The following is a 57,671-nucleotide window of genomic DNA, read 5'->3' as shown; positions in this document are numbered from 1 at the left end:
GCGGTACAGCACTTGTAGAGCTCCTTGTAGAATTCGAGCCCCTTGGCGGCATCGGCCGAATTGACGATGCCCTGCATCTGGTACGGCTTCTTCGGATTGTCGTAGCTGAAGCCGTAGTTGTAGAGCACGTTGGTCACGCCCATCGTGATGCCTTCGGAACCGCGCTCGGTGAAGATGTAGGCGCCATAGACCTTCTTGCCGTCGATCTCGCGGCCCTGGAAGAACTCCGCGATCTGCTTCAACTCGTCATAGGTTTTCGGCGGCGCCAGATCGCGGCCGTACTTGGCCTTGAACGCCGACTGGATGTCCGGTCGCGAGAACCAGTCCTTGCGGTAGGTCCAGCCCACGGCATCAGCCATCGCCGGCAGCGCCCAGTAGTTCGCCGAATTCTTCGGCCACTGCGAATAACCCACGACCGTCGCCGGGACGAAATCGTCCATCGAGATGTGCTCTTTGTCGAAGAACTCGTTGAGCTTGACGTACCACTTGTTCTCGGCGGCTCCGCCGATCCACTGGCTATCGCCGATGATCAGGTCGCAGAGTTTGCCGTGGGAATTGAGCTCGTTGAGGAAGCGATCCGCATAGCTCGTCCAGGGGACGAACTCGTATTTCATCTCGATGCCGGATTGCTTGGTGAAATCCTTGCCCAGCTCGACCAGCGCGTTGGCCGGATCCCACGCCGCCCAACACAGCGTGAGCTGCTTGCCCTGAGCCGCAGCTTCGCCTCCGCCAAATATCCCCAGCAGCGCCGCCCCGAGAACCGTGGTGGCCACTGAGCTTTTCAGCCGATTGAATGTCCGCATATCCGTTTCCTCTCTCGTTGAAGCATCCAACCCGCTCAACGCGCCCCGCCGGAGCGACGCCGAGACCTTGAAACCGAGTTTGAGGAGCGATGAGTGAAGGACGAGACGGACCGCTGCCGGAGACGGCTCCGGAATGGCTTGGGCTCCTCCTACACATCGGCTCGATGCACGATGTTTAGTTTTTTTATATTACTAAACGTAGTACTAAATTTTTGATGCCGTCAAGCCGGTTCTCGCGCTCTTGGCGAAATATTTGCGACGCTCGCACGCACGAGCGGGATGTTCGCGGTGCAGCAAAATGTCCGACCATTATAGCTAGTTTGGCGGCCCACGATTACCGATCTGGTCAAGCGGACACAATACGGCCCATCCCGACAGCAGGAGAGCCGGAAGGTTAGCCATAACCAGCATGTTTAGTAAGCTAATTTACTGAACGTTCGACAAAGCGATTGACAGCGAGCAGCCTCATCGGCCGAAATCTGCCATTGCCGCGGACCGCACCAGTTTCGCGCCAGAAATGACCTCGCCAAAGCGCAACGAACGCGATCGAACTCAAGCGCCGGCGCAGAAAAATCAACGAAGCTGACCGATGTTCTGCCGCTCATAACGGCCTGATTGCAGGTTCGCATAAGGCTGGCACGACCCGCGACTTGGTAGAGCCATTTGCATCCTATTTGCACTCCAACCCAGCCGAATTCGCTTCGTCTGGTGCATGCGCTTTTCACCGTGGTTCTTGTCTGCTCCCACGCGCCGTTGCCGTGTCCGGCTTCCTCGCGCGCGGCACTCTGCTCGGTACCTGCCTCGGGCTAAGCGTCGTCGCACCGACAGGCAGCCCGCTTGGACCGACGCCGATGTCCGTTGAGGGGCTGTTGCTACAAGTGCAGCATCACCACCATCATCACCGTCATTATCGGTGCCATCACCACCATCACCGTTGACATTACCGACCCGCGGTAGCGGCCCGCAGCGATGGCCTCCCAAGTTGGCAGCATAAGGTTGGACCGCTGCCCACGCTCGACGCATCGCTGGACCGGCTCCGAATACAATACTAGGTATCGCTGATGCCATAACCATCGCCCAAGATTCTGAGATCCATGATCGATGGCCTTGGTCCGACTCCACTCGCCTGTGTCGCTGGCATGATGCCCGAAAGCGGCACCTACCTTAGCTCTGCCCGGGACCAATTCCTTTACCTGACACCGAGTTGGCCTGAAAGGCGGCCGATGATCGGAGAATCGATCTCTCACCTCGTCATGTGCAGTACATTTGACTCCGCGTCGGCAAGCTCATCAGCGTTGAAGATAAAGCTCTGCACCCAATAGGTCCCTGGCTGTAGTTTCTGGTCCTCGTCCAGCAGGCTTATCTGGGCGTCGAACGCCCCATTTGCCTTGGTCTTGGTCTCGGTGCTGCGGTGTGTCTTGCCGTCCGGCAGCAGCACGTCCACCAGGATGCGCTGGCCGCCGCGCGCCGGCGCGACCGCGCCATGCACTGTCACGCTGTCCTTGCGCTCCTTGCCCTCCACCTCCATGCGGATGGTCGCTTTCCTGCGCACATTCACGCGATAGAACGTGCCGCCAATCGCATAAAAGCGCGACCCAGGCACCGTGCCGGAAATGTCCATCGCTACGTCATAGCCGCGCTCGATGAAGCCGGCGACGCGGAACGGCGCCGTGCCTGGGAAGCGCCCTTCCCTGTTCTTGCCGAACTTGTAGACGTTGACGTCCGCCACCGGCCAAACCATCACGTCGATCTCCTTCTCGGCCTTGCCCTCGAGCCAGACCCAGGCGTGCGGGATTTGCGCCGCCCAGCCAAGCGGCAAGCCGCGCATCGATAGCTGCACGGCCCGCGGCTCGTCCAGCGGATTGCGCACCGCCGTCTTGATGAACAGCGGGTCGGCCGGGCTCGAGCCAGCTGCCTGGAACTCGAACACATTCTCCTGTGCGCCGTTGTTGCCGCCGGAAATCTCGCCGAATTGCTGCGACGCATAGACCTTCAAGCAGGTATGCTTTCCAACCACCGGCACCCAGTTGCAGAACGTGTCGATGGCGCCGCTCTGCGGAATGTTGGCGATGGTCTTCACCGAAATCGGCGCCCAGTTGCCGTTGTCGCCCACGCCCGGCGGCGTGATCGCGTAGAACGTGACCTTGACATTGCTTGCGCCCATCGCGCCGCTCACATGCACGCGTGCGGTGAACTGGTTGATGTGGTTGACCCACGGCTTGTCGCCGTTGCCGAGCGGCCGCCCCTGGGAGTCCGTGCCGTTATCGAAGGCGCCGAACGGATCGCGATCGACCCAGATGTCGGGCGACTGCCAGTTCGAGTCCCACGGCTCGACATTGAGATCGAACGAGCCGTTGGGATCGTCGGCGATGGTCTGCGACCATTCCACACGCACACGGCACACCAGCGGGCGCGCCTGCACCGAGTCGTTGAGCACCGTGATGCGGAGTGCCCGCGCCGGGTCCTCGATGATATCGTTCGCGATCTGCACCCGGTCGTCATGCATCAGGGTTATGAACCGGGTCTGCTGATTGTTGTGCATCTCGTCGGCGATCACGCGGGTCACGATCACGCCGCCCTGGTTGGGCGCCGCTCCGACCGGAATGCTGTCGTCGAAAATCTGCGTCGTGGTGCCGGGACGCTGGCGCACCTCGACGAAATAGGTGAGCGCGTTCGATATCTTGATCTTGAGCAGGTGGAACCGGTTGGCGTTATTGTCCTCGGCCAGCCCGTGGGCGATCAGGTCAACTTCCTCGCTGTGCGGGTTGCGGTCCCACTGCAGCTCCTTGATGTTCACGCCCTGGTAATAGCCTAGCTTCTCCAGGTGATAACCAGTGAAGATCGGATGACTGTCGTGGTCGCCCATCAGTTCGAATTCCTGAGCGGTCGCCGCGCCCGGGTCGACTAGGTCAGAACCATAGACGTCCTCGCCCAAGGTGGCCGAACCGTCGCCCGTCTCGGTTGGGGCCGAGACGATGTTGTGGCCGAACTCGTGCGCGAACCGACCCCAGTTGGCGTTCTCGTTGATCCACAGCAGGTTGATCTTCTGGGCGAGCGTGATGTCGATATGGATGTGAGTGGAGTCGCTCGCCGGCTTGCCGTCGTCGTAGGAGAAATTCTGGGTATCTACCCCACCCCAGGCGCGGATGAAGGCGCCATTGGTGAAGATCACCACGCACAGCATCTGGTAATTGTTGAGGTCGAAGCCCTCGTCCTGTGCATGCTGCGCGGCAATCGCCGCCATCCGATTCTTCTGGCCGGAGATCACGTTCTGTGCGCCTGCCAGATCGACGAAGTCGGCAAAGTTGCCGTCGAGCGCGGCCGCGGCATTGACGATGTCGAACTGAACATTCGTGCGGGTATAGCTTGCCTGGTTGTAGAACGTCTGCACGTTGGTCCAGCGGTCGTTCAGCGCAGTGCGCACATTCGCGAGGTTCGCCGGCACCTTGTCGGCGGCCTGGCACACCACCGCAAGCACGCGGATCGTGCCGATCGGGTTAACGTCGCCGGCATCGCCCGCGCCCGCTCCCATGGCGAACACCGGCGGGCCGTCCTCATCGCTCCCACCCGGATAGCCCGTGATCTCGAAGTTGCCAACGCCGGTCGCCGTATGCGTCCCGACCTTGATCTCTACCGGGCCGGTATCGACGTCCTTGGTGACCAGCACCTTGAGCTCGTTGTTGCTCGCCGCCAGCACCGGCGCGCTGGTGCCGCCGATCGTCACCAGGTTGTCGGTGCGGGTCGGCGCGAAATTCGAGCCGCGGACCGTCATGATCGTGCCACGTTGTCCGTTCGACGGCTCGAACGAGGCGATGTGCGGGCCGACGAGCCACGGAAGATGCAGGTCGAGCCAGTCCTTCAACCTGATCGGCGATTTTCTGATCGCAGGATCAATCTTGTTAAGATTGAACACCTCCAAGGGACGCGACGGCGCCTTGCCGATCGGCGTTGCCAAAGCTGGGCCTCTGTTCTCGAGCTTGCCGACCTGGCGTTCCGCCTTAACCGTCTGGTCTTGCGATACCGTGGCTCTCGCTTTGTGCGCACGGCTAGGCTCGGCGGCCTTCCGTTCCAGCCTTCGCGCTCCCATATTGGCGGCCGACTTGTGTGCTGGGTTTTGTGTCTTGCCCTTGCGACCGGCGATCAGCGATTTCTTGGTGGATGCTCTGGTCCTCAACGGGATCGTCCGCGTATGCTTGGCCATCTACGCCTCCCTACGCACAAGATTTTCACCAGCGCGTTCTGCGCAAACACGCGTCTGCAGCTCGAGGCCGGACTATGCGTAACGTTACGCCCAGTGCGAGCCCGGGTTTATGAGGTACTTCACATCCTGTGCGAAAGCGGGACCCACGCTGCAATCGCTGGATGTCGGCTGACAGCCCTGGCGTTTCGCCTGCAAGAAAAATCGCAAATCTGGCGTAACAAGACGTTTGCTTCTACTTGCTCAAAGGCGTCCTTGATGTACTGCTGCTCGATTACTTCAAGCGTTGCGAATTCGTGTGATGCCACGGCAAGGCAACCCGCTCAATCGCTTCAATCACCGCAATCAATGCGACGCCGAGCACCGCAAGAATGACAATCGCAGCAAAGACACGCGGCGTGTCGAACGTACCCTGCGCGGTCAGAATGACATAGCCGAGGCCGCGCTGGGACGAGACGAATTCGCCGACAATGGCGCCAACCAGAGCCAGCGACATCGCCACCTTCAGTCCGGCAAACAGATGCGGCAGCGCGCAATAGAGCTTGATGCGCAGCAGCACCTTCAGACGCGACCCACGCAAGGTCTTCGCCAGGTCGATCGTATCCGGCGACACCGATTGCAGACCAAGCGCGGTGTCGATCACCACGGCAAAGACTGCGATCAGAAAGGCAATAGCGATCTTGGGCTCCGCGCCTGTCCCGAACCAGATCAGAAAGAGCGGCGCCAGCGCCACCTTCGGCACGCTATTGAGCGCGACGAAGAGCGGGAACAGCAGACGATCCAGGATCTTCCACTCCACGATCGCAACCGCAAACAGGACGCCGAACACGACGGCGACGGCAAATCCGGCGAGCGTGATGCCCAGGGTATAGGCCGTCTGCACGGCGAACCAGCCCGGAGAGGCTGCAAGCTCCTCGATGATCAGCGACGGCGCCGGCAGCAGAATGGACCGCACACCAAGCGCGCGCACGCCGATCTCCCACACCAAAAGGAAGATCGCAACCCCCAGTAGCGGAACGGCGGCTCGACGCGCGGCTTTCATCAAGCTCCTAGTCATGGATCAGGCCCATTTGCTCGAACAGAGCCCGGATACGGCTGGTATAGGCACCGAATTCCGGCGTCTCGCGCATCGCCAGTTTCCGCTCGGCCGGCAGGTCGATGGCGATGTCCGCGACCACGCGCCCCGGCCGTGGCGTAAAGACCACCACGCGGGTCGACAGGAACACCGCCTCGGTGATGCTGTGAGTCACGAAGACCACGGTCATCCGATGCTTGGTCCAGAGCCGATGCAGGTCGACATTGATCTGATCGCGCGTCAGCGCATCGAGCGCCCCGAACGGCTCGTCCATCAGCAGCAAACGCGGGTCGAGCAGCAGCGAGCGGCAGATCGCGACGCGCTGCCGCATGCCGCCGGACAACGCCCGAGGATAGGCGCGCGCGAATCCGTCGAGCCCCACCATCTGCAGCAATTGCCGTGCACGCTCCTCGTATTTCTTCTTGCCGTAACCGCCGAAATCCGCCGGCAACAGCACGTTCTCCAGAACGTCGAACCAATCCAGCAAGGCATCCCGCTGGAACGCCATGCCGAGACGCTCCGGAGGACCGTCGATGGGCGCGCCATCCAGTTGCAGGCGTCCGCCGGTCGGCGCCTCAAGTCCGGCAAGACAGCGCAAGAACGTGCTCTTGCCGCAGCCGCTCGGCCCCACCAGGCTGATGAATTCGCCCTCTGCGATATCAAGCGAAACGCCTTGCAACGCGGTGACGCCGTCGGCGTCACCGTATCTTTTCACGACATCGGACGCTGCGATCATGGATTCAACGGGATCGCGAGGGTCAGTTCTTGCCGCTGGCCACGTCCGCAACGACGCGCTCGTCGATCAGTTCATTGGTGAAGACTGCATCTGCATCGAGGCCCTTCTCGATGAGCCCGCCATCGGCGAGCACCGCAACGGCCCGCTTCCAGTCCGCCGCAGCCATCGTGCTGAACGGCAGGTTCCGGGTTGCATCGGTGTACGCATAATCCTTCAGCGTATCGATCTGCTGCCGCAAGACGGCCGGATTGAGTTTGGCCTGCGGCCGCGCCGCAATGATCGCCCTCACCGCTTCGTCCTGATTGCCGGCAAAGATATAGGCCCAACATCCCGCGACCACGCTCGCAAAACGCTTCAGCGCCACGCGCTTCGAGGCGATCGACTTCTCGGTCGCAAGCAAGCCGAAGCTCGGGAATTCCAGCCCCTGATCGGCGAAGCGGATGGCGTTCGAGGGACGCTGGCTTGCGACGACGGCCAGAAAGAATGGTCCGGACGAGAATGCCGCGTCGGACCGGCCAGCCATGTAGAGGCCGGCTTTGCCTGCCGCGTCGACGCTGACGAGGTCGACGTCATTGCGAGTCAGCTTTCCGGCGGCGAGAAACTGGTCGATGAACGGCGCCTCGAGCGAACCGGCGGTGAAGGCGATCTTCTTGCCTTTCAAATCGGCGGGGCTGGCGATGCCGCTGTCCTTCGGAACCAACAGACCGATGTCGTTCTGCTTGATGAAGCCGGCAATCGCTTTCACCGGCAACCCCTTGGAGCGCGCGATCACCATCGGGGCCAACGACGCGTAGCCGACATCGTATTCACCATTACCGACGATCTGCACGGTGGCGACGGACCCGGTTCCGTCATCCAGCACGACATCAAGGTTATACTTCGCGAACAATCCCTTTTGCGCCGCCAGATGAAACGGTGCCTGCGACCCCCAGGGCGTCCAGTCGAGTCGTACCGTCAGGCGGTCGGCCGCCGATGCGCTACAATTAATCAGTACACATGCAATAAACGCCGTAACCGCAGTTAACTCTCGAAATCCCATCATGTGCACACCTCCCATATCTGCCCGGCAGTACCGCATTCCTTTAAAAGACTAACACGGCGCCTTGCCCGCGCAAGATATGATTATGTACTGATTAATTTGCCGATTGCCCAACAATGAGGCTCGGGGGCGCGCGGCGCAGGCAACGACAGTTCAGAACGCGTCAGCCTGCGTGCTCGGTTCGGCAGTGCGGAAGGCGTCAAGTGCCATGCAGCGATCGGTGATCGCCAGCAGGATCGGATACGCGTCAAGCGGACAATCGAAGCGCCGCGCGTTGAAGATCTGAGGGACGAGACATATGTCGGCCATCGTCACCGAATCGCCGCAGCAAAACCGGCCAAATAGACCTTCGCGCCGCAGGTAGTCCTCTAGTCCGGACAGCCCCTCCGCGATCCAGTGCCGATACCAGGCATTGGTGGCCGCCTCGTCCGCTTCGAACTGCGCCTTGAGATGCTTCAGCACGCGCACATTGTTCAGCGGATGAATTTCGCATCCGATGATCTGCGACACCGCCCTGACGTAGATCCGCCCGAGCGGATCCTTCGGCATCAGCGGAGGATCGGGATAGACTTCATCCAGATACTCGATCACGGCCATCGACTGGATGAGGCATCGGCCGCCCTCGACCAGAAGCGGCACCAGGCCCTGCGGATTCATGTCGCGATAGGACGGCGCCCGATGCTCCATCTTCGGCAGACTGATATAACGCGGCTCGTAGTCGAGCCGCTTGTGGGCCAGCGCGATCCGGAGACGGAACGAGGTCGAAGACCGAAAGAATGTGTAGAGTTGCCGCGACACGTCAGATCACTCTGCGGCGGCCTTCTGCAGGATGTCATCCGGCGTGGAGGATACGACCTCGACATATTTCGGGATGAACTTGCCGCCCTCGATATACTTGATGAAGGCCGGTTTGATTTCATTGGCGAGGATCTTGCGGATCCTGGCATGCTCCTCGATATCGCTCCATTCGGCGATCAGGAAGAACCGTTGCGGGTCCTCGGTATCGCGGCACAGCACGCCATCCTTCACCTGCGCCGATGATTTGTGCATCGGATTGCCTTCCGAATAGTCAAATTCCTCGAACAGCTTGATGAACTCTTCCTCATGCCCCGGCATGACGCGGAAGTCGTAGATATGCAGATAATTGCCCTTGGTGGCGAGCGGCTCTTGCGCCATGAAAGTCTCCCGTTCCTGAACATATATGATGGTACACTGACTATCTTGGTTTCGCAACAGGCGCGATATCGCGCCGTTTTGTGCGCAGCAGCGCTCTTCTTTTCGTCCGCAGCAGCGCTCTTCACGGAGTTGCGAGCCTTAGAAATGATGTTATACTGATTATAAATTCCAGTGCGAGAGACGCCACAAATGGCATGGACGAGAGCGGCTTCGCTGAACGAGGTGCCCGAGGGCAAGGCCCTCGGCGTCGAAGTTGGCGGCATTCATATCGCGCTCTACAATCTCGACGGCAAAATCTACGCAACGCATGGCATCTGCACGCACGCGCTCGCGCTGCTGGCCGAAGGCTGGATCGAAGACGGCAAGGTGGAATGTCCGCTGCACCAGGGGCAGTTCGACATCCGCAGCGGAAAGGCCCTTTGCGCGCCGGTGACCGAGGATTTGCGGACCTATGCTGTTCGCGTCGAAGGCGATGACATTCTCATCGATCCCGACCAGCCGGCTACGGAATCCGCCTTCGAGAGCAAGCTCGCTGCCGCTGCGCCCGCGAAAGATACGACGGGTGTCGTGATCGTCGGCGCAGGTCAGGCGGCCGCGGCTGCAATCCGGGCCATGCGCACCGGCGGCTTCGATGGCAGCATCGATCTGGTAGGCGCAGAACCTCATCTTCCCTATGAGCGACCGCCGCTGTCCAAGGAATTCCTGCTGGGTACGGCCGAATTTTCATCCAGCGTTCGTTTGAGCGAGGCAGACGCGGTTCAGCTCGGCGTGCGCCTGCATCTTGGCGTTGCCGCGACGACGATCGATGCCGCGCAGCGCCGGATCACTCTCGCGAACGGCGAGGCTCTGGCTTACGATTCGCTCCTGCTTGCCACCGGCGGAACGCCACGACGGCTGAGCATTCCCGGTGCGGATTTCCCGGGCGTTCACTATCTGCGCACGATCGAGGATTCCGCCGCCATCGGCGCAGCCCTTGACCGCGCGCAGCATGTCGCTGTGGTCGGCGGTGGGTTCATCGGTCTAGAACTTGCATCGACCGCAATTTCGCGCGGCGTTGCAGTGACCCTGCTCGAACGCGAACGCGAGATCATGGCGCGGATCATGCCGGCCGTCGTCGGCCGTGCCTTCCGGATCATGGCGGAGCGGCATGGCGTCGATATTCGCCGCAACGCCGGGGTTATCGAAATCACCAGGCGCGGCGAACGCCTCGGCGTCGTGACCAGCGACGACACGATCGAAGTCGACGCGGTTCTGGTCGGTATCGGCATGCAACCGGTGCTCGGCCTTGCGCTGCAGGCCGGCTGCGCCACCACGCCCGCCGGCATCGAAGTGGACGCGCAAGGACGCACCTCTGTGCCGGGCATCTGGGCGGCCGGCGATTGCGCGTTGTACCATCAGCCGATCGCAGGGCGGCGCCTCTCGCTCGAAAGTTGGCAGAACGCCGAGGAGCAAGGCGGCGCGGCCGGCCGCTCGATCGCCGGAAACAGCGCACCAGTGGCGCAAAAGCGCCCCTGGTTCTGGACCGACCAGTTCGGCTGCAATGTGCAGATGCTCGGAATTGTCGGCGCTGACGATCATGTCGCGCTCGTAGCCGCGAACGAAGCGGCCCCGGGCGCGATCTATCGCATGTTCGACAAAGCGACCGGACGGCTCACCGGCATCGTCGCGTTCTCGCACCCGCAGGCGATCCGCGCCGCGCGCGCCGAACTCGATTCCGCCCCGCCTTTCGATCCCGATATTCATGGCGCCATCATCTCATCCGATGGACAAGAAGGCGCCGATGCCATGGAGGCCAGCCTCATGAACGCCACCCCGGGACTGTCGCTCACCAAACGCTATATCTGGCCGGCCGACGGCCTCACCCGCATTCCGGATTGGGTCTATACCGACCAGGCGATCTACGAGCGCGAGGTCGAGAAGATCTTCCACGGCCGCACCTGGAACTATGTCGCGCTCGAATCCGAAATCCCCAATTCCGGCGACTTCATCCGCTCGCACGTCGGACCGACACCGGTCGTCGTCTCTCGCGCGGAAGACGGCTCGATCCATGTGTTCGAGAACCGCTGCGCGCATCGCGCCGCCGAGTTCTGCCGAGAGCTTTCCGGCAACGCAAAGGAATTCGTCTGTCCCTATCATCAATGGTCGTACGATCTCAAAGGAAATTTGGCCGGCGTTCCCTTTCGTCGCGGCGTCGGCGGCAAGGGTGGCATGCCGCCAGATTTCAGGAATGCGGATCATGGTTTGCGCCGCCTGAAAGTGACGACGCATCGCGGCGTGGTGTTCGCCTCCTATTGCGATGACATGGAGCCGCTGGCCGAATATTTCACGCCGGAGATCATGCGCGAATTCGAGGCGACCTTCGATGGCCGCAAGCTCAAGGTGCTCGGCTATTACCGCCACTCACTGCCCGGTAATTGGAAGCTCTATCATGAGAATTTGAAAGACCCCTATCACGCCACCCTGCTGCACACTTTCCTGGTCACGTTCGGCCTTCTGGTCGCGGGCAACAAGTCGCTGATGCTCGCCGATCCGAGCGGGCGTCATGGCGTGATGGCTTCGGCAAAGTCCGACGGCAAGGCCGTGTCGAGCGACGCGAAGAAGGAAATGCGCGCTTACAAGGAGGGCATGACGCTGGCCGAGCCGCGCTTCATGGATTTCGTGGACGAGTTCGACAGCCCCTGGTCGGTGACAATGGCGACGATCTGGCCAAACCTGATCGTGCAGCGCGAGATGAACACACTGGGCGTACGCCAGATCGTGCCGACGGGACCGCATGAATTCATCATGAAGTGGACTATGTTCGGTTTTGAGGGCGACAGCGAGGAGATGACACGGCATCGCCTCCGGCAAGGCAATCTGATGGGGCCGGCCGGCTTCCTCGGGCTTGAAGACAACGAGGCGATCAAGTTCGTGCAGGACGGCATGCAGCGCGTGCCGAACGGCGAGCATCTGGTGAAACTCGATCCGGCAGTCGAGGCCGGCACCGCCGACAACCTGATCTCTGAAGCGGCAATCCGCGCCATGTACAAGCACTGGCGCGCCGAGATGGGACTCTGAGTCATGGATATGGCCCTTAAGCGCAACCTCTCATCCGACACGCTCATGGATCCGCGCCTCGAGGCACTCCTGCTGCGGCACGAGATCGAGACCTTCAACGTGCGCTATGCGAACGCGCTCGACGAGCAGCGTCTCGCCGACTGGACCGAGATGTTCGCGGAGGACGCGACCTACGTCGTCCTGTCGCGCGAGAACCATGATCGCGACATGCCGGTTGGGCTGATCTATTGCGAAGGCAAAGGCATGATCCGCGACCGCGCCTTCGCTCTCAGCGAGACCGCGATGTTCGCGCCGCGCTATCTGCGGCACATCATCGGTAATCTCGACGTGCTGGGCGAAGAGCGCGACGGCACGATCAAGGCACGCGCCAACTACGTCGTGCTGCAGGTGCTGTTCGATCGACCAGACGCTATGTTGCATCAGGTTGGCGTGTATTTCGACGTATTCCGTCGCGAGAACGGCGTGCTCAAATTGGCCAACAGGCGCTGTGTCTATGACAACCTGCTGGTGCCGAATGCGCTTTGTCTGCCGGTGTGACCGCATATGACCTGCCGCGACGAACCGGCAGACAAGGCGCGCGGCCGGCGAACGATCTCAGCTTGGCTGAAAGACCGTGCGGCCGAGATGGTTGTTCGCATCAACCAGCCGCAGCAGCGCCGCCATCAGGGCCGCGCGCTCCTTGGGAGGCAAAGGCTCGAGCAGCCGCGCCTGCGCGCGCTGCATCGCCTTGAACATTTCCCGGGTCACCTTCTCCCCGGCCGGAGTGAGGCGCGCGAGCACGGCGCGCCGATCCTTCTCACCCTTGCGGCGGGTCAGCAAGCCGCGCTGCTCCAGACGACGCAGCACGTCGGCGACATTGGTGCGGTCGATGCCGACCTCGCGCCCGAGCGTATGCTGATCGGTGTCGGGATTGAGGCTGAGCGTGGTCAGCAGCGCATATTGCACCGGCGTGATGTCGAAGCCTGCGCATTCCTCGAAGAACAGGGCGTAGTTGATTTGGTGCAGCCGCCGGATCAGAAAGCCGGGGCGCGCCCACAACGGCATGCTGGCATAAAGCGAGGTGTGCTCCGCCTTCTTTCCGGCGGGCTGGTTTTTCGGTTTTCGGACCGGCTTGGATTTCCCGACTCTTTTGGGCTTTGCCAATTTCAACAATCTCCCTGCGACGGCTTCCGGCTGTTCTCTACCACCCCCAGCGTCCACTCGCATCTCCTTCGTCCCGGTTATTCATGACATGCCGCCTCACCGCGGCCTGGGGCTTAAGCATCGGCCGCAAGGAAAATAAGCAGTACGCTGTCTAATATACGGAGGCCGCGGTGATCCGCAATCGAATGATACTTTCGCCCTTCGGCTTTAGTTTGCAGATGCAGCGCTCGGGAAACGTCCCTGAGCTTATCGAAACCAAGTATTTCGATGGCATTATGCGTCCGCCCGTCATGACGCAAACCGGGCATTCCATACCCTCAACCACCACGGTCCTTCAGTTGGTGCAGCTTTTGCATCTTCAAAAATAGGATATATGCTGACTAATATGCTCCACGCATGGCCATAGATGGCGTAACCGACATGGTTCTTGGCGAACGGGATGTAATCCACCGGCGCGATATCCGCGGCCGCCCCGCACTCGCAAGCGACGGCATTTCTCACGCGAAGAAAGGATGGGGACTATGAATCGCCGCAAACTGCTCTTGGGCCTAGCGGGCGGGACCGCCGGCGCCGCACTCGCTGCACCGGCCATCGCCCAAACTCAACCGGCGGTCCGCTGGCGTATGGCCACCGGCTGGCCGAAGAGCCTCGATACGATTCACGGCTCGGCCGAAGACCTTTGCCGCCGCGTCGGCCAGCTCACCGAAGGCCGCTTCGAGATCCGCTGCTTCGCCGGCGGCGAAGTCGTCCCGGCGCTGCAGGTGCTCGACGCCGTGCAGAACGGCACCATCGAATGCGGGCATATTCTGTCCGCCAATTACATCGGCAAGAGCCCGACCTACGCGTTCGATGCCGGTTTGCCGTTCGGCCTGAATGCGCGGCAGCAGGCCGCCTGGCTGTATGAAGGCGGCGGCCTGCCGCTTGTTCGCGCCTTCTACAAGAAATCGAACGTCATCCCCTTCCCCGTCGGCAACGTCGGCACGCAGATGGGCGGCTTCTACCGGAAGGAGATCAACACCGTGCAGGATTTGCAGGGCCTGAAGATCCGCATCGGCGGACTTGGCGGCACCATTCTGCGCAAGCTCGGCGCCGTACCGCAGCAGCTGCCGCCGTCCGATATCTATTCGGCCCTGGAGCGCGGCACCATCGATGCGTCGGAATGGATCGGCCCATACGACGACGCCAAGCTCGGCCTGAACAAGGTCGCCAAGTTCTACTACGCCCCCGGATGGTGGGAAGGCAGCGCCGGCATCACCGCGCCGGTCAGCCTGCCCGCCTGGGAAGCCCTGCCTGAGCCGTTCAAGGTCGCGTTCGAGGCCGCGTGCAATGAGCAGATGATGTTCATGATCGCAAAGTATGACGCCCGCAATCCGGATGCGTTGCGGCGGATGATCGGGGAAGGCACGCAACTGCGGCTGTTCCCGCGCGCGGTTCTGGACGCGTGCTACAAGGCGAGCTTCGAGACGTTCGAAGAGATTGCCGCCAAGGACGCAGACTTCAAGACCATCTACGACCCCTGGAAGCGCTTTCTCGAAAGCTCCAATCCGTGGTTCCGAGTCGCAGAGCAGAGCCTCGACGCCTACCGCTTCACGCACGACATCCCGACGGCATCGCAATGATGCTGCACGCCCGGTGGCCACTGACGCTGCCGGGCGACGACCTTTGAGGTTCGCGGGAAGTCGGCGCGCTCACGGCGCCAGTGTGGGAGAGATCGATGCATGCCTTGCTCGCCTTTAGCCGGAAGATCGACGCCGCCAGCGCGGTATTCGGCCGCATCGCGGACTGGATGGTCGGTCTGTCATGTGCCATCAGCGCCGCGAATGCCATCATTCGCTACGGCTTCAGCTACAGCTCCAATGCATGGCTGGAAGCGCAGTGGTACATGCTCGCAGGTATAGTCATGCTCGGGGCGAGCCACACGCTGTTTCGCAACGAGCATGTCCGCGTCGACCTGCTCTATGGCAATTTCGGTCCGCGAACCCGGCTATATGTGGACATTTTCGGCATCATCTTCTTCCTGCTTCCGGCGACAATCCTGCTGACATGGATGACATGGCCGTTCTTCGTCACGAGCTGGGTGACCGAGGAAGGCTCGTCCAACGCGGGCGGACTGATGCGCTGGCCGGTGAAGCTGATCCTTCCGGTCGGCTTCCTACTGCTCACCCTTCAGGGCATGTCCGAACTGGTCAAACGCATCGCGCTGTTGCGCGGCGTGGCGCCCGAGACCGAGGTCATGACCGAATATCACCGTATGGAACAATGACCGCTTTCGCCGCACACATCCGATCCTCGAAAGAACTGTCCCGATGCTGACGGTGGCCCATATGCCGCCGCTAATGTTCGGCGGCCTTGTTCTGTTCCTGCTGATCGGCTTTCCGGTCGCCTTCTCGCTTGCGGCCGTTGGCTTGTTTTTTGGTTTCCTGTCGGTCGGATTGGGCTTTTTTTCCGAGGCCTATCTCGGAAACCTGCCGCTGCGCATCTTCGGCATCCTGTCCAACGATCTGCTGCTGGCTATTCCCTTCTTCACGCTGATGGGCGCGATCCTCGAACGCAGCGGCCTTGCCGAAGACCTTCTGGAGGGCACCGGCCAGTTGTTCGGCGGCGTGCCCGGGGGGCTCGCTTATGCGGTCATCATCGTCGGCGCCATCCTCGGTGCAATCACCGGAACCGTCGCCGCCTCGGTGATCGCCATGGGTATGATTTCGCTGCCGATCATGATCCGCTACGGCTACGACATGCGCATCGCGACCGGCGTGATCGCAGCCTCCGGAACGATCACGCAAGTCATACCGCCATCACTCGTACTCATCGTACTCGCCGACCAGCTCGGCCGATCCGTTGGCGACATGTATGCCGGCGCGATCGGACCTTCGATCCTTCAGGTGCTGCTTTTCCTGGCCTTCATCGCCGCCGTTTCGATCATTTCGCCGCAGCGCGTCCCGCCCTTGCCCAAAGAGGCGCGCGCGCAGCGTGGATGGGTGCTGGTGCGACGCGTCTTGTGGGGCATGGTACCGTCGATCGTCCTGATATTCGTGGTGCTCGGCACCATTTTCATGGGCCTCGCGACGCCGACGGAAGCCGGCGCCATGGGCGCGGTCGGCGCGGTCATTCTCGCCGCCTTGAACCGTCGACTAAGCTGGCCGCTGGTCAATCAGGCGATGCAGAACACCATGCGCATCACATCCATGGTGATCTTCATTCTGATTGGATCCACGGTATTCAGCCTGGTCTTCCAGGGCGTCGACGGCTCACGCTGGATTGAACACCTGCTGAGCCATGTGCCGGGCGGACAAGTCGGCTTTCTGATTTTCGTCAACATCTTCGTATTCTTCCTCGCCTTCTTCCTCGACTTTTTCGAGATCGCTTTCATCATCATTCCGCTGCTCGTGCCCGTCGCCGACAAGCTCGGCATCGACCTCGTCTGGTTCGGGGTACTGCTCTGCGTCAACATGCAGACGAGCTTCATGCACCCTCCCTTCGGGTTTGCGCTGTTCTACCTGCGCGGCATCGCTCCGAAGGAGGTGCTGTCGCGCGACATCTATCTCGGGGCGCTGCCATGGGTCGGATTGCAGCTCATCCTGGTAGCGATCGTGATCTTCTGGCCGGCGAGCGTCACCTATTGGATCGACAAGCGATCGAACGTCGACCCGGCTGCGATCCGCATCGAGCTGCCGAAAACCGACAGCGGTGACGGCGACATGTCGATAGTAAACTTCAAATAAGGTGGCTGCGCTCTTCTCCCGCATGGCGGCCGCTTGACAGCATGGGTTATATCGTCAGTATACCTCTCATTTAGAACCACTGACTTCAACGGCACATGCAGATCGATCTCCGCACCGGAAAGCACAGCATCGAGGACGCGATCTCCGACACGGTCAAGCGCTGCCAGCAGAGCCAGCCGACACTGAACGCCTTTGTCCGGATCGACCGCGACGGCGCGCTTGCCGCAGCGCGCACCCTCGATGCGAGCGGGGCAGCCGCCGGACCGCTCGCCGGTGTTCCGGTCAGCGTCAAGGACATCCTGAATGTCTGCGGCCTGCCGACGAACTGGGGTTCGCGGCTGATGCAGGACGCCGCTCCCGCCGCGGCGGATTCGCGCGGCTGCGCAAGGCCGGAGCAATCATCATCGGCAAGAGCACCACCACCGAATTCGCCCATACCATGATGGGCTCCTCGCCCCTGACCGGACTCACCATCAATCCCTGGAATCCGGCGGCGACGTGCGGAGGATCGAGCTGCGGCGGCGGGGTGTCCGTCGCCGCAGGCCTGGTACGCCTTGCGCTCACCACGGACGCGGGCGCATCGACGCGGCTGCCGGCCGCCTGCACAGGCGTGCTCGGACTGAAACCCACGCTCGGCCGTATCCCGCACGATCTCGTGCCGGAAGGGTTTGCCAACTTCATCCATCTCGGCATGATCACGCGCAGTGTCGCGGATATGGCGCTCGCGCTCGAAACCATGGCCGGCCCGGCGCCGAGCGATCCGCATTCGCTCGGCCTGCCGCGGTTCGACGCATCACAGATCAGCACGCAGGCAGCAAACCTCACCGGCAAGCGCATCGGCCTCATCATGCAGGTCGGTAACGCGCGCGTTAGCCGCGGGATGACCGAGACGATTCGGCGTGTTGCGAAGACGTTGGAGGGGTACGGCGCCTCCGTTACGGATATCGAATGGGCGATGGACAATCCGGAACCGACCTGGCGCATCCTTCAGCAGTCGAACTGGGCGGTGCGGCTTGGCAAGATCATCGACGAGGTCGAGGATAAGATCGAACCGAGCCTGGCCGAGGGCGTGCGCGTCGGTCTTTCCTATTCCGGACAGGACCTTCAGGGTGCGCTCAACAAGCGTACCGCGCTGTTCCGGCATGTGCAGAAGCTGTTTGATGGCTTCGACTTCCTGCTGACACCCGTCATGAGCCGGGAGCCGCTCGATGCGCTGCACAAGCCGCTCGATCCGATCAGCATCGACGGGGAGGTGGTCGGCGACATGCGGCGCGAATGGACGCCCTATCTCAGTCTGTTCGATCTGACCGGGCATCCCGCGATCAGCGTGCCCGCCGGCCTCTCGGACGGCGGTGTTCCGCTGGCGTTCCAGCTCGTCGCCCCTTGGTATGAGGAGGCCAGACTGCTCGGAGCCGTCGCATTCCATGAGCAGCACCACCCCTGGCAACTTCTCGACGCGCAGTGATGAGGTAAGGTGTCGGACCGAGCGCAGGGAGCATGACGCAGATGGCACACGACAACGACGGCGAAGGCATCGGCGCCCGGGCGCCCCGGAAAGAAGACGCCCGGCATCTACACGGCCGCGGCCAATTCACCGCCGACATTCGCATCCCGGGGATGTGCGAAGTCGCGTTCCTGCGCAGCCCGGTGGCGCACGCGCTCATCACCCGACAGAGCAAGCCGCAAGGCTCCGAGGATTGCGTCTTCTTTCACAGCGATCTCGCCGGAGTCGCGCCGATCACCACCCGCTCCTCCATTCCCGGCTACAAGGTCTCCGACTATCCCGCGCTGGCAAACGGACGCGTACGCTTTGTCGGCGAGATCGTGGCGATGTGCGTGGCCGACAACCGGGCGGCGGCGGAGGATCTCTGCGAGCTCGTCGACGTCGATTACGATGCAATCCCTGTGATTGCATCGAGCACCGCCGGCCGCCAACGCGAGGCGACGCTGCTGCATCGCGAATGGGGCGATAATCTCTTCCTCGAAACCAGCTTCGATCGCGACATGGACGGGATCGCCCGAACGGCGCCGATTAGCGTCGAGCTGGAACTGTCGACCGCCCGGCAAGTCATGCATCCGATGGAAGGCAAGGGCCTTGTTGCGTGGTGGGACCATCGCGCTGGGCAGCTTGTCGTGCATACCTCCACGCAGGTGCCGCATCTGATCCGCATCGGTCTGGCCGAATGTCTCGGCATTCCGCAGGCGATCGTGCGCGTGGCGCCGCCCGATGTCGGCGGCGGCTTCGGCTACAAATGCATGCTGATGCCGGAGGAGATCGCGGTGGCCTGGCTGGCGCTGACGCAGAAGCAGCCATTCCGCTGGATCGAGGACCGCCGCGAGCATCTGACCGCCGGCGCAAACGCGCGCCAGCACGAATACAAATTGAAGGCCTATGCCGACGCGCGCGGACGGCTGCTCGGTCTCGACGCCGAAGTGTCGGTCGATTGCGGCGCCTATTCGGTATGGCCATTCTCGGCCTGTCTCGAAGCCGCGCAGGCTGGCGGAAACCTGCCGGGCCCTTACGATCTCAAATCCTATCGCTGCAAAACCTATTCGGTCGCAACCAACAAGCCGCCTTTCGCTCCATACCGAGGCGTGGCGCGACCGGGCGTCTGCTTCGCGATCGAACTGACCATCGATGCCATCGCGAAGGCGGTTGGACGCGAGGCGTGGGAAGTGCGCATGGAAAATCTCGTCGCGGCCGCGGCGATGCCCTACACCAACATCACCAACAAGCATTACGACAGCGGCGACTACCCGGCTTCGCTTCTGGAAGTAAAACGCATGATCGATTTCGACGCGCGGCGCAAGCTGCCTGCACGCGACGACAAAGGCCGTTATCTCGGGATCGGCTTTGCGACCTATACAGAACAATCTGCGCACGGAACCAAGGTGTTTGCCGCCTGGGGGCTCCCGCTGGTGCCGGGCTTCGATCAGGCCCATGTCAAGCTCACGCCCGACGGCGCGCTCGAAGTCAAGGCCGGTATCCACACGATCGGACAAGGGCTCGAGACCACGCTGGCGCAGGTCGCGCACGAAATGACGCGCGTTCCGCTGAAGGATATCCGGGTTACGCTGGGCGACACCGCGACCACGCCTTTCTCCACGGGCGCCTATGCCTCGCGCGGTATCGTGATGACTGGCGGCGCGGTGTCACGCGCGGCGGACATCGTTGCCGGCCGCATCAAAGCCATCGCGGCGCATCTGCTGCAGGTCAAGCCGGACGATATCACTTTCCGCGAGGGCCGTATTTTCGGCGGCGCCGCGAATGTCTCCTATGCGGACGTTGGCCGCGCCTGGTACATCCGCCCCGACGAATTGCCTGACGATGTCGACCGCGCCGGCCTGGAAGCGACGGCCGCTTACAAGCCCGAGGTCGACAGCGGCGTCTTCTCCTATGCGAGCCACGCCGCCTATGTCGCCGTGGACGCCAGGACCGGTCTCGTGGAAATCCTCGACTACGCCATCGTCGAGGATTGCGGACGCATGGTGAACCCGATGATCGTCGAGGGACAAACCTTCGGCGGTGCGGCGCAGGGCGTAGGGACGGCGCTGTTTGAGGAGAGCCCCTATGACGACAATGGCCAGCCGCTGGCCTCGACCTTGATTGATTACCTGTTGCCGGGGCCGACCGAACTGCCGCGTTTCCGCATCCATCATATGGAAACACTGTCGCCCTATTCCGCGCATGGCATCAAGGGCGTCGGCGAAGGCGGCGCGATCGCGCCGTCAGCAGCGATCGTCAACGCCATTAACGATGCGCTTTCGCCGCTGAATGCCGTGCTGCGCGACATCCCGGCGACGCCGGAGCGCATTCTTGCCGCCATCGCGAAAGGCGGACGCGCCAACACCAGGGATGCGGCATGAAACCGGCGGTTCTGGATTACGAGCGGGCGCGGACGCTCGACGACGCGCTCGAGTGGCTCGCCGCCGGCGATGGACAGGTCAAGGTGTTCGCCGGCGGCCAGTCGCTTGGGCCCATGCTAAATCTGCGCCTCGCGCGCCCGGCCAAACTCATCGATATCAGACACATCCCGCAATTGCGCGCGATCGAGGCGGACAGCCGCATGTTCTCGCTCGGCGCGACCTGGACGCATGCCGAGATCGAAGACGGCACGCTCGAAGACCCGACGCGCGGGCTTCTGCCTTTCGTCGCCCGCGGCATCGCCTATCGCGCGGTGCGCAATCGCGGCACAGTGGGCGGCAGCCTTTCGCACGCCGATCCAGCAGCGGACTGGGTGTCCACGATGGCCGCGATCGGAGCCATCATCGAAATCCGCAGCGCCATAGCCCCAGCGCGATCCGTCGTAGCGCACGACTTCCTGCGTGGCGCATTCACGCCGCAACTTGCGGCGGAGGACATCCTGTGCGCCGTGCAGATCCCGCGATTCTCCCCCGATATGCGTTGGGGCTATTACAAGGTCTGCCGCAAGACCGGCGAGTTCGCCAAGGCGATCGGCGCATGCGTCGTCGACCCGAGGCTGGACATCTGCCGCGTCGTCGCTGGTGCCCTGAATGGCCGCCCGCTGCTGTTGTCGCGCACGGCCGCAGCGTTACAGCAGGACGGCACGGACAAGGCCACCGCCCTTGTCCGCGACGAGATCGAGGACATGCTCGCTACGCTCGACGTCGCACATCGGCAGCAACTCGCCGTGGCTGTGGAGCGTAGCCTGGCGCAGCTCAACGATCCGCGGAGATCCTGACATGCTAGCGATCGATATCTCGCTTTCGGTGAATGGCCGATCGGTGCGCACCAGCGCGGAGCCGCGCACGCAATTGCTAGAATTGCTGCGCGAAGATCTCAACCTGACCGGCGCGCATGCCGGTTGCGAACAGGGCGTCTGCGGTGCCTGCACAGTGGTTGTCGACGGCAAGCCGCAGCGCTCTTGCATCAGCTATGCCGGAGACGCCGATGGCGCCTCGGTGACGACGATCGAGGGATTCGACAACGATCCGCTCATGGGTGAGCTGCGTGCCGCGTTCACCAGGCATCACGGCCTGCAATGCGGCTTCTGCACGCCCGGCATGCTGATCACGGCACGTGATATCGTGGTTCGCCTTGGCGAGGTTACGCCGGCGCGCATCCGCGAGGAACTCTCGGGCAATCTGTGCCGCTGTACCGGCTATGTCGGCATCGTCGAGGCGATCCTAGAGGTCAGCGCAGGCAAGCAGCCGGCCGCAACTGTCGCTCCCGCCGTAGCCACCGCGGTCCGAACCGCCGCGCCAGCGGCCGAATTCGTGGAGCAGGCTATTTCACCAGCCAAGAGACCTGCTTCCGCAAGTGTCGCGGCCACGCCGTCACGGCAAGGATGGACCTCGATCCAACAGCGGCTTCAGATCGCCTCGTCACCGGCCGAAGTATGGACGAAGCTCACTGATCTGAAACAGGTCGCAACCTGCCTGCCCGGCGCGGAAATCACGACCATTGACGGCGACCACATCGAAGGCCGCATGCACATGGCGCTGGGGCCGATGAAAGTTGCGTTCAAGGGCGACGGCAATGTTACCCTGGATGCGACGGCCCGTCAGGGCCGCATGACCGGTCGCGGACGCGACACTGGATCTGGATCGAGCGCCGAGGGCGAAGTCGAATGGCACGTGTTGCCTGGCGACGCCGATCCGGCTGCCGCGAGCACCCTGGCCGTCACTTTGTCATGGCGTTTGAGCGGCCGGCTGGCGCAGTTCAATCGCGCGGGTCTGGTGCAGGACGTTGTGCAGCGCCTGACGTCTGACTTCACGGCCAATCTCGAACGCTCACTGAAGGGCGAAACGGCTTCGTCGGACCTATTCAAGCCAATCAGCTTCTGGTCCCTGGCGTGGGCCATCCTGAAGGGCCGCCTGACCGGACGGCGCTGATCATCGCGATCGGGAGATCGACCTCACCTTCACCATCTGCAGTACCAACCTGCAGGAAATCGTCGGTTGACGTAGGAAATCGCTGCCTGTGTAGCGGGGGGCGACTCGAAGGACAAGAATTCAACTCCCTCCACAATGGGACTGTCCGCCAGGAACGTTTCACCTGCGCGGCCGTACGGCGAGCCGTTGATTGCCACGACCTCAATCGAGAAGCGGCACATGGTTCGGCTCCGTTGCATCTCCGTCATTCGGCACGAGGCCGCGCTGGCGCTCACAGATAGGATTTCGGCAACAGCATATGGATGCCCTTGTTGCCGTCGACGAGCTGGGTGACCCGCAGATTTCCGGCAAGCGAGCAGAGCATATAGGCCTGGTTGCGAGACAGGTTGGTGCGCGCGCAGATATGCTTGACCATCTCGCGCACCGCGTGCTTCGCGGCATCGTCGAGATCCTCATCGAGGCCGATCGACATCAGATGCGTCGAACTCTCGGCAAACGGCCATGACAGCTCCATGTCCTTACGCACCGTCAGGCGGAACGTGCCGGTCACGCCAGTTTCGAGCGCGGTAATGCAGACCTCGCCATCGCCCTGCACGCCATGTCCGTCGCCGGCGAAGAACAGCGCGCCTTCATTGTAGACCGGCAGATAGAGCGTCGTGCCGGGACGAAGCTCCTTATTGTCCATGTTGCCACCGAAGCTGCGCGGTACCGGCGAGCCGCAACGGCCCCAGGCCGCCGGCGGCGCGGTGGCAATGATGCCGAAGAACGGGTCAAGCGGGATCTCGAGACCCCAGGGCATCACGCAGACATTGCGTTCATGATCGACCTTCGGATGAATCGTTTCGTATTCCGTGAACTCGTCCGGCAAGGTACCCAGCAGCGGCAAGATCGACACGAAGCCCCAGTCCTGCCGCACCTTCACGCTGAGAATGTCGACCTGGAGGACATCGCCGGGCCTCGCACCCTTCACGTACACCGGGCCTGTGATGAAATGCGGGCCGGGTCCCTGAGCCAGCGTGTCCAGCGCCAGCAGATAGTCGGCCGGCACGATGCTGCGATCCTCCGGCAGGCACTCCTTTCCACCGGCGGGGAAGGAATGCAGCGTGACAGTGTCGCCGGACGCGACCTCCAGAACCGGCGGCGTGGTGCTGTCGAGATAGCCCCAGACCATGTTCTCGGGTGCGGAGGAAATTTCATGACGGCGCGACATGGGCTTGCTTTCTTGTTGTGATGTTAGATGGCGATGTGGCGACTTAACAACTCGCGGCTCGACTGATCCATGCGGCCCGCTTCGACTACCGAGCCGCGCGACAGCACGACGAACGCGTCGGCAAGGCTGACGGCGAAGTCGAGATATTGCTCGACCAGAAGCAGCGAGATCCTGCCCTTGAACGAGGCCAGCACATCCTTGATCGCGGCCACGAGATTGGGCTGGATCCCTTCGGTCGGCTCGTCGAGGATCAAAAGGCCAGGCCTCGTGACGAGCGCGCGGGCGATCGCAAGCTGCTGCTGCTGTCCACCGGAGAGCGCGCCGCCGGCGCGTCGCCACATCTGACTGAGCACGGGAAACAGCGCGACAGTTTCGTCCACGACATCCGTTCCGAACGTGCCGTGCGCACGGGCCGCAGCCTCGATGTTCTCGCCGACCGTGAGCTCGGAGAAGATCTCGCGGCCTTGCGGCACGTAGGCCAGTCCGGCGGCCGAGCGCCGATGCGACGACCAGTCCGATATCTCAGTGTCGTCGACCAGCACGCGGCCTCGTGACGCCGGCAGAACGCCCATCAGGCATTTCAGCAGTGTGGTCTTTCCCGCGCCGTTGCGACCGAGCACGGCAAGACACTCGCCGGGCATGATCTCGAAGCCCACCTTGCGCAGAACCTGCGCGCTGCCGTAATGCTGATCGAGGTTCTCGACGCGGAAGCGCATGCCTATCGTCCCAGATAGACGTCGATGACGCGCGCGTCCGCCCTTGCATTCGCCATCGAGCCCTCGAACAACGTCTTTCCTTCGTGCAGGACCGTGACGCGATCGGCGATCTGCTCGACGAAATCCATGTCGTGCTCGACCACGACGATGGCACGATCGGCGCGCTTGAGACTTCGCACGAGAGCGGCCGTGCGTTCGGTCTCTTCGTCTGTCAAGCCTGCGACCGGCTCGTCCAGCATCAGCACGGACGGGTTTGACGCCAGGACCATGCCGATCTCCAGCCACTGCTTCTGTCCATGTGCGAGTTCGGATGCGGAGCGATTGGCCAGGGCCAACAGGCCGACAGCATCCAGAACCTCTGCGACGCGTTGATCGAGTTCGGCTCTCGAGAGAGACCATTTCAGGCCGCCCTGCGCACCGATCTCGATGTGCTGGCGTACGTTCAGGCCCTCGAAGATGCTCGGCTTCTGGAATTTCCGCCGGATGCCCGCACGGGCGATCTGGGATTCACCGGCGCGCAGCACATCGGTGGCGTCGCCAAAGATCACCCGGCCCTTCTTGGGTTGCGTGATGCCGGAGATCACGTCCAGCAACGTCGTTTTGCCCGCGCCGTTCGGCCCGATCACCGCCCGGACCTCGCCGAAATCGATCGCCAGCGACAGCGTATCGATGGCACGAAAGCTGCCGAACTCGACCGTCACCGCGTCGATCACCAGCGCGGTCCCGCTCACCGGTTCAGCTCCGCCGGTTCGGAAGACAGCCGTGAGATCAGCGGGCGATGAAGCCTGAACCCGGCGAGATCGACGAGCCCGTTCGGGAATACGAACACGACGAGCACGATGAGCCCCGAAAGGATGAACGGCCAGAGCTCGGGCGCGGCAGCCGACAGCCAGAACTTGATCGCATTGACCAGCACCGCGCCGATGACGGCGCCGATCAGGTGCCCTCGTCCGCCGATCGCGACCCAGACCGCGATTTCGAGCGACAGATCGGGCGCGAGCAGCCGGGGATTGATGATGCCGACCTGCGGCACATAGAGCATGCCGGCGAGTGCCGCAATCAGCGCCGATAGGCACCAGACGGCGAGCTTCAACAATAAGGTGTCATAGCCGAGCGTGCGCAGCCTCACCTCGTCGTCCCGCGCCGCGATCATGAGCATGCCGAAGCGGCTCTGCAGCAGCAGGCGGCAGCCGAGCATCGTCAAGGCAAGGACAACGACCGAGATCGCCGCGATCGAGATGACGACGCCGCGCGAGCCGATCGGCCAACCGAAGATGACGGCGAACCCGGTCATGCCATTGTTGCCGCCGAAGCCAGTATCGTTGCGGAACATCAGCAGCATCGCGACATAGACCAGCGCCTGGGTGATGATCGCGAAATAGACACCGCCAACCCGGGAGCGGAACGACACGTAGCCGAACACGCCGGAGATCAGGAGAGTCACGGCAACAGCGACAAGCGCAGCATAGACAAAGTAGCCAAAGCCCGCCCAATAGAACGGGAACGCCGTCCAGCCCATGAACTGCATGAAGTCCGGCACCTTGCCGGTGACCTCGAATGAATGCTTGAGGAGATACATCGCGACGACATAACCGCCGATGCCGAAGAACAGCCCGTGTCCGAGCGAGAGGATACCGAGATAGCCCCAGATCAGATCGAGCGACAGCGCCAGCACCGCGAAGGCCGCGAGTTGCCCGATGGCATTGGCGAGATAAGCGGACAAGCCGAATGGAACCGCAATGGACGTGACCAGCGACAGCGCTACCGCAAGCACTGCAGCCAACACAGCCAGGAACGGCCGGTCCGACCAGATTGAGCTCATTTCCGGCGTCCCTTGATGGCGAACAGGCCTTCCGGCCGCCATTGCAGGAAACCGATGATCATCAGGAGCACGATGACCTTGGCCGCAACCGCGCCCCACAGCGGCTCGATCAGCACATTGATCTGTCCGATGCCAAGGGCTGCGACGATGGTGCCGGCGATCGTGCCGACGCCGCCGAGCACCACCACCATGAAGCTGTCGATGACAAAGTTCTGTCCCATCTGCGGATTGACGCTGTAGATTGGCGCAAGCGCCAACCCTGCCAATCCTGCAAGTCCCGAACCAAGTCCGAACGCCAGCATGTCGACGCGGCGCACGGCGATGCCAATACAGCCGGCCATGGTCCGATTCTGGGTCACGGCCCGGATGTTCAGCCCCAGCGGGGTCAGGCGCATCAAGCCCCAGGTCAGGCCAAGCGTGACCACCGCAAACGCGATCGCAAACATGCGGTTCCAGGTAAAGATGAAATCACCGATCACGGGCACCCCGCCGGTGACGTAGAACGGAGTGACGAATTGGAGGTTCTGTGTGCCGAAGGTCACGCGCACCAGATTGATCAGGAACAGGCTGACCGCCCAGGTCGCAAGCAGGCTCATCAGCGGACGGCGATAGAGATGGCGCAGAAGGATCGCTTCCAGCACGATGCCAATCGCAGCGGTCACCAGGAAGACAGCGGGAATCGCAATGATGAGATACCACTGCAGCAGGCCGGGCGCGATCAGCCGCAAGGCTTCCTGCACCAGCCAGGTGATATAGCCGCCGAGCATGATGAACTCGCCTTGCGCGAGATTGATTACGCCCATCAGGCCGAAGATGACCGCAAGCCCGATCGCGGCCATGAACAGGATGCTCGCGAAGCTCAGGCCGTTGTAAAGCGTGGCGAGCATGTCGCCGATCGTGATGCCTCGACGGATCGCTGCGCTCGCCGCATCGACGGCGCGCCTGAAGTCGGTATTCGCGCCGTAGGCGGGATCGTTTGTCAGCGGTCCTACCAGCGCCAGCGCGCGCCGGTCCGGACTGGACGCGACGCGGCCAATCGCGGCGATGCGCTTGTCCATGTCGGGTGAGTTCAAAGCGGCTCCCTGCGCAACTGCCGAGATCTGCGCTTTCAGTCCAGGATTGCTCTCGTCGCGGCCGGCTGCCTCGAACAGTTGCTCGGGCAGATTCGAGGCCTGCCGTTCCAGCGTGCGCAGGGCTGCAGCGCGGCGCGCGGGATCCGGCGAGCTACGCAAAGCGAGCGCCGCGTCGGCTGTCTCAAACATCGCTCTGTTCTTCAGGCTAAGCAGTGGCGAGCGGCTGCCGTCGGCGGCGCTCCGTGCCGCCCGCGTCAGCGCGTCAACGGACCCGTCAGCCGAGGCGATGACGGCGCCCGTGGCATCGCAGGACAGTTTCCGATCCATCACGCTGCGTGGAATCAGCGCGGCCCAGGCGCGATCGTCGGGGGAGCCCTCCGCCGCAATGTCGATCATTGCGCGACCTGCCTCCCCCATCGCCGCCGCGTCGCCGCACACTTTGCCGATCAGATCGGCCCGCTCCATAGCATGAGCGGTCGAGCACCACGCGACAACGAGCACCCACAACACAAGCGCAAGGCTACGAATCATGCGCGACCATCCGAGCAAAGCCGACGGTCCAGGCGAGCCTGCGATCACGGATCAACTGTAAGGGCTGAACGGAACAGGTTTTGGCGTGTCCTTGGACTGCCAAAGAATGTCAAAGCCCTGCTTCTCGTTGACCGAACCGATGAAGACGCCACGCGAGACATAGTTGTTGTCGGCCGTCATCGAGAGCTTGTATCCGGACGGACAATCGAAGGAGAGACCCGCGAAAGCCTTCGTCACCTCCGGCACATCGAACGAATTGGCCTTGGCTGCCGCCATGGCCCAGAGGTGAACCGCATCATAGGCCGAGACCATCGGATCGATGGCGACGTCCGCCTTGAACGGCACGTTGTTGGCCTTCACGTAATCGGCCCACTGCTTGAGGAAAGCCGTATTCGCCGGCGCCTTGGCGTTCTGCAGATAAGCCCAGCAATTGAGATGGCCGACCAGCGGCTCCGTGTTGAGACCTTCGAGATCGGCTTCGACCATGTCGAGCCCGAGCACCGGTACGTCGGTCGCCTTGATCCCCTGATTGGCGAATTCGCGCAGGAAGTCCGGGATTGACGAACCAACCACCGTCAGCACCACGATCGGCTTGCCGCCGCCCGCGTCCGCGAAGGCGCGGATCTGGTTGACCAGCGTCTGGAAGTTGGAGAAGCCAAGCGGGACGTACTCTTCCTTCCAGGCGCTCTCGGCGATGCCCTTGGACTTCCAGTAACCCTTGAGCTGCTTGTTGATCGTACGCGGCCAGACGTAATCCGAGCCGAGCATGAAGAAGCGCTTGGCGCTGACACCGTCTTCGCTCATCAGATAATCGACCGCCGGCAGCACCGAGCTCGCGGGTGGCGAATTGACATAGACGACGTTCTTCGAATTCTCGTCACCCTCGAAATGCAGCGGGTAGAACAGCAGCCCGTTGGCCTGCTCAACCGCGGGAAGCACGGTTTTGCGCGAGACCGAGGTCCAGCAGCCGAACAGTGCTGCAACCTTGTCCTGGTCGAGCATCTGCTTGCCAATCTGCGCGTAGAGCGGCCAGTCGGAGGCGGGATCGGAGACCATGACCTCGATGGTGCGGCCGTTGACGCCCCCCTTCGCGTTGATTTCCGACGCCGCCATCTTCACGACGTGATTCAAGCGGCCCTCGATGTTGGCCATCGTCCCCGACGACGAAAACAGGCAGCCGAGCCTGACCGTGCCGCCGGCTGCACTTGCGGAACGCACGATTGCCGGCATAGCGACCGACGTCGTCAGTGCCGCCGCCGCGCCAAGTCCAGTTCCGCGAAGAAACGAACGCCGTGAAAACCTTGCCATGGATCGGACCTCTGCTCTCCGAGTGCTGTCCGATTTCAAATCATGGCATTTGGTCAGGCAACGCCAAATAGTATTCAGGTGTGCTCAAGCGCTCGGCAAGGACTTTGCTTCTCGAATCGTGATGTCACTTTTGCCATTTAGGATGTTACCTTTGCCTCGCGGGGCGACCGCAATGACGCAATGTGCGCAACACCCGCGATGCATCAAACGGCGTTGCCGTCATGCCGGCAGCGCAAGCATCGCGTCTCTATCAAATGGCTGAAATCTATGCGATATGCCCGTAATCGGTCACGTATGAGGGTCCACGCCGATGCGCCGCTCACAGCACACTGAACACGAAATTTTATTCCTGCTCGAAGAGGCAGATGCCGGCATTTCGATTGCCGAAATTTGTAGCACGGCCCGTGTCTCGCTGCGGACCTTCTATCGTTGGCGCAAACGTTATGGCGGTCTCACCTCGCCCGCCCTTCGTCATCTGCGGGAGCTTGAGATCGAGAACCAGCGCCTGCGCACCATGCTCGACAAGCTGTCGGAGAACCGCCACGACGGCCGCGCGAGAGCAACGCTGGACAAAATCCCGCGTCAGGATTTCGGCTCGAGCCAGGCGTCGGTGGAAGCTGCAGAGCAGTCGCGCGGCGCCTGCCTGGGTCGTTTTGCCTCGATCCGCTACATGCGCTGACGCCTTCAAACGAGGCGGCATTTCGCTGATTTCGAACAACAATTTTGGCCCGCCCGGTATGGCTGGACGGTTGCCAAGCCGCTGGTGAGCAGCTTTGTTGCGATCGAAAGCTGAGCAGATCCGTTCGTTCCCCTGCCAGCGCTGGAGAGTATTTCATGATGACGGCGAAGCAACCCGCGAAACAATCCGATCGGGACGTCTGGCGCGTCGGCGTGCTTTTTTCGCGTACCGGTTCGATGGCGGTCTTGGAAGCCGAGCATTTCTTCGACACGGCGCTCGCCATCCAGGAGATCAACGAAGCTGGCGGCATCCATCCTCGGTCGCGAGATCGAAGTCGTCGCCTACGATCCCGGCTCGAACCCCGAAACCTATCGCAAGATGGCCGACCGACTGCGGGAGGGCGCTCGGCTGTTCGAATGGCGCAACCGTAGCGCCAGGCCCGGTCAGATCCGGGACGGACGATGGCTCATAGGAATGGGCATGGCGGCAGCGACGCGCCGGCCCGCGCGGGATTTGCGCGATCTGGAGTGCAAGCGGCAGCAGTTATAGCGCTACCCCGGCCACGAGATAGCCGACGACGCCGAAGCCGAGCTTCATGACGACGTCGAGATAGGAGTTCGGCACCGAGTAGCCGCCACTACATAGATGATCGCGATCAGGGGCGCGATGATGACAAACGGAATCCGCATCAAGCCGGCGAATATCGGAACGGTGAGCAGCGCCAGCGCGACGGCGACCACGTTGCAGCCGAGTATCAGGTCAGGCAGCTCTGGTTGCATCTGAAATACGATACTCCGACAAAGACGGGAACTACGTGACGAAAAGAGTTCGGCGAACCGTCAATTGTTCCCGTCCGGGATGGACGAACCGCGGTCAACGTTCCGCAGTGACCTTGTCGCCGTGCAACTTCGCCCGCCAGGTGCCTTGCTCAACCATCTCCGCGATCAAATCCGCCATGATACGGGCCACCGCTTCGCTGCCCCGAGCGTTCATGGTCCGCTGCGAAACCACCACCGCGAGAGTCCATGAGGGCACCGGGTCGACGATGGGAATTGCAACCATCTCGCCTCGCTTGAGCTCATCGGTGAACGCAAAATGCGGCATGACGGCCATGTAGTTGGCGTCGCACACCAGCTTGCTGATTGCAGGCAGGCTGTCGCAGTCCTTGACCGTGAGCGTCACATCGTGACGCGCCGCGAGTTGCTCAATCACCACGCGCAACACGTTTGGCCGCCCAGGCAGCGCGATACGATCGCCTGCGAAGACCTTCCTGAACGGGACCGATTTCCGCCTGGCCATCGGACTGTCCTTGGCGACGAACAGCATCAGGTCCTCGGTCATCATCTCGGTCCAGGCGACATGCTCGAACGCCTTGTGATTGTACAGGAGAGCTACGTCGAGCCTACCTGCCTGGATCAATTCGTCCAGGAAGCCGGTCATGGCCTCGACGAGATGCAGCGTGACGTTCGGAAGCCGTCTTGCCATCACCTCGAATAGCGGCAATGAAAGTCCTCTCGCCGCTGATGTCGGGAGCCCGACGGAGACACGTCCCGACGGCGCAAGCGTCTGCGAACGCACGTTCTTCTTGGCGTGGTCGACTTCGTCGAGGATGCGTCGGGCGTGATCATAAAGTTGCTGGCCGCGCTCGGTAGCCGTGACCCCGCGCGCATGCCGCACGAGCAATTCGACGCCGAGTTCCTCTTCCAGTTGCTTGATCTGTTGACTGAGGGAAGGCTGGGCGATGCGCAGCACCTCGGCCGCGCGCGAAACATTGCCGCTCTCGAATATCTGCACGAAGTATCGAAGCTGGCGGAGATCCATCGCGGCGGAGACGCTTCAATATGTCACTGCTGTCCTGCTCTCAAATTGAGCATCAGCGAAAACTATTGCCTAGCAGAAGATATAGCGCATTAAAATCAATCATTTCCCCGCCGTCAAGCTGCTTGAAACGAGAGCACGCAAGGCGACATAGGTTTTTCCTATATCAGACCATTGGAATTTGATCTTTGTTCTCGAAGTTCTTTTCTCGTTAGCTGCCGACAAGAAGGGGCGTTTTTTCAGCAAAAAGGCATCGGAGATCAGTTATGACTTCGCGAATTGGGGTTGGCGCCGGGCTCGCGGCGGTGACGATGATGAGTTTGTTATCGGCGGTGGCGGTTGCCGAGCAGATGCCTTGCATTGGCAATTCTTCAGCCACGACCGGCCCCGCAGCCTTCGGCGGGCAGGCCATCAAGATGGGAGCCGAGATCGCGATCGAGGAGATCAACGGGAAGGGCGGCGTGCTTGGAAAGAAGCTCAGCTTCATTCAGTACGACGATGCCGGCGCGCCGCCTCGCGGCGTCGACAATACCCGCCGCATCGCGCTGGCCGACAAATGCATTGCTATCCTCGGCGGCTACCACTCGACGGTCGCCGTAGCGCAAGCCGAACCGGTCAATGACATCGGCATTCCCTATGTCGGCGTGCTCGCGGCCAATACGAAAGCGATCGAAAATGGCCGCAACCCGAACTTCATGTTCCGTGTCTCCGCCAAGGACAAGTGGGTCGCGCGCTATCTTGTCGACCAGGCGCTGAAAGCCTCGAAGTCGGGCAAGGTCGCATTCTTTTATGAGAATACCGGCTGGGGCAATGGCGCGATCGCCGACGTGAAGGATGCGATGGCGAAGAAAGGCAAGGAGCTGGCCGCAGCCGAGACCTTCAACTGGGGCGACCAGGACATGTCGCCGCAGGTTATCCGCGCGCGCGACGCGGGCGCCGACGTCGCGCTGTTCTGGGCGCTCGACCGCGAGGGAAACCAGATCCTGCGCTCGATGGACAAGGTCGGCTGGAAACCTACCATCATCGGCGCGTGGGGTATTGCCGGCAACCTCGGAGAACTGGCCGGGCCGCTCGCCAACGGCGTCGAGGTGATCCAGACCTATACTTTCATGGGGTCAATGGACGCAAAGAAGCTGGCGCTCTGGGACAAGGTCAAGGCCAAATACGGCCTCAAGGATCCCGCTGAGATCAAGATGGGTTCCGGCGTCGCCAACGCCTATGATGCTGTCCACATCATCGCCAGGGCGATCGAAAAGGCACAATCCTACGATTGGGAGAAGGTTCGCCAGGCCCTCTATACCGTGGACTACGACGGCCTGGTCGCCGAATATAAGCCGGCCTTCGACGCGTCCGATCCCGAACGTCAGGATGCAATCCTGCCAAAGTACTACAAGCTCACAGTGTGGGTTGACGGGAAGCTGTTGCCGATCGAGCAGACGGCTTACGGCAAGACAAACTGACGACAGACACTTCCAGCGTTGCGGACTCCGCCTGAGCACCCGCAACGCTGGCTGCCGTGACCAGCATCAATCAACATCGTGATCGCGCTGCGAATGGCATCGGCCAAACACGCTACGATTGCCTTCGATAACGAGCGCAAATCGACCGCGCCGCGTCCAACCGGCCGATTTGATCGCAAGCCGCGAGTCCAGCAGTGACGACGACCATCCAATACATCCTGTCGGGCCTTGCCATCGGCGGCATCTATGCGCTCGTCGCACTCGGCTTCCACATCATGTGGTCGGCGGCGAAGGCGGTAAACTTTGCGCATGGCGACACGCTCATGCTGGGGGCCGTGGTCGCGGTGATCGGCGTCGATCAGGGCGTGCCGATGCCCCTCGCCTGTCTTCTCGGTATCGCCGCCGGCGGCATATTCGGCATTCTGCTGGAACGATTTGCGGTCCGTCCGTTCGTGGGTGCGGCGACGTCGGTCGGCTGGATGCTGACCACGTTGGCTGTCGGGGTCATGACCGAGGCGCTCGCAACCCTGCAGTTTGGTGGATTCTCGCGGCCGCTGCCATCGCCCGGCGTGGCAGGCGCCGTTCATATCCTTGGAGCGGGCGTTTACCCCCAGGAACTCTTCATTCCCGTTTTTGCCGTGGCCGTCGTGATTGGCCTCAAGCTGCTGCAGCGGCACACGCTGGTCGGCCGTGCCATGCAGGCCGTCGCCCACAACAAGCAGGCAGCCGCCCTGATGGGCATCAACGTCAACCGCATCACGGCACTCTCGTTCGGCCTCGCATCCCTGTTTGGCGCGGCCGCCGGAATCCTCGTCGCGCCGGTGATCCAGGTATCAGCCAGCATGGGCGCGATCCTGGGCTTGAAGGGTTTCGCGGTCGCCATCATCGGCGGCATCACCAGCGCGCCGGGCGTTGTCATCGCCGGTTTCGCGTTCGGCGTGATGGAGAAGTTCGTTGAGGGTTATGTCTCGACGGCTGCCCGCGAGATCGTCGGCTTCAGCGTGATGATTCTGGTCTTGCTCGCGTTCCCGCAAGGCCTGTTCGGCAAGCGTGAGGTTCTCAAGGTATGAGGCACCTCAACGCGACCGGCTTCCTCGTCTTCGGTCTCGTCCTGATCGCGGTTCCGCTTCAGGCCGCCAACGAATACGAACTACGCCTGTTCATGCTGTTCCTGATCTATGGCCTGATTGCAGCCGGACTGAACGTTCTTGTCGGACTAAGCGGTCTGGTTTCACTGGGGCAAGCCGGTTTCTTCGCGCTCGGTTCATACACCGCGGCGATCCTCGCGACGCGGCTGCATTTTGATGTCGTCGCTTGCTGCATCAGCGCGGCCGTCGTCTGCAGTCTCTTCGGCGCCCTGCTCGCCTATCCATCGGTGCGCGTGCGCGGCGTCTATCTCGCGGTGGTGACCATTGCCTTCGGCATCATCGTCGAAAACGTTGCAATCGAATGGCAGTCTCTCACCGGAGGCACAACAGGACTGACGTCCATACCCCGACCGAATCTTTTCGGCATCAAACTGTCCGGCTTCGCCTTCTACTGGGTCCTGGCGGGAGCTCTGTTCGTCGCGGTCCTGCTCATCCACCATCTGCGATATTCGCGATATGGACGCGCAATGCTTGCCGTCGCCCAAAGCGAAACTGCGGCACGCGCGCTCGGCATCAACCCAACCGCCATCCGCACGCTCTCCTTTGCCGTGGCATCAGTGACCGCGGGAATTGCCGGCGCGCTGTACGCCTTCCTGAACTCCTACATCTCGCCGGACATCTTCACGTTCTCCGACAGCGTGCGCTTCCTTTTGATGGTGATCCTCGGCGGCGCGGGATCTACCTTCGGCGGCGTCATCGGCGCGTACATTCTGACCTACCTGCCGGAATATCTTCAGCAGTTTCAGGTTTGGCAGAGATTCGCCTATGGCGCGCTGTTGCTGCTGGTGATGTTCGTCATGCCTCTCGGCATCGTCGGGACGCTGCGCTCGCTGTTCGACCGTCTCCGCCCGCCCGATCCCGCTCCGGCATCGTCGGAAGGCGTTCCAGCCGAGAAGAGCTTGCATCATGAAGCCCGCGAGCTTCCGGCGGAACTCGTTGCAGGCGATTTGACCGTGCGGTTCGGTGGCTTGATGGCCCTGTCGAAGGTCTCCTTGCGGGTCAAGGGCGGCGAAATACACGCGCTGATCGGCCCCAATGGCGCAGGCAAGTCCACCTTCGTCAACACGGTTTCCGGCTTTTACCAGCCGAACGAGGGATGGTTCGAACTGGATGGGATCGGGCTGACGGCACGCCGTTCATACGACGTTGCGAGGCTCGGGCTGGCGAGAACCTTTCAGAACACCGAGTTGTTCGGTGACTTGAGTGTGCTCGACAATGTAATGGTCGGCTACCACCAGCGCCTGCGCTACGGACTCGCCGGCGCGTTGCTGCGCACGCCGAGGATGCGGCACGACGAGCGTGAATGCCGAGCGGCCGCCATCGGCCTGTTGGATTTCGTCGGACTGTTGCCGCAAGCCAATGATACAGCGCGGCACTTGCCGTTCGGCCTGCAGCGCCGGCTGGAGATCGCACGCGCACTCGCGACCAAGCCCCGACTTCTGCTGCTTGATGAGCCGGCGGCCGGCCTCACTTCCCAAGAGATCGACGATCTCGAGGCGATGATACGCCGCATCGCGAGCCTCGGCATTTCGGTGCTGTTGATCGAACATCATGTCGACCTGATCATGGCGCTCGCTGACACCGTAACCGTGCTCGACTATGGGCAGGTGATCGCAAGCGACACGCCGGCCACAGTTCAGAACGACCCACGCGTGATCGAGGCCTATTTCGGAACGTCGCTCTCGCATGCGCGACCGCAAGAGGCAAGGGCATGAGCGAGGCGCTGCTCGACGTCCGCGACATGGAGTTGCGCTACGGTGCGGCCATTGCGGTGCGTGGCGTATCGTTCACGATCAGCCGCGGCCAGTTTGTCGCGGTAATCGGCAATAACGGCGCCGGAAAATCGTCGATGGTGCGCGGCGCAACCGGTCTGGTCCGGCCGTCCGCCGGACAGGTCTACTTCCGTGGCGAGGACACCGCTCACCTGAGTGCCGACCGCAAGGTTGCCCGTGGGCTTGTGATGGTCCCGGAAGGGCGGCTGCTGTTTCCGGACCAGACGGTGAAGGATAATCTCATTCTTGGAGCCTATCTGCGCGGCGGCCTGAAGGACGAGGCTTCGCGCGCGACGTTCGAAAAGGTTCTCGAGCTGTTTCCGCGATTGAACGAGCGATTGCAGCAGCAGGCGGGCAGCATGTCCGGCGGCGAGCAGCAGATGCTCGCGATTGCCCGCGGCCTCATGGCACGGCCTGAGCTTCTCATCATCGACGAACTGTCACTCGGTCTGGCGCCGAAGATCGTCGATCAATTGTTGGCGACGCTCAGCAAGCTCAACCGGGAAGGCCTGACCATACTGCTCGTCGAGCAGCTTGCTTCGCATGCGCTCGCGGTCGCCGATTACGGATTCGTGGTGTCCAACGGACGCATCACGCGCCAGGGCCCGAGTTGCGAACTCGCCCGCGACCCCGAGGTGATGGAAGCATTCCTCGGCAAGAAGAAGCGTTCTTAACCCCAAAGCCTAAGGAGTGACCATGGCTCAGCGTATCGTTGATCTCAGCCTGACTATCGAAGACAACATGCCAGCGCACAAGCTTTTTCAGCGGCCGGTGGTGGCGGTTCACATGAGCCACGAGAGCACGAAGTCAGCCAATCTCGGCGTGCCCGGCGATCCCATGACCTTCCAGACAAACTTCATCGCGATGCTCGATCACGTCGGAACGCATGTCGATGCGTTCAAGCATGTCAACCCGAGCGGCAAGCCGATCGACGAAATGCCGCTGGAAATGTTCATGGGAAAGGCCGTTTGTTTCGACCTGCAGCATATCCCGGATCTCGGCGACATCACGGTTGCGGACATGGAGGCGGCCGAGAAGAAAGCCGGTGTCAAGGTCAACGGGCATATCGTGCTGCTCTGCACCGGCTTCCACAAACGCAATTATCCCAGTCTCGATTCAGTCTGGAAGAATCCACTTCTGACCGTCGAAGCCACGAGGTGGCTTCACGAGCGCGGGTCGAAGATGCACGGCGTTGAAGGACCGTCAACCGACAAGCCGACCGACAATATCTTCGCGCAACACCGCCTGTGCCGCGACCTTGGCATCAGCCATTGGGAATGGCTGGTCAATCTTGAAGAACTGATCGGCAAGGGCGAATTCCAGTTCTTCGGCGTACCGTTGAAGTTCAAGGGTGGTTCGGGATCACCAGTGCGCGCCTTTGCCGTCATCAACTAGGGCCGCCTCACCGAACTTGCGAAACAATCCGGACGGCGTTCCCTGCGTGCCGTCCGGAATTTCTCTCCTGCAAAGAGGTTACAGCGATGTCGGCCGAATTCGACACTATGAGCGCAACGGAGATGCGCCGACGCGTTGTCGCCAGGGAGATATCGCCGGTCGATTTGACGAAGCGTGCGCTCGAGAAAGCCGAGGCGACGCAAGCGACGCTCAATGCATTTTATCTGCTGATGCCGGACGAGGCCCTCGCCGCGGCCCGGCAGGCCCAAGCCGCCGTAATGAAGGGCGATCCCCTCGGCCCGATCCATGGCATTCCGTTCTCTGCGAAGGACTTGATGGCGGTGAAGGGCGTCGGTTACGCGTCCGGTTCTCTGACGATGAGGTCGAACATCGCCTCCGTGGATGCGCCGGCGGTCGAGCGGGCCAGGGCTGCTGGCGGCATCCTGATCGGCAAGACCACGACAAGTGAATTCGGCTGCAAGCCGGTGGGGGACAACCGGCTTACCGGCATCACCCGCCATCCCTGGAACCTGGACAAGACGCCGGGCGGCTCGAGTGCCGGCGCGGCCGCATCGGTTGCCGCAGGTATCACGCCCTTCGCGCTCGGCACCGACGGCGGTGGATCGATCCGTATCCCCGCTTCCTTCTGCGGCCTTACCGGAATCAAGGGGCAGTTCGGCCGCGTACCGGTGTGGCCGACTTCCGCGACACCAACACTTGCACATGTTGGTCCGCTGGCGCGTTCGGTCGAGGACGCCGCGCTGCTATTTTCCGTTATCGCCGGCTTCGATCGCCGCGATCCGTTCAGCGTCGCCGGCCCCGTCCCGGACGTCATTGCGGCGCTGGCGCAACCCGTCGCCGGAATGAGAGTGGCTTACAGCCCGACCTTGGGCTACGCGCGGCCCAATGCCGAAGTCCTCAAGCTGACCGACCGTGCCGCAGAAACGCTTGGAACGCTCGGCTGCCAGGTCGATCTTGTCGAGAAGGTCTTCGACGCCGATCCCGCGGACTTATGGACGGCGGAATTTTATGCCGGCGTGGGCATTCGTCTACGATCCTTCATGGAGAATCAGCGCGACCTGCTCGATCCGGCGGTCGCCGATGTGCTCGATCCGGCGCTGACCCAGGACATGCGCGATTATTACACCAAGGTATTTTCCCGCTATGCGCTGCGCGACACCGTTCGCGGTTTCTTCGAGCGTTATGACGTGTTGATTTCTCCGGTCCTTCCCGTCACCTCGCTTGAGGTTGGCAAAAATATTCCCGACGAGTTATCAGACCGAAATCTCGTTTCATGGGTCTATTATACGTATCCCTTCAATCTCACCGGGCAGCCGGCTGCGTCGGTCTGCGCGGGAATCGCGACGGACGGAATGCCGGTCGGGCTTCAGATCGTCGGACGATCACACAGCGAGCACGACGTGGTGCGCCTGGCCGCTGCATTCGAACGAGCCCAGATCCCCGGATACAATGTACGAAACTATCCGATCTGATCTTATGAGGCAGATGATGTCGGCCTCGCCAACTCCATGCAAGGCGGGAAGAGTGCCACCGCCCCATGCCAGCCGACTCTTATTCGGCTCCTGGACGCAAGCCGAAGCGCCTCATTGGGCACTCGGTCCGCCAAAGTAGATTGGCGTGAGGGATCTTAGCCCGTAGCAGCGGGGAAGCGACTCGAACCCCAACACCAATTTTTGTCTTCACTGTCATTGGCGCAGTTCTTCGCGACCGACCGATCACCGAGCTCTCCTTGTGACGGGCGCGATCAGCTCCTAGTCGTTCGCGTGCCCCCTGCCCTATCCAACTCTCTAGGCCGCCCAGCGCTTCTGCGGACGTCCCATCACTCCAAAGAACGATCGCCCACACTTGCTCTCAATAGATTCTTCTTGATCTCCTGGTGCACACGCACCCTACTAACCGATTGAAATATCTGAACCTTCGCTCCAGTCCATCACAGGCGCCACGGAGCCGCATCCCGTCGCCCAGCCAGCGGCTCACGACCGAATCGGAGCAATCTCCGAACAGCTGCCCTCCCCGCGCAGCCGAATTCGCTTCGAGCAATTGCGAAATCCGGCTAGTCGACTCTCGGGCGGCCATCGATACGGTCACGGTCGTAGACGGCATCTTTAACCCGGCGGCTTCGCTCGGTCCGAGACCGGCGCGAACACTCTAGCCATGTAGGTCGAAAGATCGTCTACGATCTCGGCGCGCGGTGCGGATGCTACGCCGGCCAGCGACTTCGCCAACGTCTTCTTGAACTCGAGCTGCATCGATCGCGCAATCTGGATCCGCTGTGCCTGCGGCGAGCCCGCACCGTGCATGGATTCCGTCAAATAGCCAACTGCGTTTCTGCCGAGCGTCATATTCTCCACCAGACGAAGGATCCGGATCCTGTCCTCGGTCGCGACATCGGGACGTCCCTTCAGATACTTCTCAACGATCGGACCGATCGTCTTGTGCCGGAACTCCCGTTCCGAGGGCAGCGTCACCATCAATCCGCCCGCGAGGTCCTGGGCCAGCCGGCCGATTTCGTAGGGCAGCCGCGTAACATGATGCTTGCAGACGTTCGCGAGCATTTCGTCCGGCAGGCACGCTCCAGACCTCATCGCAATCCCCTGGTGGCTCGCAGCGATGCCGGCGCCGTAGATGGTCTCATTCAGATGGGTCATCTCGACGAGCTTATCGCGAACATGAGAGGCGCGCTCGACCCCGTTGTAATCCGCGATGGTCGCCGCCGCGCCGATCAGGACGTCGCCGACGCCCGTCTTGCAGACATAGCTGCGGCGATGATAGCAGGTGAAACGTTCGACCAGCGTGGAGGCGAATTCGAACTCGCCGTCGAGGAACACGAGCTCCCGCGGAATGAAGACGTCCTCGAAAACGATCATCGCCTCCTGGCCGGAAAAGTGCGCATTGCCCGCGTCGATGTCTCCACCTTCGGCGCTGCGCGTATCGCAGGATTGCCGGCCGTAGATGTAGGTGATGCCCATCGCGTCGACGGGTACCGCGCCGACGATGGCGTAATCCCTGTCGGCTGCCTCGAGTCTCATCGTCGGCATCACGATCAGCCAGTGCGAATTCAAGCAGCCCGTCTGGTGCGCCTTCGCACCACTCACGTAGACGCCTTCCGGGGTCCGGCGTGTGACATGAACGAACAGATCCGGATCTGCCTGCTGCGACGGCGATCTGCCACGGTCCCCCTTCACGTCGGTCATCGCGCCGCCTATGACCAGGTTGTCGCTCTGCATCCGCGCGAGGAATTTTGTGAACCGAGCATGATAGTCGGTCCCGCACTTGTCGTCCAAATCGTACGTCACCGAATGCAGGGAATTGAGCGCATCCATGCCGACACAGCGTTGAAAACACGTACCCGTCAGTTGCCCCAGGCGGCGCTGCATCTTGTTCTGCATGACGAGATCGGCCGTGCTCGTCGAAACGTGCAGGAAGCGGTTCACGCGATTTCCGGTGAACGGCGAGACGGCAGACGCCAGTTCCGGATCATCGTTGGCGAGATCGTACGTCTTGGCGACCGCGTTGATCGAGGGCCGGATGATCGGATGGTCGACCGGTTCCTCGACCGGCTCGCCCATCAGATAGACCTTCAGCTTCCGCCCCCTCAGGCTCTCGATGTAGTCGGCGCCGGATCGGATCGGATTTTGGGACCCGGCGGTCGAACCGGATGCGACGAGTTTCTGGTCCATTACGACACCTCCAACGAAGCGGGCCCGCGGTGCGACCGCATCGGGGCCCGCGTTACCCACTTGCTTCAGCCCTTCTTGACCAGCGGGCAGACGCTGTCCTTGAGCGGACGGAACGCCTGATCGCCGGGGATCACTTCGCGCAGCTTATAGTAATCCCACTCGCCCTTCGACTCGGACGGCTTCTTGACTTCGTAGACGTACATGTCGTGCACCATGCGCCCGTCTTGGCGGATCTGGCCATTCTTGGCGAAAAAATCGTTGATAGGCATCTCGCGCATCTTGCTCATGACGGCGTGCGCCTCGTCGGTGCCGGCCGCCTGGATCGCCCGGAGATAGTGCATGGTCGACGAATAGTCCCCCGCGTCGCCCATGTGCGGCATACGCTTCATGCGCTCATAGAAGCGCTTCGACCATGCGCGCGTCTCGTCGTCGCGGTCCCAGTAGAAGGCGTTTGTCAGGACCAATCCTTGCGCCGAGCTCAAACCGAGGCTCTTGATGTCAGTGATCCAGACAAGCAGGCCGGCAAGCGTCTGTCCGCCCGCAGGAATGCCGAACTCCTGGGCTGATTTGATCGAGTTGACCAGAACACTCCCCGACCCGGCCAAAGCGACGACCTCGGCCTTGGAAGATTGCGCCTGCAGGAGAAATGAAGACTGGTCGAAAGCCTCGACCGGATATCTCGTTGCTCCGACCACTCCCCCGCCGAGCGCCTTGACGACTGCGGAGGTATCTGCCTCAAGCGCATGCCCGAATGCATAGTCCGCGGTCAGGAAATACCAGCTCTTCTTGCCGGCCTTCATCAGGGCGCTGCCAGTCCCCCGAGCCAACGCATACGTGTCGTAGGCGTAGTGGATACTGTTCGGCGTGCAGGCATCATTGGTGAGCCGGGAAGAGCCAGAGCCATTGATAATCGCGATCCTGTTCTTGTCCTTGGCGAGCTGGGACACGCTGAGCGCGATCGAGGAGTTGATGAGATTGCCTATCATGTCGACGTGTTCGACGTCGAACCATTTGCGCGCCAGCGCCGAGGCGGTGTCGGGCTTGTTCTGGTGATCGGCAACGAGCACCTCGATCGGCTTTCCCAGCACCTTGCCACCGAAATCCTCGACGGCCATCTTCACCGCTGTCACCGACCCGTCGCCGGATTCGTGTGAGAACTGGCCGGACATGTCCGTCAGCACGCCGATCTTGACGACATCGTCCGAGATCGCCGTGGTCTGGGCGCAGGCGCCGCCGTTCACGAACGAGATCGCCGCTGTCGCGATCAGCACACTACCGATTTTCAACTTCATGGCACTCCTCCCCAGGCATGCATATGCAACCGATTCTGTTTTTATGACTAGCATAACTAGACTTAGTTACATGCATAACTAGACTTATATTTCCTGCAAGTCAATCGCGTCGATGTGATAGAGGTGCGCATCTTTCGAAGGCCGCCGTTACCGCGGCTGCGTGAATGGACCGTCCTGAATGCCCGTCGCCGGCAAGATTCAAACAGCCAAGCCCTCTCCCAGGCCAGGGCCGAAAGCGGCCGCGAGTCGGACGAACACCGTCAGGACCGAGCGCAACTGTTCGGTCGCACGTACGCTCGACATTGTCTCGGATGCCTGGGCCTTTCTGATCATCCGCGAGGCCTTCTTCGGAACGCAGACGTTCGAAGCTTTCCGCTCGGCTCTCGGCATTCCGCGGGCAACCCTGACTGACCGGCTGAAGAAGCTCACGCAGCTCGCGATCTTCCGCCAGGTCGCGCGCGGGTCCTCCCAGCGCAAGGAATACCGTCTGACCAAGATGGGATTCGATCTCTATCCGAGCTTCATCGCTCTAATGCAGTTCGGCGATCGCTGGCTCGCCAAGGGCAAGCCTCCTCCGTTGACGCTGATCCACACGAGCTGCGGCTGCGACAGCCATCCGGTCATCACGTGCTCGCATTGTGGGGAGAGCGTCTCCGCCCGCGACGCCAAATACCGTGACGGCCCGGGCGCCGGACGATGTCCCGCGAAGGAAGGCCGCAACACCAGACGCGCCTCCGACGGAAGCCGGTTCCTCCTTGGGCGACCAAGTTCGGTGTCGCGTGCCTTGGAGATCATCGGCGACAAGTGGAGCTTCATGGTCGTCCGCGAGGGCTTTTTCGGCAACCGACGTTACGACAAGATTTTGACGGAACTCGCGATCGCGCCAAATATCCTCACCGACCGGTTGAACCGACTCGTCGCCAGCGGCGTGTTCTATCGCAGGCAATATCAAAGCTCGCCCGATCGGTACGAATACCTCCTCTCTGACATGGGAATGGACCTCTACGGTCCGTTCATCGCGATGTTGCGATGGGGCGACCGCTGGCTCGCGAAGAGCAGGCCTCCGCTCATTCTCACGCATCTCAAATGCGGACACGATTTCCACGCTTCGGTCTGCTGCGACCGCTGCAAGCAGCCCATCGTCGCCGCCGATATGCGGTACCGCCTCACCTACGATCCAAAGTCGTTCGGAGCGCTGGGGCCGCGATCCGTCGACTGACGGTGGTTTCCCTCACACCTGGCTCAACGCTTCGACCAGTTTGAAGCGCATGATCTTGCCCGAGCCCGTGCGGGGAATCTCGCCGACCAGATGTATCGCCTCGGGGATCTTGTAGGACGACAGATGTGCTCTGCAGTGCTCCATCAGCGAAGAAACATCCAGTTCATTCTGCTTGGCGACGACGAAGAGGCAAGGCACCTCGCCTAACGTCGCGTGCTTCACGCCGACCACCGCGCAGTCCTTGACTTGCGGATACCTGACGACAACCTCCTCGATCTCGGCGGGGGCGATGTTCTGACCGCCGCGGATGATCAGTTCCTTGATACGGCCGGTGATCGTCAGATATCCCGCAGGATCCGACTTCGCGAGATCGCCCGTGTGATACCAGCCCTTGCGCAGTGCCGATGCCGTCTCCTCCGGCTTGTTGTGATAGCCCTGCATCAAGTTGGGACCACGGACGATCAGTTCGCCCTCCGCGCCGATCGGCACATCCTCCAACGACGACGGATCGACGATACGCACGGCAAGCCCCGGTACCGGCAATCCGCACGAGCCCATCGGCCGCGCGCCGTGCAGCCAGTTCATCGTGACCATCGTGGAAGTCTCCGTAATGCCGTATCCGTCAAGGAGGCGCGTCCTGAAGCGCTCCTCGAAGGTCTTGTTGAGGCTCGCGGGCATGATCGCGCCCGCCGAGATGCACAGGCGCACAGATCCGAGATGCTCGATGCCTGATTCCTGAGCTCGATGCAGGAGGTAGTGGAACATCGTCGGGACGCCCGGCATGATCGAATACTTGCCGGTCTGCAACAGATCGAGCGCCTGCTGAGGAGAGAACCGCTCCATGATGTGTTCGCTCGCGCCTACCGCAAGCACGCTGAGCACTGACAGGTTGAGACCGTAGGAATGGAACAGAGGCAAAGGCGAGAGAACGACGTCCTTCTCCGTCAAGCCTCCGATCGGCGCCCAGCAGGCGGCGGCGATCCACAGCATACCGCGCAGCGACAGCAGCACCCCCTTCGCCCTTCCCGTGGTACCCGAGGTGTAGATGATGAACGAAGACCGATCGATGTCGTTCGGGTCGAGCGGCGCTGCCGCGCGGCTGTTCGCGAGCTCCGCCGTCGACGTCCCGGCCTGTTCAGCGTCCGCACCGACGAAAATCGTCGCCGCCGCAATGCCGGCATCGCTGCAGATCTTTCCGACCAGGTCTTTTCTCGCGGCCGTCGTGGCGATGAGAGTGCAGCCCGCATCCGTCAGGCGATAGCTGATTTCGCCTTCCGCCGCGTCGATACTGATCGGCACAACGACGGCGCCGGCCCGCAGCGCGGCGAGACAGATCTCGATCCAGTCCACGCCGTTCGGCAGATAGATCGCAAGCTTGTCGCCCTCCCCGAGACCCGCCTTCGTCAGATTCGCGGCGATCGACGCTGTGCGCTCAGCGAGCTGCGCGTAGGTGACGGACCGGGTCGTGTCCCAGTACGCGATCTGGTCCGGCCGTTTCTTCGCGTGACGATCGAGGAGTGTCGCGATCGGCGCGATCAGATCAACGTGCAGCATCGTCGCCTCCTCCTAGACCATCGAGTATCCGCCGTTGACGCTGATGACCTGGCCCGTGATCCAGCTTCCGGCATCGGACGCGAGCAAGGTGACGAGAGGTGCCACGTCGGACGGCAGTCCGAGCCGCCGGATAGCGTAGGCCTTGACCAGCTTGTCGCGATTGGCGTCCACCCACGTCTTCTCGTGGGCAGTTTCGATGAGACCGAGCGAGATCGAATTCGCGGTTACGCCCGAACGTCCCCATTCGCGGGCAAGCGACTTCATCAGCGCGATCGTGCCGGCTCGCGCCGCTGCCGCAAGCGCGAGACCGGACTCGCCGACCCGGGAGGAGTCGCCCATGATCGAGATGATGCGTCCGCGGCCTGACGCTTCGAGCAGCGGTCCAGCGCTGTGGGAGCAGTTCAACGCGCCGTAGAGGCAGGTGTCGATCTGCTTTTTCCAATCTTCAGGCGTGCTCTCGCTGAAGCGCTTGCGGAACACCAATCCTGCGTTATTGACGAGGATATCCAGGCCGCCGAAATCGCTCTTGATGTCCGCAACCATCTTCTTGACGACGTCAGCATTGGCGATGTCGGCCTGATAGGCCTTCGCCTTGCCGCCAGCCCTTTCGATCTCGGCGACGACGCCTTCCGCTTCGGCCTTCGAGCTGTGGTAGTTGACGGCGACGGATGCTCCGCTTTCGGCCAGCATCTTCGATATCGCGGCGCCCACGTCCCGACCACCTCCCGTCACGAGGGCGACACGTCCTTTGAGATCACTCATCTGCTTTTTCCTCTTGATTGAGCTTGGCCTGTTCCATGAGCTTGAAGATGCGCTCTGGGGTCATCGGGAGAATGGAGACGTCGATATCGAGTGGCGACAGCGCGTCCGCGATCGCGTTGGCGATAGCGGCCGGGGCGCCGATCGTGCCGCCTTCGCCCATTCCGCGGAATCCGCCTGCCACCGCGGATTCGCTTTCGACATGGATGACATCCATGAGCGGCACTTCAGGCGCGGAGGGGATCACGTAGTCGACGAGGCTCGCACTCAGGAGCTGGCCGTCGTCGTCATAGATCAGCTCCTCGAACAGTGCGGCGCCGATGCCTTGCGCGACGCCGCCGTGCACCTGGCCGTCGACGATCATCGGATTGATGATCCGTCCGCAGTCCTCGGCAACGACGAACTTGAGGATCTTCACGAAGCACGTCGCCGGATCGATCTCCACCGCGGCTATGTGGGTAGCCGCCGCGGTGGTGCCGTTGATCGGGTCGTAGGTGTAGGTCGCGGTCAATTCTTCGCGGGCCTCGACAGGCAACGTCTTCATGTCGGAATAGACGGCCTTGGCTATCTGCCTGAACGACACTGCGCGGTCGGTGCCGAGGACGATGGCCTTCCCCTCCGCGACTTCGATGTCGTCCGCATTGGCCTCCAAAAGATGCGAGGCGACCCGCTTGATCTTTTCCTGAAGGATTTTCGAGGCATGCTTGGCGGCGCCGCCGCCAAGCACCGCGCTGCGGCTCGCGTAGGTCCCGGTCGACATCGGCACCTCGTCGCTGTCTCCCTGGATGACGCGGACGTCCTCGAAGCGGGTGCCGAGGTCGTCAGCGACGATCTGAGCCAGCGTGGTCTCGAGGCCCTGGCCGTGGGATGCGACACCGAAGGCTGCGGTGATGGCGCCCGTCGAATCGATGGTGATCTTCGCCGTTTCCGAGCCGGTATTGATAGGCATGCCCGGCGCCACAGCGATCCGCGACCCGATACCGGTCAGTTCCGCATAGGAGGCGATGCCAATGCCGAACAGCCGGCCCTGCTTGCGTGCCTCGGCCTGCTCTTTCCGAAGCTGCTCGTACCCGGCCGTCTCGGCGGCGGCGTTCAGGCATTCGATGAAGCCGGTCTTGTCCCAAATGATTCCGGAGGCGATCCGGTAGGGAAACTCGTCGGGCCGCACGAGATTGCGGCGCCTGATCTCGAGAGGATCGATGCCGAGCGCCTTCGCCCCGAGATCCATCAGACGCTCGGCGACGAAGGTCGAGATCGGTCGACCGACGCCCCGATAAGGACCGGTCGGTGGCTTGCAGGTCGCAACGCCGCGCACGGCGCCGCGGTAGGATCCGATCTTGTACGGGCCGGGAAGGAAGCTGACGACCTGCACCGGCTCCAGGCCGCAGGTCCACGGGTAGATCGAGAAGGCGCCGACGTCCCCGAGTACGTCCGCCTGCAGGGAGGTCGCGACGCCGTTCGCGTCGAAACCCATCTCCGCATCGACGATCTCGGCAAAAGCCTGACTGCTGCTGCTCACGTCCTCCAGACGGTCTGCCGTCCATTTGATCGAGCGGCGCAGCTTGCGCGCCGCGATGCAGATGAAAAGTTCCTCCGGATAGAGCGAGCCCTTCGAACCGAAACTCCCGCCGACATCGGGCGCGACCACACGCAGGCGGTGCCCAGGAAGACTGAGCGATTCCGAAATCGCGTCGCGGACGATGCCCGGAATATTCGACGACGTATAAAGCGTGACGGCGTCGCGCCGGCTTTCGTACTCCGCAGTGTAGCTACGCGGTTCCATCGCGAGCGGCGCCTTGCGGGTCATTTCGAAACGTCCGCTCACCCTGACGGCCGCGGCCTTCAGATCCGCGGCGACATCGCCCTTCTTGAATTCGCGCGCGATCAGGATGTTGCTACCCGCCTCTTCGTGCAGTAGCGGCGCATCGTCGGCGACGGCCATCTCGGCGCGCGCAATCGCGCCTAGGGGGTCGTAGCCGACCTCGATCAGCTCCAGGGCATCCTCGGCGAGATACCGCGAAGTGGCGACGACCGCGACGACGGGTTCGCCTACGTAACGGACCTTCTTGGAGGCAAGAGGCATAATTGGCGTCGCATAGTAGTTCGGAATCCGCGAGAACGGGATCACCGGCTTGAAGTCGTCCGCGATGTCCTCCGCCGTCAGCACAGCCATCACACCCGGCGCCAATCGCGCCGCCTCGGCATTGATCCGCGCGATCCGTGCGTGCGGCTGCCCGCTACGGAGGAACGCGAGGTGCAGCGGCCGGTCCGGCTTCCGGTCGGCCGTGTATTCCCCGTTGCCCGTCAGAAGACGCGGATCTTCAGTGCGCTTGATGGGCGCGCCGACGTTCTTCGGCCGCAGGACGTCCGACGATTGGGCGCGTCGATCGCTACTCATAGCCCGCGGTTCCCTTGCGCAGGCTTTGCCATTGCCGGTCGTCGTGCCCGCAAATGATGGTGGCGCCGCCCTTCTCGATCCGGCGGATCTCGTCGAAGGTCTTCATTTGCTGCTCGACGTTCCAGGTGTTGCGGGGCGCGACGTCGGTATCGAGATTTTGCCGCAGGCTGACGGAGTCCGACGCGAGCAGAAACTGCCCGTCGCGATCGAGACTAACCAGCGCACCAAGCGTGCCCGGGGTGTGGCCCGGCAGCGGTACCAGCACCACGCTGGAATCGCCAAACAGATCCTTCTCCCCGCTAACCGCCTCGATCGGTTGCCCATAGTCCCAATCGGCCTTGAGATAGCCCGCAGCTTCGGCGCCCGGCGCCTTCGCGGCTTCGATCTCCCTGGCGTGAGCAAGGATCGTCGCCTTGCGAAAGAACTGGTTGCAGCCGCAATGGTCCGGGTGGAAATGCGAGTTCACGACGATATCGATGTCGTCGGGCCCGAGCCCGATGCATGCGAGACTCGGCAGCAAGGTCTCGTCCGCGCTCATCAGCGGCTTCATAACCTTGGCAAGCGGTCCCCAGCGGTCTTCTGCTTTGTCGACCACGGTCGGATGGCAGCCAGTATCGAAGAGTACGTTGCCCTGCTTGTGCCGGATCAGTGCGCTGCTGACGGGAAGATCGATGGTCTCGCTGCGGTCGGCGCCAGGCACGTATATGCTCTTCTTCATGCGAAGACGCCCGGCGGCGAGGAAGTTCAGTTTCATGGTTTTTTCTCCGAACGCAGCGCAGCAGCGCTGCGGATCGCGGCGACGATGTTCTGGTAGCCGGTGCAGCGGCAGAGATTTCCGGAGAGCCCTTCCCGGATGTCCTCGTCGGTCGCGAGAGGATACTTGCGGAGCATGTCTTCGCCGGTCATCAGCATGCCGGGCGTGCAGAAGCCGCACTGAAGCCCGTGATGCTCGCGAAACTGGGACTGAAGGACGTTGAGTTGCTCGGGGGATCCGAGACCTTCGACGGTGACAATCTCGGCGCCGTTCGCTTGGACGGCCAGCATCAAGCAGGACCGCGCGCTGTCGCCGTTTACAAGCACAGTGCAGGCACCGCAGACGCCGTGTTCGCATCCAACGTGCGTGCCGGTGAACCCGAGCGTGTCGCGCAGGAGATCGGAAAGGAGTAGACGCGGTTCGACGTCCGAAACGTCGTACCTTTTTCCGTTTACAGTGACGGATATGTCGGTCATGGCGCTCGCTCCGTTGCCGCCAATGCCGTCTTCAGCGCACGCCTGGACAACTGTGCCAGCAGATGCCTGCGATACGCCGCCGAAGCGTGGAGGTCGTCGTTGGGCGAGACCTTCGAGACGACAATCTCCGAGAACCGGTCCGGAGTTCGGTCATTGAGCTCCATCGCGACGAGCTCTTGCTCAGCTTCCCTGAGGCGCAGCGGCGTATCGGCCACACCCATCACCGCGATACGCGCGTCCTTTAGCCCGGATTGTGCTCGGCGCACGGAAACAGCGATGCTCGCGAGCGCGAAGTCGCCGAAGCGGCGCGCGACTTCTTCGAACGCCCAGCCATCGTGATCGAGCACCGGAAATTCGATCTCCACCACGATCTCTGACGGCTCCAGACAGTTCGTCAGGGCGTCGACGAAGAACTCCTCGGCGGCGATGGTTCGGCGTCCCGCCGGTCCCTGAACTGAAATCCTGGCGTCGTAGAATGCCGACAGCATCGGAAGCTCGGCCGCGGGATCGGCATGGGACAAGCTGCCGCCGATGGTCCCACGGTTGCGGATAGCCAGATGCGCCACGTGGCGCATCGCCGCCGACATCACCGGCAACCTCGACGCGACGAGCGGCGAATGCTCGAGATCGCGATGACGCGTCAGCGCGCCGATTGCGATGCGGTCGCCTCGTTCCTCGATGTACGATAGCCCCTTGATTCCGTTTAGGTCGACCAGCACTGCGGGCCTGGCCATCCGGAAGTTGAGGAGCGGCAGCAGGCTCTGACCGCCCGCCAGCACCTTGCCTTCGCCGTTCGACGCGACCAGCGCTTCGATGGCGGCATCCAGTGTCGCCGGCAAAACGTAGTCAAACTTGGCAGGCTTCATCGGCCCTCTCCAAAGCTCGCTCCTTCCCTGTTCGGCCTTATTCGCCGCGAAACCGCGGAGGCCTTTTTTCGGCGAAGGCTCTTCGGCCTTCCTTAAAGTCCTCGCTGTCGGAGGCTTCGTCGATGAGCCGCTGCGCCACGGCCGGATCAAGCGCTCCCGGGCCCATCGAAAGGCCGTTCAGCATGTATTTGGCGCCCGAGATCGACAGTGGCGCGTTGGCCGCGAGCTTCGTCAAGAATTTCTCGACCGCGGCGGCGGCATCGTCGTGCAGTTCATCGATCAGTCCCATCGAAACCGCCTGTTCGGCCGGATAGCGGTCTGCCGAGTAGAGGATCCGCTTAGCGTTCGACACACCCGTCAGCGCCAGCAGGCGCTGCACGCTGTGCACGCCGTAGACGATCGAGAGCTTCGCCGACGGAATGCCGATCGTTGCGGTACGGTCGGCGAATCGGAAATCGCACGCCAGCGCCAGATGGCAGCCGCCTCCCAGACAATAGCCGGAGATTGCGGCCACGACCGGTTTATCCAATGCCGCGATCGCGCCCGAACAACCGTCGACTGCGGCCTCATAGGCCGCGGCCTGATGGCGGTCCTCCCTGATCTTTTCGAACTCGGAGATGTCCGCGCCGACCGAAAAGTCCTTGTCTGCGCCCTTCAGCACGACGCCGCGGACCTGGCGATCGTCAGCTAAGCCGGAAAAGATCCGGGCCAATTCGAGCCACATCGCAAGCGTCACCGCGTTCTTCACCGAGGGCCGGTTCAGGATAACGTGGACGATGCCGTCGCGCCGCTCGATGACAATCTCCTCCAACGCAACCTCTCTCTCGCGCCCAGCCGGTCGAGTTCCGGAATCTTTCCTCGTCGTTACTTGCATAAGTAGACTGATTTATTTGGCCGCGTCAAGTTGGACGCCGCGGATCATCTCCCTTCCCTTTCGGTCAGGACCCGTTGGCAGGTCGAGCTCGAAGCAGGTCAGGCAAGATTTATTCGCGTCGGCGCAAACGGAGCTTGAGATACGGAAATGATCGGACCCGGCGGAGGCGTCGAAAGTACGGCTACTCAGATCGAGCTAAGTTGGCCGGCTATCCGATTGGCCGCGTAGGCAGGCAAGCCATGGTCTCGCGGCTTTCGATCAAGTTGCGGCGGCCCGGCACGCCGTGAGGCATCAGGTACGCCTTTGGCCCGAGATGGTGTCGATGCCCGGCATCCTTGCATGCCGCCAGGATCGCCTTCAGCGCGGCTTGAATTTCGATAATACGCCACCTTCTTCCTGAGACACGTCCCACTGTGGGAGGATCAGCGAAGCTCAGACGAGGTTTGGCCCTGCGCCGATGCGAGAAGCCTCTCGAGAAAATGGGGATCTGTGTGCGGCACAAACCGATCGAACGCGTCGATCGTGACACTTTTGAACAGCCCCGCCCGCATGTACGGCTCGTTGGCAAGAAAGACTTCGACCGCTTCGCGCGTCTCGTGACGCAGCATCAGAAACATGCCCTCGACGACAGCGCCATCGGCTGACAACAGGGCGCCGCCCTGCTCGAGCCAACGGCGGTTTTCGATCATGTAAGCGATATGCACATCGCGGATCGCGAGACGCTCCTCTGCACCGCCGTTTCGGTAGAGGCCGCGGATGACTGTCAGCATGGCGGCCTCATGCGACATCCGTGATGCGACCTGGGGCCGGATTCCGAATTGCCTCGAACTGCTGCAGCAGCCGCTGCTCTTCCCGTTTCGCCATCTCCGCATTCGCCCGCTTGACGTGACCGAATCCTCTTATTTTTTCCGGCAGCATTGCGAGCTTCGCCGCGATGTCGAGTGTAGCCGGCGACAGGCCGGCCAGAAGGCGGTCGACTAGCGCCTTGTAGTCATCGATCAGACGTCGCTCAAATCGCCGTTCCTCGGTATAGCCGAACGGATCGAACACCGTTCCGCGCAGGACACGCAAACGTGCGAGCACCGCGAAAGCACGCAACATCCAGGGACCAAATGTGATTTTCTGCGGCACCGCGCTTCCGGCGCGCGGCCGTGCCAGAAATGGGGGCGCGAGATGGAAACGGAGCTCGAAGTCTCCCTCGAACTGCTGCCGTAGCGCAGCGATGAATTCAGGCCTCGAATAAAGTCGGGCGACCTCGTACTCGTCTTTGTAGGCCATGAGCTTGAACAACGCGCTCGCAATGATCTTCGTCAAAACGAACCTATTGGCGTCCTTCAGCTTGTGCTGCTCCATCGCGGCGCAGTGAGCGACGAAAGTCTGATACGATGTCGCGTAGCTTGCGTTCTGGTACCGGGTGAGTTCGTCGGCTCGCCGGTCGACCAGAGCCTCCCAGCGCTCCGGCTGCATCAAGGTCACGGACTGGGTAGCGCATGTAGGGATCCCCTGTGCGGCGACAACACGACCGCAAGCAAATGCACGCTTGTTCGCATCCACCGCCACTCCGTTGAGGGTAATCGCCTGGATCATCGCGGCCTCGCTCACCGGGATCAGTCCCTGCTGCCAGGCGTGTCCGACCAGGATCATATTGGCGCCTGTCGTCTCGCCGAACTGCTCTTGAGCCAATTGCTGAGCATCGAAACTCGACACACTGTCCGCTTCGGCTGCATGACGAACTTTGGCCAAGAGGTCGTCGCGCCGTGGATCTGAATCTGGATCGCGGGTGAATTCCGCAGTCGACCCCAGATGGGTATTGACCAGGATGCGGGTCCTATCCTTCCGAACCGTCCCGAGACTGTCGGGCAGGCAACCGACGATGAGGTCGCCCATTACCACCCCGTCGGCCTCGCCCCAGTCGATGCGCGGCTGGTTGATCGCGCCCCCGCTTGCAGCGATCCGAAGGTGGCACATCACGGAGCCGCCCTTCTGCGCAAGCGCAGTGAAATCGAGCTCGGCCACCTCCAAACCGTCGAGATGGGCAGCCATTGCGATGATGGCACCAACCGTGATGATGCCGCTGCCGCCGACGCCGGCCACGAGAAGATTGTGCGGCCGCCCGTCAGGCAACTCCAACGATGGCCGCGGAAGGGAGTTGGCGTGAGCAATCCAATCCCGGCCTGACGCCGGCTGTTTGCGCAGCCCTCCGCCCAGAACGGAGACGAAGCTCGGGCAGAAGCCCTCAACGCAGGAAAAGTCCTTGTTGCACGACGTCTGATCGATCGCGCGCTTGCGGCCGAGATCGGTCTCAAGCGGCACGATCGAAAGGCAGTTGGACGCCTTTCCGCAGTCGCCACATCCTTCACATACGGCGCTGTTGATGAACATCCGTCGGGCCGGATCGGGGTATGCGCCCTTCTTCCTCCGCCGACGTTTCTCCGCGGCACAGGTCTGATCATAGATCAGCACCGTGACGCCCTTGATCGCGCGCAATTCGCGCTGGACCGGATCGAGATCGAGTCGATCATGGATGGTAACCCCGTCCAGCACCGTCCCCGCATAACGAGCGGTGTCGTCGGTAACGATCACCACCCTCTTCGCCCCTTCACTCGCCACCTGCCGCGCGATCTGAGGAACCGTAAGTTGGCCGTCGACCGGCTGGCCCCCCGTCATCGCCACGGCATCGTTGAACAGGATCTTGTACGTAATGTTGTGCCCCGCGGCGATCGATTGCCGGATGGCGAGATGACCGGAATGGAAGTAGGTGCCCTCGCCCATGTTCTGAAAAACGTGGGGCGTGGTGGTGAAGGCCGCCTGCCCCACCCAATCGACTCCTTCGGCGCCCATCTGGGTCAGTCCGGACGTCTGCCGATCCATCCAGCTCGCCATATAGTGACAACCCACTCCGGCAAGGGCGGTGCTCCCCGCGGGAATCCTGGTGGACGAGTTGTGCGGGCAGCCTGAGCAGAAGTATGGCAGCCGCCGCATGCCGTCCGCCGCATTGCTCAACGAAACCGACCGTTCAAACAGGCCAAGCCTGTCGCTAAAGGCGAGGTCTGGCCGCACGTTGGAGAGCCAGGCCGACAGCGGCGGTGCAAGCGAAGAAGAACGATGCTGGCCAAGCGCCGTGATAAGGGGCGATCCATCAAGGCTACCGCGCCCGGAAACGCTCGGCCTGCGATCCGCAGGCCAGTTGAAGATCGCATCCTTGATCTGTCCTTCAACGAGGTTCGCTTTCTCCTCGACGACCAAGATGTGTTTCAGTCCATGCGCGAACTGCCCCAAGCGGTCGCGATCGAGCGGAAATGTCAGACCTGGCCGCCAGATTCTGACGCCCTTCTCCGCCAGAGCCTGCTGCGGCAAGCCGGCGCGCTCAAACACTTCCAGAACGTCCTTCGCGTTCTTGCCAATGGCAACAATGCCGATGTCAGCGCATGGTGCGTCAACCAGCATTCTGTCCAACGGATTTGCCCGCGCGAACGCAGCGATCGCTTCCAGGCGATGAGCAATTCGCAGTTCAATGGCAGGGGTCAGAAAATCGCGGGTGGTATATCCGAGACCGCCTTCCGGAAAGCCGCCTCGCGACGGTACCGCAAAGCGCGGCAGCACGGGAACGGCGAAGCCGCGGCTGCTCTCCACCGTTTCGGAGATCGCCTTGAAAGCAACCCAGGCACCGGAAAAGCGCGAAGCCGCCCAGCTCCACAGCCCAAATTCCACATATTCGTCGACGCTTGCCGGATGAACGATCGGAATTCCCCATCCCATCAAGGACATGTCACTGGCGTTCGGGATCGAGGAGGAGGTGGCGGCATGATCGTCGCCAACCACGAGGACAACACCCCCCTTGACTGAAGCACCAGCGGCATGGCCGTGCCGGATAGCGTCACCAGCGCGATCAACGCCGGGGCCCTTGCCGTACCAGAGGGCGAATACCCCTTCGACGGTCCGGTTTGGATCGTCTGCGACCCGTTGTGTGCCGGAGACGGCCGTCGCGGCCAAATCTTCGTTGATACCCGGCAGAAATCTGATGTCGTGATCCGCTAATGCGGATTTCGCCCGCCACAGCTCCGTGTCTACGCCGGCGAGCGGCGAGCCGCGATAGCCGCTGACGAAGCCTGCGGAATGGATGCCATCGCGCCGGTCCGCAAGCCGCTGCATCACCAGCATGCGGACGAGCGCCTGCGTGCCCGACGCAAAAACACGCCCTTCGGTTTTGGTGATCGCATCATGGAGGCGATAGTCGAGATCGACGCGGGTTGCAGTTTCGCGAAGGGTCATGATGGATTGCTCTTCTTCGACTGTTCAGTACTCATGAGGCACCGCGCGATCGACATCATTGATAGGGTTGATAGTCAGCGACGCGCAGGACCTTTCCGGGATTCATGATGTTGCGCGGATCAAGCGCACGCTTGAGCGAAGCGAGCGCCATCATCGACGTCCCTCGCTCGGCAACAAGGTAATCCATCTTGCCGGTACCGATGCCATGTTCGCCGGTACACGTACCACCAAGGGCATGGGCTCGCGCGATCATGCGGGTGTTCAGCTCCACGATCCGGCGCTTCTCGTCCTCGTCCTCGGGATTGACCAGAACGCAGAGATGAAAGTTGCCGTCGCCGACATGACCGCACAGCGGCGCAATCAGATCGAGCTCGGCAACGTCCTGGCGGGTCTGGGCGATCACGCCAGGCAGCTCGGATATCGGCACGCAGATATCGGTTGGTACTCCCCGCGATCCGGGACGGAGTGCCAGCGCTGCCCACCAGACGTCATGGCGGGCTTGCCAGAGCTTTGTCCGGTCTTCGGTCGCAGTCGCCCATCGGAATGTGCCACCGCCGAACTCCGTCGCAATCGCGGTCATCAAGCCGACCTGTTCTTCGACCGCCAGCTGCGTCCCATGAAATTCCAGAAACAGCGTCGGCTGAACGGCAAGATCGAGCTTCGAATAACGGTTGCACGCCTCGATCTGCAGCGCGTCGAGCAATTCCGCGCGTGCCAGCGGGATGGCGCTCTGCGTTGCAGCGACGACGGCCGACACTGCCGCCTCCACGGTTGGAAAGGTGCAGACCGCCGCCCCGATCCGTTCCGGGATCGGTGCAAGCCGCAACGTAACCTCGGTAATGATACCGAGCGTACCTTCGGCACCGACAAACAGACGGGTCAGGTCATAACCGGCGGACGATTTCCGCGCGCGAGAGCCGGTCTCGATCAGTTGGCCGTCGGCCAGCACGACGCGTAGCGACATCACCAGTTCGCGCATGGTTCCGTAGCGCACCGCGTTGGTGCCCGACGCACGGGTCGATGCCATCCCCCCGATCGAGGCATCCGCTCCCGGATCGATCGGAAAGAACAGTCCCGTGTCCCGCAGGGCGGCGTTGAGCGCCTTGCGGGTCACCCCTGCCTCCACGGTGCAATCGAGATCGGCAGGCGACACGCGGACGACACGGTTCATTTGCGATAGGTCGATCGTGAGCCCGCCATGCTCAGCGCTGATCTGCCCTTCCGTCGACGTACCGGTGCCGAATGCCACCACCGGACACCGATAGCGATGGCAGATAGTGACCGCATCCACGACGTCCTGCGTCGAGGTCGGAAACAGGACCGCATCGGGCGCGACCGTCACGTGCGAGGTGACGCTGCTCGCGTGATGGCTGCGGATCGCGGCGGACGTCGACAACTTGTCCCCGAACCGCTCGCTCAGCCTCGCGATCGCATCTGGTATGGCGCGCTTCATCCCACCTTACCCATCTGTCGCTCATCCGGATTTGATGGAGTCGCTGCCGACATTCCAAGGTAGGCGTCGATGACGCGGCTGTCCGCAGCAACATCCGCAGCTTTCCCGGCCAATTGAATCGCTCCGCCTTCGAGCACGTAGGCACGATCGGCAAGACGCAGCGCGGCGCGCGCGTTCTGCTCGATCAGGAGAATCGACACGCCTTCGTTTTTCAGCCGTGCGATGATCCGAAACATTTCCGCGACGATCAGCGGCGCGAGCCCGAGGCTTGGCTCATCGAGCATCAGAAAGCGCGGCTTCAACATCAGAGCCCGTC

The 57,671-nt window shown here is 62.1% G+C and carries 47 protein-coding genes and 2 pseudogenes (2 of these 49 cut by a window edge); 19 read left to right on the top strand and 30 right to left on the bottom strand.

Translation table 11 applies throughout. The features are described 5' to 3' along the window. The 7 genes from YY7_RS0110475 to YY7_RS0110440 form a co-directional block, all read right to left on the bottom strand. On the bottom strand, window positions 1–803 hold the 5' portion of the coding sequence (locus tag YY7_RS0110475) for an ABC transporter substrate-binding protein (protein ID WP_035689766.1). Its footprint begins 556 nt before the window's first position; only the first 803 of its 1,359 coding nucleotides appear in the window; the start codon lies at window positions 801–803; the stop codon falls past the left edge of the window. Between the two features lie 1,243 nt (window positions 804–2,046). Then, window positions 2,047–5,004: an IPT/TIG domain-containing protein gene (locus tag YY7_RS0110465; protein ID WP_028163188.1), complete on the bottom strand. Its 2,958-nt coding sequence runs from the start codon at window positions 5,002–5,004 to the stop codon at window positions 2,047–2,049. A gap of 271 nt (window positions 5,005–5,275) precedes the next feature. Further along, the gene (locus YY7_RS0110460; RefSeq protein ID WP_210164689.1) at window positions 5,276–6,043 is read right to left on the bottom strand and encodes an ABC transporter permease; all 768 of its coding nucleotides are present in this window, start codon (window positions 6,041–6,043) and stop codon (window positions 5,276–5,278) included. Window positions 6,044–6,050: 7 nt separating this feature from the next. Continuing rightward, window positions 6,051–6,812: an ABC transporter ATP-binding protein gene (locus YY7_RS0110455; protein WP_028163186.1), complete on the bottom strand. Its 762-nt coding sequence runs from the start codon at window positions 6,810–6,812 to the stop codon at window positions 6,051–6,053. 22 nt (window positions 6,813–6,834) lie between these two features. After that, window positions 6,835–7,854, bottom strand: coding sequence for an ABC transporter substrate-binding protein (locus YY7_RS51300; protein WP_210164688.1), 1,020 nt, complete (start codon window positions 7,852–7,854; stop codon window positions 6,835–6,837). A 150-nt stretch (window positions 7,855–8,004) separates the two neighbouring features. Then, window positions 8,005–8,649 (bottom strand): maleylacetoacetate isomerase, encoded by a 645-nt coding sequence (gene maiA, locus YY7_RS0110445; RefSeq protein WP_028163185.1) that lies wholly within the window; start codon window positions 8,647–8,649, stop codon window positions 8,005–8,007. Between the two features lie 6 nt (window positions 8,650–8,655). Next, window positions 8,656–9,027 (bottom strand): antibiotic biosynthesis monooxygenase, encoded by a 372-nt coding sequence (locus tag YY7_RS0110440; RefSeq protein ID WP_028163184.1) that lies wholly within the window; start codon window positions 9,025–9,027, stop codon window positions 8,656–8,658. Between the two features lie 189 nt (window positions 9,028–9,216). Here YY7_RS0110440 and YY7_RS57960 point away from each other — a divergent pair, with 189 nt between their 5' ends. Next, entirely contained in the window at window positions 9,217–12,084 is a 2,868-nt protein-coding gene (locus YY7_RS57960) for an FAD-dependent oxidoreductase (protein WP_080663659.1), read from the top strand. 3 nt (window positions 12,085–12,087) lie between these two features. Then, window positions 12,088–12,621 (top strand): aromatic-ring-hydroxylating dioxygenase subunit beta, encoded by a 534-nt coding sequence (locus YY7_RS0110430; RefSeq protein WP_051396641.1) that lies wholly within the window; start codon window positions 12,088–12,090, stop codon window positions 12,619–12,621. A 57-nt stretch (window positions 12,622–12,678) separates the two neighbouring features. Here the strand turns inward: YY7_RS0110430 and YY7_RS51295 are convergent, their stop codons facing one another. After that, complete coding sequence (locus tag YY7_RS51295) at window positions 12,679–13,227, bottom strand: MarR family winged helix-turn-helix transcriptional regulator (protein WP_245287244.1); 549 nt, start codon at window positions 13,225–13,227, stop codon at window positions 12,679–12,681. A gap of 170 nt (window positions 13,228–13,397) precedes the next feature. Here YY7_RS51295 and YY7_RS0110420 point away from each other — a divergent pair, with 170 nt between their 5' ends. From YY7_RS0110420 to YY7_RS0110380, 8 genes and pseudogenes are all read left to right on the top strand, one after another. Then, window positions 13,398–13,595: a hypothetical protein gene (locus tag YY7_RS0110420; protein ID WP_155255113.1), complete on the top strand. Its 198-nt coding sequence runs from the start codon at window positions 13,398–13,400 to the stop codon at window positions 13,593–13,595. Between the two features lie 153 nt (window positions 13,596–13,748). Next, entirely contained in the window at window positions 13,749–14,846 is a 1,098-nt protein-coding gene (locus YY7_RS0110415; protein WP_028163180.1) for a TRAP transporter substrate-binding protein, read from the top strand. A 95-nt stretch (window positions 14,847–14,941) separates the two neighbouring features. Next, window positions 14,942–15,490, top strand: a complete 549-nt coding sequence (locus YY7_RS0110410; RefSeq protein WP_028163179.1) for a TRAP transporter small permease subunit — start codon at window positions 14,942–14,944, stop codon at window positions 15,488–15,490. A gap of 43 nt (window positions 15,491–15,533) precedes the next feature. Continuing rightward, complete coding sequence (locus tag YY7_RS0110405; protein WP_028163178.1) at window positions 15,534–16,949, top strand: TRAP transporter large permease; 1,416 nt, start codon at window positions 15,534–15,536, stop codon at window positions 16,947–16,949. Window positions 16,950–17,044: 95 nt separating this feature from the next. Then, a pseudogene (locus tag YY7_RS0110395) lies at window positions 17,045–18,414 on the top strand (amidase). Window positions 18,415–18,455: 41 nt separating this feature from the next. Beyond that, window positions 18,456–20,816 (top strand): xanthine dehydrogenase family protein molybdopterin-binding subunit, encoded by a 2,361-nt coding sequence (locus tag YY7_RS0110390; protein WP_028163175.1) that lies wholly within the window; start codon window positions 18,456–18,458, stop codon window positions 20,814–20,816. Then, complete coding sequence (locus YY7_RS0110385) at window positions 20,813–21,652, top strand: FAD binding domain-containing protein (protein WP_028163174.1); 840 nt, start codon at window positions 20,813–20,815, stop codon at window positions 21,650–21,652. The genes YY7_RS0110390 and YY7_RS0110385 overlap by 4 nt, the downstream gene beginning before the upstream one ends. A 1-nt stretch (window position 21,653) precedes the next feature. After that, window positions 21,654–22,805, top strand: a complete 1,152-nt coding sequence (locus YY7_RS0110380) for a xanthine dehydrogenase family Fe-S subunit (RefSeq protein ID WP_028163173.1) — start codon at window positions 21,654–21,656, stop codon at window positions 22,803–22,805. Window positions 22,806–23,076: 271 nt separating this feature from the next. Here the strand turns inward: YY7_RS0110380 and YY7_RS0110375 are convergent, their stop codons facing one another. From YY7_RS0110375 to YY7_RS51290, 6 genes are read right to left on the bottom strand one after another with little or no spacing between them, the layout of a single operon-like run. Further along, window positions 23,077–24,015 carry an acetamidase/formamidase family protein gene (locus YY7_RS0110375; RefSeq protein WP_028163172.1) on the bottom strand — a complete coding sequence of 313 codons (939 nt, stop codon included), beginning with the start codon at window positions 24,013–24,015 and terminating at the stop codon, window positions 23,077–23,079. Window positions 24,016–24,038: 23 nt separating this feature from the next. Continuing rightward, window positions 24,039–24,731, bottom strand: coding sequence for an urea ABC transporter ATP-binding subunit UrtE (gene urtE, locus YY7_RS0110370; RefSeq protein WP_028163171.1), 693 nt, complete (start codon window positions 24,729–24,731; stop codon window positions 24,039–24,041). 2 nt (window positions 24,732–24,733) lie between these two features. Continuing rightward, window positions 24,734–25,462 (bottom strand): ABC transporter ATP-binding protein, encoded by a 729-nt coding sequence (locus YY7_RS0110365; RefSeq protein ID WP_028163170.1) that lies wholly within the window; start codon window positions 25,460–25,462, stop codon window positions 24,734–24,736. Beyond that, a complete protein-coding gene (gene urtC / locus YY7_RS0110360) occupies window positions 25,459–26,553 on the bottom strand; it encodes an urea ABC transporter permease subunit UrtC (protein ID WP_028163169.1) in 1,095 nt (364 codons plus the stop codon). The genes YY7_RS0110365 and urtC overlap by 4 nt, the downstream gene beginning before the upstream one ends. Continuing rightward, the gene (gene urtB / locus YY7_RS0110355) at window positions 26,550–28,157 is read right to left on the bottom strand and encodes an urea ABC transporter permease subunit UrtB (RefSeq protein ID WP_028163168.1); all 1,608 of its coding nucleotides are present in this window, start codon (window positions 28,155–28,157) and stop codon (window positions 26,550–26,552) included. Before urtB ends, urtC begins: the two co-directional genes overlap by 4 nt. A gap of 51 nt (window positions 28,158–28,208) precedes the next feature. Further along, window positions 28,209–29,465: a transporter substrate-binding protein gene (locus YY7_RS51290; RefSeq protein WP_051396640.1), complete on the bottom strand. Its 1,257-nt coding sequence runs from the start codon at window positions 29,463–29,465 to the stop codon at window positions 28,209–28,211. A 310-nt stretch (window positions 29,466–29,775) separates the two neighbouring features. On the opposite strand from YY7_RS51290, the gene YY7_RS65010 reads away from it, so the two are divergent. Next, on the top strand, window positions 29,776–30,144 hold the full coding sequence (locus tag YY7_RS65010; RefSeq protein WP_028163167.1) for a transposase: 369 nt from the start codon (window positions 29,776–29,778) through the stop codon (window positions 30,142–30,144). Between the two features lie 5 nt (window positions 30,145–30,149). On the opposite strand, the gene YY7_RS65005 is transcribed toward YY7_RS65010, so the two are convergent. After that, window positions 30,150–30,458 (bottom strand): hypothetical protein, encoded by a 309-nt coding sequence (locus YY7_RS65005; RefSeq protein WP_245287250.1) that lies wholly within the window; start codon window positions 30,456–30,458, stop codon window positions 30,150–30,152. Here YY7_RS65005 and YY7_RS63010 point away from each other — a divergent pair. Then, complete coding sequence (locus YY7_RS63010; protein WP_245287249.1) at window positions 30,381–30,575, top strand: hypothetical protein; 195 nt, start codon at window positions 30,381–30,383, stop codon at window positions 30,573–30,575. The genes YY7_RS65005 and YY7_RS63010 overlap by 78 nt on opposite strands. Before the next feature lie 133 nt (window positions 30,576–30,708). On the opposite strand, the pseudogene YY7_RS60190 reads toward YY7_RS63010, so the two are convergent. Then, window positions 30,709–30,887, bottom strand: a pseudogene (locus tag YY7_RS60190) (tripartite tricarboxylate transporter permease); the annotation flags it as partial. A gap of 130 nt (window positions 30,888–31,017) precedes the next feature. Further along, a complete protein-coding gene (locus YY7_RS0110325; protein ID WP_028163166.1) occupies window positions 31,018–31,965 on the bottom strand; it encodes a LysR family transcriptional regulator in 948 nt (315 codons plus the stop codon). Between the two features lie 311 nt (window positions 31,966–32,276). On the opposite strand from YY7_RS0110325, the gene YY7_RS0110320 reads away from it, so the two are divergent. The 6 genes from YY7_RS0110320 to YY7_RS0110290 all read left to right on the top strand — a co-directional run bounded on the left by YY7_RS0110320 (window position 32,277) and on the right by YY7_RS0110290 (window position 39,230). Next, window positions 32,277–33,422 (top strand): ABC transporter substrate-binding protein, encoded by a 1,146-nt coding sequence (locus YY7_RS0110320; protein WP_245287248.1) that lies wholly within the window; start codon window positions 32,277–32,279, stop codon window positions 33,420–33,422. Window positions 33,423–33,616: 194 nt separating this feature from the next. Continuing rightward, window positions 33,617–34,492, top strand: coding sequence for a branched-chain amino acid ABC transporter permease (locus YY7_RS0110310; RefSeq protein ID WP_028163164.1), 876 nt, complete (start codon window positions 33,617–33,619; stop codon window positions 34,490–34,492). Continuing rightward, window positions 34,489–36,285, top strand: a complete 1,797-nt coding sequence (locus tag YY7_RS0110305) for a branched-chain amino acid ABC transporter ATP-binding protein/permease (protein ID WP_028163163.1) — start codon at window positions 34,489–34,491, stop codon at window positions 36,283–36,285. The genes YY7_RS0110310 and YY7_RS0110305 overlap by 4 nt, the downstream gene beginning before the upstream one ends. Continuing rightward, window positions 36,282–37,016, top strand: coding sequence for an ABC transporter ATP-binding protein (locus YY7_RS0110300; RefSeq protein WP_028163162.1), 735 nt, complete (start codon window positions 36,282–36,284; stop codon window positions 37,014–37,016). Before YY7_RS0110305 ends, YY7_RS0110300 begins: the two co-directional genes overlap by 4 nt. A gap of 22 nt (window positions 37,017–37,038) precedes the next feature. Beyond that, the gene (locus YY7_RS0110295; RefSeq protein WP_028163161.1) at window positions 37,039–37,737 is read left to right on the top strand and encodes a cyclase family protein; all 699 of its coding nucleotides are present in this window, start codon (window positions 37,039–37,041) and stop codon (window positions 37,735–37,737) included. Between the two features lie 86 nt (window positions 37,738–37,823). Further along, the gene (locus YY7_RS0110290; protein WP_028163160.1) at window positions 37,824–39,230 is read left to right on the top strand and encodes an amidase; all 1,407 of its coding nucleotides are present in this window, start codon (window positions 37,824–37,826) and stop codon (window positions 39,228–39,230) included. A gap of 633 nt (window positions 39,231–39,863) precedes the next feature. On the opposite strand, the gene YY7_RS51285 is transcribed toward YY7_RS0110290, so the two are convergent. Both YY7_RS51285 and YY7_RS0110280 read right to left on the bottom strand, forming a co-directional pair. Continuing rightward, window positions 39,864–41,438 carry a 4-hydroxyphenylacetate 3-hydroxylase family protein gene (locus YY7_RS51285; protein WP_051396639.1) on the bottom strand — a complete coding sequence of 525 codons (1,575 nt, stop codon included), beginning with the start codon at window positions 41,436–41,438 and terminating at the stop codon, window positions 39,864–39,866. Window positions 41,439–41,503: 65 nt separating this feature from the next. After that, complete coding sequence (locus tag YY7_RS0110280; protein WP_028163159.1) at window positions 41,504–42,730, bottom strand: ABC transporter substrate-binding protein; 1,227 nt, start codon at window positions 42,728–42,730, stop codon at window positions 41,504–41,506. Between the two features lie 178 nt (window positions 42,731–42,908). On the opposite strand from YY7_RS0110280, the gene YY7_RS51280 reads away from it, so the two are divergent. Further along, window positions 42,909–43,949, top strand: coding sequence for a winged helix-turn-helix transcriptional regulator (locus tag YY7_RS51280; RefSeq protein ID WP_035689760.1), 1,041 nt, complete (start codon window positions 42,909–42,911; stop codon window positions 43,947–43,949). A 12-nt stretch (window positions 43,950–43,961) separates the two neighbouring features. On the opposite strand, the gene YY7_RS0110270 is transcribed toward YY7_RS51280, so the two are convergent. From YY7_RS0110270 to YY7_RS51265, 11 genes are all read right to left on the bottom strand, one after another. Beyond that, window positions 43,962–45,503 (bottom strand): class I adenylate-forming enzyme family protein, encoded by a 1,542-nt coding sequence (locus YY7_RS0110270; protein WP_028163158.1) that lies wholly within the window; start codon window positions 45,501–45,503, stop codon window positions 43,962–43,964. Between the two features lie 12 nt (window positions 45,504–45,515). Continuing rightward, window positions 45,516–46,265: an SDR family NAD(P)-dependent oxidoreductase gene (locus YY7_RS0110265; protein WP_028163157.1), complete on the bottom strand. Its 750-nt coding sequence runs from the start codon at window positions 46,263–46,265 to the stop codon at window positions 45,516–45,518. Further along, window positions 46,258–48,660, bottom strand: coding sequence for a xanthine dehydrogenase family protein molybdopterin-binding subunit (locus tag YY7_RS0110260; RefSeq protein ID WP_051396638.1), 2,403 nt, complete (start codon window positions 48,658–48,660; stop codon window positions 46,258–46,260). The genes YY7_RS0110265 and YY7_RS0110260 overlap by 8 nt, the downstream gene beginning before the upstream one ends. Next, window positions 48,653–49,414 carry an N-acyl homoserine lactonase family protein gene (locus tag YY7_RS0110255; protein WP_028163155.1) on the bottom strand — a complete coding sequence of 254 codons (762 nt, stop codon included), beginning with the start codon at window positions 49,412–49,414 and terminating at the stop codon, window positions 48,653–48,655. The genes YY7_RS0110260 and YY7_RS0110255 overlap by 8 nt, the downstream gene beginning before the upstream one ends. Further along, window positions 49,411–49,890 carry a (2Fe-2S)-binding protein gene (locus tag YY7_RS0110250; RefSeq protein ID WP_028163154.1) on the bottom strand — a complete coding sequence of 160 codons (480 nt, stop codon included), beginning with the start codon at window positions 49,888–49,890 and terminating at the stop codon, window positions 49,411–49,413. The genes YY7_RS0110255 and YY7_RS0110250 overlap by 4 nt, the downstream gene beginning before the upstream one ends. Beyond that, complete coding sequence (locus YY7_RS0110245; protein ID WP_028163153.1) at window positions 49,887–50,756, bottom strand: FAD binding domain-containing protein; 870 nt, start codon at window positions 50,754–50,756, stop codon at window positions 49,887–49,889. Before YY7_RS0110245 ends, YY7_RS0110250 begins: the two co-directional genes overlap by 4 nt. 37 nt (window positions 50,757–50,793) lie before the next feature. Then, window positions 50,794–51,567: an enoyl-CoA hydratase-related protein gene (locus YY7_RS0110240; protein ID WP_028163152.1), complete on the bottom strand. Its 774-nt coding sequence runs from the start codon at window positions 51,565–51,567 to the stop codon at window positions 50,794–50,796. 485 nt (window positions 51,568–52,052) lie between these two features. Next, window positions 52,053–52,400 (bottom strand): YciI family protein, encoded by a 348-nt coding sequence (locus YY7_RS51275; protein ID WP_063623371.1) that lies wholly within the window; start codon window positions 52,398–52,400, stop codon window positions 52,053–52,055. A gap of 7 nt (window positions 52,401–52,407) precedes the next feature. Then, complete coding sequence (locus tag YY7_RS0110230) at window positions 52,408–55,902, bottom strand: indolepyruvate ferredoxin oxidoreductase family protein (RefSeq protein WP_035689758.1); 3,495 nt, start codon at window positions 55,900–55,902, stop codon at window positions 52,408–52,410. Between the two features lie 55 nt (window positions 55,903–55,957). Beyond that, window positions 55,958–57,355: an FAD-binding oxidoreductase gene (locus YY7_RS51270; RefSeq protein WP_080663655.1), complete on the bottom strand. Its 1,398-nt coding sequence runs from the start codon at window positions 57,353–57,355 to the stop codon at window positions 55,958–55,960. Beyond that, window positions 57,352–57,671, bottom strand: partial view of an ABC transporter ATP-binding protein gene (locus YY7_RS51265; protein WP_349642655.1) — the end only. 418 nt of this gene lie beyond the right edge of the window; the window shows 320 of its 738 coding nt (coding positions 419–738); the start codon falls outside the window, past its right edge; its stop codon occupies window positions 57,352–57,354. The genes YY7_RS51270 and YY7_RS51265 overlap by 4 nt, the downstream gene beginning before the upstream one ends.

The organism is Bradyrhizobium elkanii WSM2783 (genome assembly GCF_000472865.1).
Classification (GTDB): Bacteria; Pseudomonadota; Alphaproteobacteria; order Rhizobiales; family Xanthobacteraceae; genus Bradyrhizobium; species Bradyrhizobium elkanii_A.
This window is presented reverse-complemented; position numbering and strand designations above follow the sequence as displayed.

Excerpts from the sequence above, each read along its gene's own strand:
- YY7_RS51280 (WP_035689760.1), top strand. The coding sequence starts at position 42,909 with ATGCCCGTCGCCGGCAAGATTCAAACAGCCAAGCCCTCTCCCAGGCCA.
- YY7_RS0110325 (WP_028163166.1), bottom strand. The coding sequence starts at position 31,965 with ATGGATCTCCGCCAGCTTCGATACTTCGTGCAGATATTCGAGAGCGGC.
- YY7_RS0110410 (WP_028163179.1), top strand. The coding sequence starts at position 14,942 with ATGCATGCCTTGCTCGCCTTTAGCCGGAAGATCGACGCCGCCAGCGCG.
- YY7_RS0110280 (WP_028163159.1), bottom strand. The coding sequence starts at position 42,730 with ATGAAGTTGAAAATCGGTAGTGTGCTGATCGCGACAGCGGCGATCTCG.
- urtB (WP_028163168.1), bottom strand. The coding sequence starts at position 28,157 with ATGATTCGTAGCCTTGCGCTTGTGTTGTGGGTGCTCGTTGTCGCGTGG.
- YY7_RS0110440 (WP_028163184.1), bottom strand. The coding sequence starts at position 9,027 with ATGGCGCAAGAGCCGCTCGCCACCAAGGGCAATTATCTGCATATCTAC.
- urtC (WP_028163169.1), bottom strand. The coding sequence starts at position 26,553 with ATGAGCTCAATCTGGTCGGACCGGCCGTTCCTGGCTGTGTTGGCTGCA.
- YY7_RS0110390 (WP_028163175.1), top strand. The coding sequence starts at position 18,456 with ATGGCACACGACAACGACGGCGAAGGCATCGGCGCCCGGGCGCCCCGG.
- YY7_RS0110415 (WP_028163180.1), top strand. The coding sequence starts at position 13,749 with ATGAATCGCCGCAAACTGCTCTTGGGCCTAGCGGGCGGGACCGCCGGC.
- YY7_RS0110300 (WP_028163162.1), top strand. The coding sequence starts at position 36,282 with ATGAGCGAGGCGCTGCTCGACGTCCGCGACATGGAGTTGCGCTACGGT.
- YY7_RS0110250 (WP_028163154.1), bottom strand. The coding sequence starts at position 49,890 with ATGACCGACATATCCGTCACTGTAAACGGAAAAAGGTACGACGTTTCG.
- YY7_RS0110455 (WP_028163186.1), bottom strand. The coding sequence starts at position 6,812 with ATGATCGCAGCGTCCGATGTCGTGAAAAGATACGGTGACGCCGACGGC.
- YY7_RS0110295 (WP_028163161.1), top strand. The coding sequence starts at position 37,039 with ATGGCTCAGCGTATCGTTGATCTCAGCCTGACTATCGAAGACAACATG.
- YY7_RS51275 (WP_063623371.1), bottom strand. The coding sequence starts at position 52,400 with ATGCTGACAGTCATCCGCGGCCTCTACCGAAACGGCGGTGCAGAGGAG.
- YY7_RS65005 (WP_245287250.1), bottom strand. The coding sequence starts at position 30,458 with ATGGATGCCGCCAGCTTCGTTGATCTCCTGGATGGCGAGCGCCGTGTC.
- urtE (WP_028163171.1), bottom strand. The coding sequence starts at position 24,731 with ATGCGCTTCCGCGTCGAGAACCTCGATCAGCATTACGGCAGCGCGCAG.
- YY7_RS65010 (WP_028163167.1), top strand. The coding sequence starts at position 29,776 with ATGCGCCGCTCACAGCACACTGAACACGAAATTTTATTCCTGCTCGAA.
- YY7_RS0110260 (WP_051396638.1), bottom strand. The coding sequence starts at position 48,660 with ATGAGTAGCGATCGACGCGCCCAATCGTCGGACGTCCTGCGGCCGAAG.
- YY7_RS51300 (WP_210164688.1), bottom strand. The coding sequence starts at position 7,854 with ATGATGGGATTTCGAGAGTTAACTGCGGTTACGGCGTTTATTGCATGT.
- YY7_RS0110320 (WP_245287248.1), top strand. The coding sequence starts at position 32,277 with ATGAGTTTGTTATCGGCGGTGGCGGTTGCCGAGCAGATGCCTTGCATT.
- YY7_RS0110270 (WP_028163158.1), bottom strand. The coding sequence starts at position 45,503 with ATGCTGCACGTTGATCTGATCGCGCCGATCGCGACACTCCTCGATCGT.
- YY7_RS0110385 (WP_028163174.1), top strand. The coding sequence starts at position 20,813 with ATGAAACCGGCGGTTCTGGATTACGAGCGGGCGCGGACGCTCGACGAC.
- YY7_RS51285 (WP_051396639.1), bottom strand. The coding sequence starts at position 41,438 with ATGGACCAGAAACTCGTCGCATCCGGTTCGACCGCCGGGTCCCAAAAT.
- YY7_RS0110265 (WP_028163157.1), bottom strand. The coding sequence starts at position 46,265 with ATGAGTGATCTCAAAGGACGTGTCGCCCTCGTGACGGGAGGTGGTCGG.
- YY7_RS0110465 (WP_028163188.1), bottom strand. The coding sequence starts at position 5,004 with ATGGCCAAGCATACGCGGACGATCCCGTTGAGGACCAGAGCATCCACC.
- YY7_RS0110430 (WP_051396641.1), top strand. The coding sequence starts at position 12,088 with ATGGATATGGCCCTTAAGCGCAACCTCTCATCCGACACGCTCATGGAT.
- YY7_RS0110375 (WP_028163172.1), bottom strand. The coding sequence starts at position 24,015 with ATGTCGCGCCGTCATGAAATTTCCTCCGCACCCGAGAACATGGTCTGG.
- YY7_RS63010 (WP_245287249.1), top strand. The coding sequence starts at position 30,381 with ATGGCGGTCTTGGAAGCCGAGCATTTCTTCGACACGGCGCTCGCCATC.
- YY7_RS0110380 (WP_028163173.1), top strand. The coding sequence starts at position 21,654 with ATGCTAGCGATCGATATCTCGCTTTCGGTGAATGGCCGATCGGTGCGC.
- YY7_RS0110230 (WP_035689758.1), bottom strand. The coding sequence starts at position 55,902 with ATGACCCTTCGCGAAACTGCAACCCGCGTCGATCTCGACTATCGCCTC.
- YY7_RS0110255 (WP_028163155.1), bottom strand. The coding sequence starts at position 49,414 with ATGAAACTGAACTTCCTCGCCGCCGGGCGTCTTCGCATGAAGAAGAGC.
- YY7_RS0110405 (WP_028163178.1), top strand. The coding sequence starts at position 15,534 with ATGCTGACGGTGGCCCATATGCCGCCGCTAATGTTCGGCGGCCTTGTT.
- YY7_RS57960 (WP_080663659.1), top strand. The coding sequence starts at position 9,217 with ATGGCATGGACGAGAGCGGCTTCGCTGAACGAGGTGCCCGAGGGCAAG.
- YY7_RS0110305 (WP_028163163.1), top strand. The coding sequence starts at position 34,489 with ATGAGGCACCTCAACGCGACCGGCTTCCTCGTCTTCGGTCTCGTCCTG.
- YY7_RS51270 (WP_080663655.1), bottom strand. The coding sequence starts at position 57,355 with ATGAAGCGCGCCATACCAGATGCGATCGCGAGGCTGAGCGAGCGGTTC.
- YY7_RS0110290 (WP_028163160.1), top strand. The coding sequence starts at position 37,824 with ATGTCGGCCGAATTCGACACTATGAGCGCAACGGAGATGCGCCGACGC.
- YY7_RS0110245 (WP_028163153.1), bottom strand. The coding sequence starts at position 50,756 with ATGAAGCCTGCCAAGTTTGACTACGTTTTGCCGGCGACACTGGATGCC.
- YY7_RS51290 (WP_051396640.1), bottom strand. The coding sequence starts at position 29,465 with ATGGCAAGGTTTTCACGGCGTTCGTTTCTTCGCGGAACTGGACTTGGC.
- YY7_RS0110460 (WP_210164689.1), bottom strand. The coding sequence starts at position 6,043 with ATGAAAGCCGCGCGTCGAGCCGCCGTTCCGCTACTGGGGGTTGCGATC.